The organism is Aequorivita echinoideorum, assembly GCF_018476645.1.
Lineage (GTDB): Bacteria > Bacteroidota > Bacteroidia > Flavobacteriales > Flavobacteriaceae > Aequorivita > Aequorivita echinoideorum.
On sequence record NZ_JAHCTB010000003.1, the window covers coordinates 1 to 57,671 of the forward strand.

General features: G+C 38.5%; 39 protein-coding genes (1 of these 39 running past the window's edge). 14 read left to right on the plus strand and 25 right to left on the minus strand.

Annotated features, from left to right (window positions below; translation table 11 throughout):
• Positions 1-333 precede the first annotated feature (333 nt).
• Entirely contained in the window at positions 334-1,008 is a 675-nt protein-coding gene (locus tag KIV10_RS06895; protein WP_214112783.1) for a DUF4294 domain-containing protein, read from the minus strand.
• Between the two features lie 136 nt (positions 1,009-1,144).
• Between KIV10_RS06895 and KIV10_RS06900 the strand changes: the two genes are divergently transcribed.
• Positions 1,145-2,230 (plus strand): M42 family metallopeptidase, encoded by a 1,086-nt coding sequence (locus KIV10_RS06900; RefSeq protein WP_214112784.1) that lies wholly within the window; start codon positions 1,145-1,147, stop codon positions 2,228-2,230.
• A 36-nt stretch (positions 2,231-2,266) separates the two neighbouring features.
• Here the strand turns inward: KIV10_RS06900 and KIV10_RS06905 are convergent, their stop codons facing one another.
• Positions 2,267-4,630, minus strand: coding sequence for a hybrid sensor histidine kinase/response regulator (locus tag KIV10_RS06905; protein ID WP_214112785.1), 2,364 nt, complete (start codon positions 4,628-4,630; stop codon positions 2,267-2,269).
• A gap of 241 nt (positions 4,631-4,871) precedes the next feature.
• Here KIV10_RS06905 and KIV10_RS06910 point away from each other — a divergent pair, with 241 nt between their 5' ends.
• The gene (locus tag KIV10_RS06910; RefSeq protein ID WP_214112786.1) at positions 4,872-5,960 is read left to right on the plus strand and encodes a DNA topoisomerase IB; all 1,089 of its coding nucleotides are present in this window, start codon (positions 4,872-4,874) and stop codon (positions 5,958-5,960) included.
• Between the two features lie 375 nt (positions 5,961-6,335).
• Positions 6,336-7,613 (plus strand): acyloxyacyl hydrolase, encoded by a 1,278-nt coding sequence (locus tag KIV10_RS06915; protein ID WP_214112787.1) that lies wholly within the window; start codon positions 6,336-6,338, stop codon positions 7,611-7,613.
• 47 nt (positions 7,614-7,660) lie between these two features.
• Here the strand turns inward: KIV10_RS06915 and KIV10_RS06920 are convergent, their stop codons facing one another.
• The 3 genes from KIV10_RS06920 to KIV10_RS06930 form a co-directional block, all read right to left on the minus strand.
• Positions 7,661-15,226, minus strand: a complete 7,566-nt coding sequence (locus KIV10_RS06920; RefSeq protein WP_214112788.1) for a choice-of-anchor Q domain-containing protein — start codon at positions 15,224-15,226, stop codon at positions 7,661-7,663.
• A gap of 516 nt (positions 15,227-15,742) precedes the next feature.
• A complete protein-coding gene (locus KIV10_RS06925) occupies positions 15,743-16,702 on the minus strand; it encodes a phosphoribosylaminoimidazolesuccinocarboxamide synthase (RefSeq protein WP_214112789.1) in 960 nt (319 codons plus the stop codon).
• A gap of 8 nt (positions 16,703-16,710) precedes the next feature.
• The gene (locus KIV10_RS06930) at positions 16,711-17,664 is read right to left on the minus strand and encodes a PhoH family protein (protein ID WP_214112790.1); all 954 of its coding nucleotides are present in this window, start codon (positions 17,662-17,664) and stop codon (positions 16,711-16,713) included.
• Positions 17,665-17,770: 106 nt separating this feature from the next.
• Here KIV10_RS06930 and KIV10_RS06935 point away from each other — a divergent pair, with 106 nt between their 5' ends.
• From KIV10_RS06935 to KIV10_RS06965, 7 genes are all read left to right on the plus strand, one after another.
• Entirely contained in the window at positions 17,771-18,610 is an 840-nt protein-coding gene (locus KIV10_RS06935) for an SAM hydrolase/SAM-dependent halogenase family protein (RefSeq protein ID WP_214112791.1), read from the plus strand.
• Between the two features lie 17 nt (positions 18,611-18,627).
• Complete coding sequence (locus KIV10_RS06940) at positions 18,628-18,924, plus strand: putative quinol monooxygenase (RefSeq protein WP_214112792.1); 297 nt, start codon at positions 18,628-18,630, stop codon at positions 18,922-18,924.
• A gap of 47 nt (positions 18,925-18,971) precedes the next feature.
• Complete coding sequence (gene gldF / locus KIV10_RS06945) at positions 18,972-19,682, plus strand: gliding motility-associated ABC transporter permease subunit GldF (RefSeq protein ID WP_214112793.1); 711 nt, start codon at positions 18,972-18,974, stop codon at positions 19,680-19,682.
• Positions 19,679-21,373 (plus strand): gliding motility-associated ABC transporter substrate-binding protein GldG, encoded by a 1,695-nt coding sequence (gene gldG, locus KIV10_RS06950; RefSeq protein WP_214112794.1) that lies wholly within the window; start codon positions 19,679-19,681, stop codon positions 21,371-21,373. Before gldF ends, gldG begins: the two co-directional genes overlap by 4 nt.
• 154 nt (positions 21,374-21,527) lie before the next feature.
• Positions 21,528-22,646, plus strand: coding sequence for a DNA polymerase III subunit beta (gene dnaN / locus KIV10_RS06955; RefSeq protein WP_214112795.1), 1,119 nt, complete (start codon positions 21,528-21,530; stop codon positions 22,644-22,646).
• Positions 22,647-22,754: 108 nt separating this feature from the next.
• On the plus strand, positions 22,755-24,155 hold the full coding sequence (mnmE, locus tag KIV10_RS06960; RefSeq protein ID WP_214112796.1) for a tRNA uridine-5-carboxymethylaminomethyl(34) synthesis GTPase MnmE: 1,401 nt from the start codon (positions 22,755-22,757) through the stop codon (positions 24,153-24,155).
• Between the two features lie 111 nt (positions 24,156-24,266).
• Positions 24,267-24,695 carry an FKBP-type peptidyl-prolyl cis-trans isomerase gene (locus KIV10_RS06965; protein WP_214112797.1) on the plus strand — a complete coding sequence of 143 codons (429 nt, stop codon included), beginning with the start codon at positions 24,267-24,269 and terminating at the stop codon, positions 24,693-24,695.
• A gap of 77 nt (positions 24,696-24,772) precedes the next feature.
• Here the strand turns inward: KIV10_RS06965 and KIV10_RS06970 are convergent, their stop codons facing one another.
• Positions 24,773-26,131 (minus strand): T9SS type A sorting domain-containing protein, encoded by a 1,359-nt coding sequence (locus tag KIV10_RS06970; RefSeq protein ID WP_214112798.1) that lies wholly within the window; start codon positions 26,129-26,131, stop codon positions 24,773-24,775.
• 191 nt (positions 26,132-26,322) lie between these two features.
• Positions 26,323-27,879 carry an NAD(P)/FAD-dependent oxidoreductase gene (locus KIV10_RS06975; RefSeq protein WP_214112799.1) on the minus strand — a complete coding sequence of 519 codons (1,557 nt, stop codon included), beginning with the start codon at positions 27,877-27,879 and terminating at the stop codon, positions 26,323-26,325.
• A gap of 157 nt (positions 27,880-28,036) precedes the next feature.
• On the opposite strand from KIV10_RS06975, the gene KIV10_RS06980 reads away from it, so the two are divergent.
• The 3 genes from KIV10_RS06980 (at position 28,037) to KIV10_RS06990 (ending at position 32,745) form a co-directional block, all read left to right on the plus strand.
• The gene (locus KIV10_RS06980; RefSeq protein WP_214112800.1) at positions 28,037-29,314 is read left to right on the plus strand and encodes a PQQ-dependent sugar dehydrogenase; all 1,278 of its coding nucleotides are present in this window, start codon (positions 28,037-28,039) and stop codon (positions 29,312-29,314) included.
• A 50-nt stretch (positions 29,315-29,364) separates the two neighbouring features.
• Complete coding sequence (locus tag KIV10_RS06985; RefSeq protein WP_214112801.1) at positions 29,365-31,653, plus strand: TonB-dependent receptor family protein; 2,289 nt, start codon at positions 29,365-29,367, stop codon at positions 31,651-31,653.
• Positions 31,654-31,737: 84 nt separating this feature from the next.
• A complete protein-coding gene (locus tag KIV10_RS06990; protein WP_214112802.1) occupies positions 31,738-32,745 on the plus strand; it encodes a lipoate--protein ligase in 1,008 nt (335 codons plus the stop codon).
• 201 nt (positions 32,746-32,946) lie between these two features.
• Here the strand turns inward: KIV10_RS06990 and KIV10_RS06995 are convergent, their stop codons facing one another.
• The 9 genes from KIV10_RS06995 to KIV10_RS07035 all read right to left on the minus strand — a co-directional run bounded on the left by KIV10_RS06995 (position 32,947) and on the right by KIV10_RS07035 (position 44,895).
• On the minus strand, positions 32,947-34,284 hold the full coding sequence (locus KIV10_RS06995; RefSeq protein ID WP_214112803.1) for a capsule assembly Wzi family protein: 1,338 nt from the start codon (positions 34,282-34,284) through the stop codon (positions 32,947-32,949).
• Positions 34,285-34,287: 3 nt separating this feature from the next.
• Complete coding sequence (locus KIV10_RS07000) at positions 34,288-36,666, minus strand: GumC family protein (RefSeq protein ID WP_214112804.1); 2,379 nt, start codon at positions 36,664-36,666, stop codon at positions 34,288-34,290.
• Positions 36,667-36,668: 2 nt separating this feature from the next.
• Entirely contained in the window at positions 36,669-37,430 is a 762-nt protein-coding gene (locus tag KIV10_RS07005) for a polysaccharide biosynthesis/export family protein (protein WP_214112805.1), read from the minus strand.
• Positions 37,431-37,500: 70 nt separating this feature from the next.
• On the minus strand, positions 37,501-39,468 hold the full coding sequence (locus tag KIV10_RS07010; protein ID WP_214112806.1) for a polysaccharide biosynthesis protein: 1,968 nt from the start codon (positions 39,466-39,468) through the stop codon (positions 37,501-37,503).
• 31 nt (positions 39,469-39,499) lie between these two features.
• Positions 39,500-40,639: an aminotransferase class I/II-fold pyridoxal phosphate-dependent enzyme gene (locus KIV10_RS07015; protein WP_214112807.1), complete on the minus strand. Its 1,140-nt coding sequence runs from the start codon at positions 40,637-40,639 to the stop codon at positions 39,500-39,502.
• Positions 40,640-40,744: 105 nt separating this feature from the next.
• On the minus strand, positions 40,745-40,960 hold the full coding sequence (locus tag KIV10_RS07020) for a PID-CTERM protein-sorting domain-containing protein (RefSeq protein ID WP_214112808.1): 216 nt from the start codon (positions 40,958-40,960) through the stop codon (positions 40,745-40,747).
• A 17-nt stretch (positions 40,961-40,977) separates the two neighbouring features.
• Positions 40,978-43,353, minus strand: a complete 2,376-nt coding sequence (locus tag KIV10_RS07025) for a T9SS type A sorting domain-containing protein (protein ID WP_214112809.1) — start codon at positions 43,351-43,353, stop codon at positions 40,978-40,980.
• A gap of 313 nt (positions 43,354-43,666) precedes the next feature.
• Positions 43,667-44,290 carry an acetyltransferase gene (locus KIV10_RS07030; protein ID WP_246516228.1) on the minus strand — a complete coding sequence of 208 codons (624 nt, stop codon included), beginning with the start codon at positions 44,288-44,290 and terminating at the stop codon, positions 43,667-43,669.
• The gene (locus tag KIV10_RS07035; protein ID WP_214112810.1) at positions 44,290-44,895 is read right to left on the minus strand and encodes a sugar transferase; all 606 of its coding nucleotides are present in this window, start codon (positions 44,893-44,895) and stop codon (positions 44,290-44,292) included. The genes KIV10_RS07030 and KIV10_RS07035 overlap by 1 nt, the downstream gene beginning before the upstream one ends.
• Positions 44,896-45,163: 268 nt before the next feature.
• On the opposite strand from KIV10_RS07035, the gene KIV10_RS07040 reads away from it, so the two are divergent.
• Positions 45,164-47,041: a T9SS type A sorting domain-containing protein gene (locus KIV10_RS07040; RefSeq protein ID WP_214112811.1), complete on the plus strand. Its 1,878-nt coding sequence runs from the start codon at positions 45,164-45,166 to the stop codon at positions 47,039-47,041.
• Between the two features lie 1,073 nt (positions 47,042-48,114).
• Here the strand turns inward: KIV10_RS07040 and KIV10_RS07045 are convergent.
• The 9 genes from KIV10_RS07045 to KIV10_RS07085 form a co-directional block, all read right to left on the minus strand.
• Complete coding sequence (locus tag KIV10_RS07045; protein WP_214112812.1) at positions 48,115-49,359, minus strand: glycosyltransferase family 4 protein; 1,245 nt, start codon at positions 49,357-49,359, stop codon at positions 48,115-48,117.
• A 52-nt stretch (positions 49,360-49,411) separates the two neighbouring features.
• Positions 49,412-51,301, minus strand: a complete 1,890-nt coding sequence (gene asnB / locus KIV10_RS07050; protein ID WP_214112813.1) for an asparagine synthase (glutamine-hydrolyzing) — start codon at positions 51,299-51,301, stop codon at positions 49,412-49,414.
• 2 nt (positions 51,302-51,303) lie between these two features.
• Complete coding sequence (locus KIV10_RS07055; protein ID WP_214112814.1) at positions 51,304-52,365, minus strand: glycosyltransferase; 1,062 nt, start codon at positions 52,363-52,365, stop codon at positions 51,304-51,306.
• A gap of 40 nt (positions 52,366-52,405) precedes the next feature.
• Complete coding sequence (locus KIV10_RS07060) at positions 52,406-53,308, minus strand: glycosyltransferase family 2 protein (protein WP_214112815.1); 903 nt, start codon at positions 53,306-53,308, stop codon at positions 52,406-52,408.
• Positions 53,309-53,324: 16 nt separating this feature from the next.
• Entirely contained in the window at positions 53,325-54,392 is a 1,068-nt protein-coding gene (locus tag KIV10_RS07065) for an EpsG family protein (RefSeq protein ID WP_262898412.1), read from the minus strand.
• A 70-nt stretch (positions 54,393-54,462) separates the two neighbouring features.
• Positions 54,463-55,188, minus strand: a complete 726-nt coding sequence (locus tag KIV10_RS07070) for a glycosyltransferase family 32 protein (protein ID WP_246516230.1) — start codon at positions 55,186-55,188, stop codon at positions 54,463-54,465.
• A 113-nt stretch (positions 55,189-55,301) separates the two neighbouring features.
• Positions 55,302-56,378 (minus strand): glycosyltransferase family 4 protein, encoded by a 1,077-nt coding sequence (locus KIV10_RS07075; protein ID WP_214112817.1) that lies wholly within the window; start codon positions 56,376-56,378, stop codon positions 55,302-55,304.
• Positions 56,375-57,352 (minus strand): glycosyltransferase family 2 protein, encoded by a 978-nt coding sequence (locus tag KIV10_RS07080; RefSeq protein ID WP_214112818.1) that lies wholly within the window; start codon positions 57,350-57,352, stop codon positions 56,375-56,377. The genes KIV10_RS07075 and KIV10_RS07080 overlap by 4 nt, the downstream gene beginning before the upstream one ends.
• Positions 57,349-57,671, minus strand: the 3' end of a protein-coding gene (locus KIV10_RS07085) for a glycosyltransferase (protein WP_246516245.1). It continues 643 nt past the right edge of the window; the window shows 323 of its 966 coding nt (coding positions 644-966); its start codon lies off the right edge, out of view — the gene reads right to left on this strand; it ends in the stop codon at positions 57,349-57,351. The genes KIV10_RS07080 and KIV10_RS07085 overlap by 4 nt, the downstream gene beginning before the upstream one ends.

Sequence of the window (57,671 nt, forward strand, 5' to 3'; positions counted from 1 at the left end):
TAATAAAATATTCCAAAAAATTTCAAGAGCCTCCCGCGTCAAGCAAAAAACAGCTATCTGTTTTTCTAAGCGGTTGCAAATATAGAACGGATTTTGATTCCTACAAACTTTCTGAAAAAATATTTTATAATGAAATCCAAAAGGATTTATAATGTATTGAAAGGGCATCAATTACAATTAAAATAATTTTGGTTTTTTTCAGAATGTACTATTTAAACTGCAAGAAACATCTGGAACAAGTATTTGAATGTCTAAATATTTTAAAGAGCGAATAGCGAAGATAAAAAGTTTAAAAAACTATATCACAAAATTAAACAATTAGTTATCAACAGATTAATTGTTCCAATGGCTCTTCAACTCCATAAAATCAATTTTATGTGCTGGTTTTTGTTCTTCTAATATATAATCTTGAAAAGATCGCTGTAAAATATCTTCAATTAAATAATCTTCTTTTACATCAAAAGGTTGGTATTCTTCCTTGAGCGAGATTTCAAAAAAACTGGCGGTTGTGTTATACCAAAATGCCCGCCATCCTGTCCTTAATTCCTTAACGAGCTCAAAAGCGGTTCGCCCCGTTTGTCTGTGTATTAGTTTGACCAATATCTGTCCTTCGGTATGGGTCAGCTTTTTCAGTTTTTCAGAAAATTCTCCTTCTATATATTTCTGAATTCTTTTCGTGTATCTTCTTCTATCACTTTTCTTCTCAATTGTTTTTAGTCTTTCCGTCATTGTGGTCAACCTTTCCGCGGCCAGTTTTGCGTAGGGGTATACTTTCCTTGTTTTTCTTCTTAATATAAGATAGCGCCTACGGTCTGTTTGTGAGCCAAATTCCAATTTTTTAAGCAAATAGACTTCATCTAGGTTTATAGCCTCCCGCGCAATTGTATCTCCTTCTACAATATAATATAGTACTTGGGTAGAGTCTTGAGCGGTTTCAGATGTTTCTGAAATTATCTGTGCCCTTGCGCCAGAGGTTATAAGTAAAAAGAAAATTAAATATTTTGCCATTTGAAAATGCTTCCTAGTATTTATGGGTTCTTTTATATCCAAAAACGTTCCAAAAATAATGAAATTGCCTTGTCCCGCTTCTTCAGAAATAACTAATTTTGTGCTTCATCAAAGATTTTCGAAATAAAATAAATTTATGAATACTTCCCTTTTAAACGAAAAATCCCTTTCATTTTTAGAAACATATTTAAACAATCCGTCCCCTACTGGTTATGAATGGGACGGCCAGCGTATCTGGATGGACTATTTGAAGCCTTATGTGGACGAATTTTTCACTGATACCTATGGCACGGCTGTGGGAGTTATAAATCCTGATGCAAAATTTAGAGTCGTAATCGAAGGCCACGCAGATGAAATTTCTTGGTACGTTAATTATATATGCGATAATGGGTTGCTTTATGTAATTAGAAATGGCGGAAGTGACCACCAAATTGCCCCTTCAAAGATTGTCCATATCCATACGATGAATGGAATTAAAAAAGGAGTTTTTGGCTGGCCGGCCATACATACTAGGGATAAAGCTAAAGAGGAGGCTCCCAAACCCGAAAATATTTTTATTGACGTGGGTGCAAAAAATAAAGAGGAAGTCGAAAATATGGGAATTCACGTGGGTTGCGTAATTACTTACCCAGACCCATTCCATATTCTTAATGAGGACAAATTTGTATGTCGTGCGCTCGATAATAGAATGGGTGGATTTATGATTGCTGAAGTTGCACGCTTGTTGCACGAAAACAAAAACAAACTTCCATTTGGACTTTACATTACCAATTCCGTTCAAGAGGAAATAGGATTGCGCGGCGCGGAAATGATTGCGCAGCGTATCAAGCCGAATATTGCCATTGTAACGGATGTGACCCATGATACTACCACCCCAATGATTGATAAGAAAAAGGAAGGACTTATTGAGTTGGGTTGCGGGCCCGTAATTGCTTACGCACCTGCAGTCCAACAAAAATTGCGGGATTTAATTACTGAAACTGCGGAGAAAAAAATGATTCCCTTTCAACGGTCTGCTTTGTCTAGAGCCACTGGGACAGATACAGATGCTTTTGCGTACAGCAATGGTGGCGTAGCTAGTGCCTTAATTTCGCTGCCACTTCGCTATATGCACACTACGGTGGAAATGGTTCACAGGGAAGATGTGGAAAATGTAATCAAACTTATTTATGAAACCCTTCTTTCCATAAAAGATGGGGAAACCTTCAGTTATTTTGAGTAGTTTCTTTTTTAAAATCGCTTAATCTTTTTTCGGGGTTTAAGCGATTTTTAAAATATTTCTGTGTTTGTTCATTTTTTCCAATAATAGATCGCGGCTTACGGGCTTAGTCATGTAGTCGTTCATCCCTATATCCAAAACACGTGATCTTGTTTCCTGAAGGGCATCGGCCGTTACCGCGATAATTGGGATATCACTTATTGTTTTTCCAAGTTCACCGCTGCGGATTATTTCTGTGGCTTCATAGCCATCCATTATAGGCATTTGCAAATCCATCAAAACTATATCGTACACATCCTTTTTCAAAGCTTCAATGGCTTCCTTTCCATTGTTGACTACCGCAAATGTGACGTGCTCGTAGCTATTGAGCATTTTTCTCATTACCATTTGGTTCAATAAATTATCCTCCACAACCAAAACGTGTTGCTTGCGCAGCGGAGCAATTTCAGGAGTTTTTTCAATAATTACTGTTTTGGATTCTTCGGATGCTTGAAGGAGTATGTCTATATAAATATTGGTTCCTTCATTTTCATTACTTTCTATATGAATGCTTCCGTGGTGCAATTCTACCAGGTGCCGGACAATGGTAAGGCCCAACCCTATTCCGCCAAATTTGCGCTTGTTGCCCAAGCGCATTTGGTTAAAACTGTTGAAGACGTTCTTTTTATATTCTTGGCTCATCCCCACTCCCGTATCTGTTACCGAAATAGAAAAACAATGCAAACCGTTCGATTTTTTTATGGATTTAAATTTGAAATAGACCGAGCCTTCCTCTGTGAATTTGACGGCGTTTGAAAGTACATTGTTTATAATCTGGATGAAACGCTCCACGTCGCCCAGAACGATGGTGGGTATTTCGTAATCCATTTCAAATTTATAGGCAAGGCCCTTATTCTCTGCTTCGGTTTTCCAATTGTTGCTTATTTGGTGAAGCGCGATTGATGGATTGAATTCCTCGTGCTTCAATACGATTTCATTCTTTTCAATTTTTTCAAAATCGAGAATATCATTCACATTACTTAGCAGGCTCAGCGAAGCATTCTTAATCATCTCAAACTGCTTTCGGTCTTCCATGTTTGCCTGTTTGCCCATTTCAACTTCGGCTATTCCCATAATGGTGTTTAAGGGAGTGCGAAGCTCGTGGCTCATGTTTGACATGAAATAGGATTTCATTTCGCTTATTTCTTCAGATTTTTGAAGCGCTTCATCTTGTGAATTTTCCTTTTCCAACCGCAGTTTCCTAATTAAATTAGTCATCGAAATGGATAGAAATATAATTTCGAAACCCGTTCCAAACTTGGCGCTGTTCAAGGTGAAGAAATTATTGGGGAGCAAACTCAAATTATTCATCACAAAACCCAAAAGGCCAATTACCAAAAAGAAAACCCCAAAGGAAAAATAAGGGTCTATTCTTATTCGTTTTACGCGCATTGTGAAAATGGTCGCGAGGATGATTACCAAACTCAAAAGACCGTTTAGGTTGCAGAATGGATAAGCAAATTCAAGTGTTTTTGGGCTGATGAATATCAATAAAAACGATATAACTACAATGCCGTAGAGTATGTTGTACAGTTTTTTGAACTTGGGCAGTTTGGTGTTTACGTTTAGAAAATATTCGCAATACTTCAGTAGAAAGAAATTGGAAAGCACTGCGGTAATCAATACGGCGCGTGCCGAAAAATAACCTCCATCCTGAAAGAAATACTGAAATAGAAAACCATCCAAAGCAGCCTGCATAAAACCAATGGAAAACACGTAGGCACCGTAATACAGAAATGCTTTCTGCTTGAGACTGGTGTAGAAAAACATATAAATAATACCCGCAAGAATGAGCAGCCCATAGAATAACCCAAGAAATAATTGCTGTGTGTAATTCTCTCTCCAGAAAGCGCGTGGGTTATATAGATTTAAAGGTAGGTTGATGGTCTCGCCATCGCTTTTCAGGTTAATATAAAATTGTTGCGTGGTGTTCTCTGGAATTTCAAGCCGGAAAACGGAGGCACGGTGCGGCACCTGTCTATCTTCATATAAAATTTGATCACCACTTTTAAACTCCTGAACGTCTCCGTTTTCTGAAATTTGATAGAGGTTTACAAAATCAGTAATGGGCCTGCCAGTTTCGAGATAATACGTTTTGGCATCATCCGTAGTGTTTTTAAGATTGAATTTTACCCAATAATTATCAGAGGTAAAACCAACGCTGTGGTTTTCTGATGGCAAGGGTCGGAATATTTGGGGTGCGTTTTGAATCTGGTATAGACTGAAGGTTTTATGGTCTGCTTTTGCAAATTCGGCGTATTCGTAAAGTTCGCCTTTGCTTTCTTCAGGATTAAAACTATCAACTGTTTGCGCAGAAGAAATTGTCCCCAAAACGAGGACGCATAGTAGTAGGAGTTGTTTCATATTTGGGGCTTTTTGAAACCTGCGGTAAACATACAACATAGTTAATCCATTCTAAAACATTTGGTTATATATTTCGTATAAATTTTCAATTATTTACGCTACTGAAAAACATATAGTTATGTTTTTCATTTAATAAACAAGATTAACTCATAAACACTCTTGGATAACAAATTCAATTTTAATATCGCCTTTTGTAATTTCTTTAAGAGAAAATAATTGGTTGAAATTCTATTTTTAGCCTATGGTTATAAAAGCTCCACAACTAAAAAAGATTCTGAAAAACCCGATAAAGGCTGCCGAGCTGGCCAATTTGGTTTACATTACAGAGAAAAGACTCACCATTAAAAGGCACCGCCACGGGAAGGGATTTTACTACACGGAAGCCGATAAAAAAATAAAGACCAAAAAAGATATTAAGCGCTTCCAGAGTCTGGTGATTCCACCGGCTTGGGAGGAGGTTTTGATAACCCCGGTGCTGAACGGCCATTTGCAGGTTGTGGGGCGCGATGAGAAAAACAGAAAGCAATACCGCTACCATCCCCACTGGAACCAAATACGGAACATGACCAAGTTTTTTAAAATGGCGGCCTTTGGCAACGTGCTTCCGGAAATAAGAAAACAGGTAGGACTGGACCTGAAACTAGGCAAGATGACCAAACGGAAATGCCTGGCGCTGGTGGTACGGTTGATGGAGGAAACGCACATACGCATAGGGAACGACTATTATGCGCGCAACAACAAGAGCTACGGCCTTTCCACCTTGCGCACCAAGCACGTGGCCATACACAAGAACAAGATGAAGTTCAATTTTGTGGGGAAAAAAGGAAAGGCGCATTCCATTACTGTTCAAAATAAAAAATTGCAGAAGTTGGTGATGCAGTGCGAGGAAATTCCCGGATGGGAACTTTTTCAATATTATGATGAGGATGGCGACCACCACCGAATTGATAGTGGGATGGTGAACGACTATATTCACGAAATAAGTGGCGATTTATTTTCGGCGAAGGATTTCAGGACGTGGGCAGCGAGCAAAATTTTCTTTGAAACGCTGGCCGTTTTGGAAAAACCGGAGACCGAGACGCAGAAAAAGAAGAACATTATTACCGCTTACGATGCCGCGGCGGAAGGCCTTGGCAATACGCGCACCGTGTGCAGGAAATACTACGTGCACCCTGCTCTGGTCGAGAATTACGAGGCCGGAAAATTGGATCCGTTTTTTGATGAAATGAATGCCAAGGACATTGGGACCGAATATATGAGCAATTCTGAAATGGTTCTTTTGAAGATAATCGCTGGCTTTGAGATTGACTTTGAAGCTTCGGAGGATTAATTGCTTATAATAACCTTTTCTATTACTTCTTTGCATTTTTCCTCATTTGTATAGATTCAAACCTTTGCTATTTGCTTTCCTTTTGGCATACTTCGGCTATCATTTATTAAAAAATTCGATTATAAAAACGTTTCACATTCTGTGAGGCTTCTATTTTATGGTAAATTTTAAGATATAATAGGTTTTGCAGGAGATGAAAAAGGCTTTGCAAGAGATAAAATAGGCTTTGCAGGAAATAAAATAAGCTTTGCAAGAGATGAAATAGGCTTTGCAGGAAATGAAATAGATAGTGTCCACATCATAGCGCATTACGGTGCTTTTCAATTCATTTAAATTTTATTTTTGAGAAGTATTTTTTTTATTTGCATTGTTACAATGAAAAAATTACCGATTGTTTTTCTGTTTTTGCTTCCCATTTTTGGCTTTTCACAAGCTGAAATTGACTGGAAAAAAAACGCAATGGTATTTACTCCCGAAATTTTATTGGGAATTACGGCGCCATCCAATTTTGGGTTTCCCGATACCGATCTTCAAAAACAATTGATACTGGGTTTTGGGCGGGACCATAGCAACAATCCGCAGGAATGGGCATACAGACTGAAGCGACCTAAGACGGGATTGTCCTTTGGTTATACGGATTTTGGGAATATGGACAGTCTGGGCGTTGCGCTTACGGTGCTTCCATATATTGAGTTTAAGGGATTTGGGATGGATAACTTTACCGTTGTTGCTGGGATGGGCGCTTCATACTTTAGTGAGAAGTACCACCCAGAAAACAATCCCAACAACAAGGCTGTGACCACTACGCTTACATGGGCGTTTCGGCTTTTCTTCAAATACAGAATATTTTCATCTGAAAAAATTGATTGGCGTGCGGGCGTGGGGTTTGCGCACCACTCAAACGGTCATACGCGCCTGCCCAACCAAGGATATAATTCCATGGTATTTGGCGTTTCGGCAGATATCAAGAATTATGTGAAGGATGCTTCGGTTGAAGCGGGCGATGTGAGTTATACAGGTGAAAATTTCTATGAAAATTCGGTATATGAATACTACTCATTCCGTGGTGGTCTGGGGAAAAATGCATTTGCCATTGCGTTTAACGACAAAAAAGATGTGTACACCATTGCCGGGGAATATGGGCGCGTTTACAACAAAACGTATAAAGTGGGCATCGGTTTTTATTACCGGTTTTACCAACATTATTATGATTATATACAAAGAAATGAGTCGCTTGTGCAGGATGGGCGGGAATTTGAAAATTACGGATCTGCCCCATTTTGGTATGCCACGAACTTCGGCATAAGTGTTCAAGGTGAAATTTTGTTGAACCAGGTGGGTATGGAATTTCAAGTGGGCTATAATCTGCATAAACCCGCGTATAAAATTGATTGGAGGATTAATGAGGGGTGGGATAATACGCCGCGGGAGATTCCAGAAAGTTGGATGCTGGGCGAATATGATTTTAAATTCAAAAGAAAATATAGAATTGCTACGCGGCTGGGACTTAAATACTATTTGATAGGTACCGAAAAACTACCCGAGAATAACTTTTATGTTTCGGCAAATATAAATGCCAATTGGGGGCAGGCAGATTTTTCAGAATTAAGCCTTGGGTATATTCACAATTTTGAAATTCGAAAAAGAAAATAAAAAAACCCCTTCACTGAAGGGGTTTTCTTTTAAAATTAATCCTAACATTATTGTGCTAAAATCAATCTGTGTGTTGACGTTGCGTTTTCGGAAACTATGCGTATTACATACACTCCGTTAGAATATCCACTGAAATCCATATTGTTTACACCATTTGAAGCATTGTAGGTACGAACGATTTTACCCGACCCAACTTCGACAATTGTAATTTGAATGTTGTTTCCAAATGTAACAGGAATCTGTGCCGTTGCCGTTCCTCTTGAAGGATTTGGATAGATGATGATTCCGCTTCCACCTGCTGTAATATCTTCAACAGAAAGTAGAATTGTTTGCGCTTCAAAAGCCCCGATGTCTCGAATACCATCAAAAACCGCTTGATCAATTTGGTCGTTGAATAGATCTCCGGGATCACCGGCATTGTAGGCAACAGAACCTTCCAACAACTCGTGGGTTTCAGTAACACCACCGTTATTTTGAAGCGGGCCAACCATTGGGTCAACTTCCTCAATATCGTTAGCCTGTTCTGGGAAGGCATTTTCGCCATCGGTTCCAATCAGGTTATAATCATTAGAAACAAAAGTTCCTGAAACATCTGCGCCCGTTGCACCACTGTTTAGCGCAACCAACGTGTTTTTCAAGGAAGTACTGGTAGTAGCTTGAATACCGCCACCCGTAGCCAATGCTTCATTCGTTGCAATAGTTGCAGCATTGATATCAAAACTAGCTCCGTTGCTGTAGATACCACCACCGGCGCCGTTTGAAGTGTTTCCAGAAATGGTACTTCTCATAACTACAGCATCACCACCCATAGCGTTGTGGATACCTCCACCGGAACCAGTAGCCCCAGCAGAAATATTATTTGAAACTGTGGAAGCAATCACTTCTAGCATACCACCATTGTTAAATATACCTGCGCCACCTGTATCTTCAGAATTACCGAAAGCACTGTTGCTATCTATAGTTGAAGTATCCACGGTCATCATGGTTCCGCTTTGGTTCCAAAGACCTCCACCTTCGCTGGCTGCTTCGTTTCCAGTAATAGTACTACTCAAAATACTAATCAGGCCACTATTTCCACTTACGTGAAGACCACCTCCATTACCGGGTGCGGCAGTTCCTGCAGTTCCGTTTACATCATTTCCTGTCATATCAGAATCTGAAAACTGTAAAGTTCCATCTATCAATTCAATAGCACCTCCTGCCCTATTTGCAGAATTTCCATTGAATGAAGAAGCTGTAACCGTAACATCTCCGGCAGTACTGAAAAGTCCACCACCAGAACCAGCGGCACCAGTTGCAAGATTATTGGTTATTGAAGTTCCGTTAATAATATTCAGCGTTCCGCCGTTGTTGAAAACTCCGCCTCCGCCGTTGTCGGCAGCGTCACCTTCGGCAGTGTTTGCGTCTATTGTCATTCCGTCTACTGTCATAATTCCAGTTCCGTTCCACAATGCGCCACCCTCTGAAGCTGCAATATTTCCAGTTGCCGAACCTCCTATAATATTGGAATCTCCTGCTCCTGTAATGTGAAGTCCACCACCGTTTCCGGGCGATGTAGATGTAGTATTTGTTGTGAAAGTTACATTGGTGAGATTCAATTCACTGCCAGCAACTGAATTTTCTTCAATAGCACCACCAGCTCTTACCGAACTATTGCTTGTAAATTCTGAATCTGAAACTGTCAAAACGCCCAGATTATTCAGAATTCCACCACCGGAACCAGCGGCTCCATCGGCTTCGTTATTAAGAATCGAAGCGTTCATTACAACCAATGTTCCCATTTCGTTGAAAATACCGCCACCACCTTGGTCAGCAGCTGCGCCACTTGCGGTGTTTCCGTCGATTGTTGTTCCGTCAATGGTCATTGTTCCGCTTCCATTCCAATATGCACCACCTTCAGCAGATGCCATATTTCCAGTTGCGTTTCCGCCAGTAATATTTGAATCGCCGGGACCGGTAATGTGTAGCCCGCCACCGTTTCCGGGTGCCGAAGCCGTGCTGTTGGTCGTTAAATCAACATTGGTCAACGTAAGCATATTTCCAGCAACCGAATTGTCCTCGATTGCACCTCCGGCACGATTTGAAGTATTCGAAATAAATTCTGAATCTGAAACTGTCAAAACACCCAGATTATTCAAGATTCCACCACCGGAACCAGCTGTTCCATTGGCAATGTTGTTTGAAATGGTTGTTCCGTTTTGAACTATCAGTGTTCCCATTTCATTAAAAATACCGCCACCACCTTGGTCTGGGTCATTTCCGCTTGCGGTGTTTCCGTCGATTGTTGTTCCGTCAATGGTCATTGTTCCGCTTCCATTCCAATACGCACCACCTTCAGCAGATGCCGTATTTCCAGTGGCGTTTCCGCCAGTGATATTTGAATCGCCGGGACCGGTAATGTGAAGTCCGCCACCGTTTCCGGGTGCGGAAGCCGTGCTGTTGGTCGTTAAATCAACATTGGTCAACGTAAGCGTATTTCCAGCAACCGAATTGTCCTCTATTGCACCTCCGGCACGATTTGAAGTATTCGAAATAAATTCTGAATCTGAAACCGTCAAAACACCCAGATTATTCAAGATTCCACCACCGGAACCAGCTGTTCCATTGGCAATATTGTTTGAAATAGTTGTTCCATTTTGAACAATTAGTGTTCCCATTTCATTGAAAATACCTCCACCACCTTGGTCCGGATCATTTCCGCTTGCGGTATTTCCGTCGATATCGACATTATTTACCGTCATAGTACCTGTGCCATTCCATAATCCACCGCCTTCAGCGGTTGCTGTGTTTTCATTTACGGTTCCATTTGTAATAGTTGCAGTTCCGGGACCTGTAATGTGAAGTCCACCACCGTTTCCGGGAGCGGAGCCAGCAATATTTTCATTTAAAGTCACATTCATAAGCGTGAGCGTACCGGGTGCATTTGTAGAATTATCCTCAATACCACCGCCGGCTCTATTCGCAGAATTATTTGAGATAATAGAGTTGTTTACAGTTACCGAACCACCGTCAACGTTCTGTATTCCACCTCCAGAACCTGCAGTTCCCGCGGCTGTATTATTTGTGATTGTTGATGTATTCTGAACCATCAAAGTACCTCCGTTGTTGAAAATTCCACCGCCACCGTTGGTAGGGTCATTTCCGTTGGCCACATTACCGTCTAAAAGTGAACTGTCGACAGTCATAGTACTTCCTACTTGATTCCAGAGTCCACCACCCTCACTAGCAGCATCATTATTTGTAATTGTAGTTCCTGAAATATTAACTGTTGCCACGCCCGTTACATGCAGTCCACCTCCATTTCCGGGGTTAGGTGCACCTGCCGAACCATCAACATTATTTCCAATCAATGATGCATTTTGCATATTTAAAGTTCCGTCAACAATTTCAATACCTCCACCGGCACGGTTTGCGGCGTTTCCATCAATCATACCACCAATTATAGCAACATCTCCATCCAAAGTAAAAATTCCACCTCCGGAACCTGAAACTCCATTGGCATTATTGCTTTGAATTGATGAATTAATTATTTCAACAGAACCTCCATTATTATATATTCCGCCACCTCCAGATCCTGATGTTGAATTATTGAGATTTATTATTGAATTTATAATGCTCATTTCTCCATCTAGTTGGTTCCATAAACCTCCGCCTTGATTAAAAGATAAATTTGAAGATATCGTAGCCGAAACAATATTCGTACTTGCATCCCCTGAGACATGAATACCACCCCCATTCCCAGGATTTGGAGTGCCAGCAGTTCCATTCACATTATTCATACTTAATGTCGTTCCATTTAAATTTAAGATACCGTCAACAATTTCGATTGCACCACCTGCTCTATTTGCAGAATTTTCTAAAATATTGATATCAGCAATATTGATCGTACCATCTAAAGAAAAAATTCCACCGCCAGATCCAGAAATTCCATTTGCAATATTATTATTTATTGAAGTATTGGTTAGAATAGAAAGATTTCCTCCATCATTATAAACTCCACCTCCACCATTCTCAGAGAGATCACCACTTGCAGTGTTATTGGTAATTGTAACTCCGCTTAATGTCATTGTTCCTAAACTGTTCCAAAGACCTCCGCCTTCGGCGGCCGCAATATTACCGTTGACTGTTCCGCCGATAATAGTTGCATTGGCAGTTCCACCTAAGTGAAGACCTCCACCATTTCCTGGTTCGGCGACTGCTGGGGCAACGCCTACATTATTGGTGTTTAATGTGGTTGTGTTTAAATTTAAAGTTCCTGCGGCGATTTCAATTCCACCGCCAGCTCGATTTGCAACGTTATTGGTAATAATAGCATCTGTAACATTTACAGTTCCGCCAATACTTTGAATTCCACCACCAGAGCCGGCGGTTCCATTCGCAGAGTTGTTTGTGATTTCGGATCCAGCCAGGATATTTAAAGTTCCGCCATTATTGAAAAGAGCTCCACCTCCATCATCTGCCAAAGGTCCACTCGCAATATTCCCGTTAAGCGTCGTTGTTCCTACGGCCATCGTCCCAGTGTTGTTCCAAAGACCACCACCTTCTTGCGCGGCTAAATTATTTTCAACCGTGCTATTTGAAATATTTGCATTCGTATTTCCTGAAAGGTGAACAGCGCCACCATTTCCAGGATTTGCCATAGTACCCAGGCCTATATCTGCTCCCGCCGAATTTCCAGATAGCGTTACACCATTTAATGTGAGTGTATTTCCTGAAGCATCTTCAATGGCACCTCCTGCACGACTTGCATAATTTCCAGAAATTACACTTCCTGAAGCTACATTCAAAGTCCCACCAGTATTGTTGAAAAGCGCGCCTCCGCGACCACCAGGGGTGGCACCCATTGCAATATTTGCTGAAAGATTGGTTGCAGCATCAACGTTTAATATACCTCCATTATTAAAAATACCACCACCTCCAGTTGCATTTCCATTTGCGGTATTTCCAGTAATTGTTGTTCCCGTCACGGTCATTGTTCCAGTCCCATTCCAAAGTCCGCCACCTTCAAAAGCTACGTTATTCGTAATAATACCTGCATTGAAATTAACATTTCCAGCTCCGGTAATGTGAAGTCCGCCTCCATTTCCAGGTGCTGGAGCGTTTACGATATTTTCATTTAAAGTAACATTTATGAAATTAAAAGTTTGGCCCGCCAAGGAATTTATTTCAATTCCACCTCCGGCACGATTTGCTGAGTTTTCCTCAAAAGTAACTCCATCAACTGTTAAATTTCCAGGGGTTTGGTTGAAAATTCCACCTCCAGAACCTGCTGTTCCAGTGGCAAGGTTTCTTACTACCTGCGTTCCGGGAGCGAGGGTTAACGTACCGCCATTGTTGAAGACGCCTCCCCCACCATCATCTGCCGCATCACCTTCGGCTTTATTGAAATCGATAAAAGTATCTGTATAAAATACACCGCCTTGAACAGTCATTGTACCACCGTTGTTCCACAAACCGCCACCTTCAGTAGCTGCTTCGTTCAAGAAAACAATTCCGCTTAAAACTACGGTTGCGGCATTTCCAGTAACGTGAAGTCCGCCGCCATTACCTGGATTGGGAGTTCCTCCAGTAGCCAAACCGTTTACATCATTCAAAATAAGTGAAATATCAATCAAGTTGGCCGTACCATCAATAATTTCGATACCACCACCAGCGCGATTCGCTCCGTTCGACGAAAGGAAAATGGTGTTTGTATTCAATGTTCCGCTAGTACTTAAAATAGCTCCTCCAGAACCTGAAGTACCGGTTGCAATGTTGCTGAAAATATCTGCGAAATTATTTACGATCATCGTTCCGCCAAAATTGTATAGTGCTCCACCTCCTTGGTCTGGATCATTTCCCGTTGCCTCATTACTGCTTAATTCACCTCCAGAAACCGTCATTGTTCCAGGGCCATTCCAAAGTCCGCCGCCTTCAACAGCGGTATTGTTTGTTACCGTACAATCTGTAAATGTAGAATTTCCGGGGCCACTTATATGAAAACCTCCCCCATTACCGGGATTTGCAGTTGCTATTGAATTTCCGTTTAAGGTTACATTGCTAAATGTGTATGTTTCGCCTGCTGCCGAAGCAACTTCAATACCTCCACCTGCTCTATTCGCAGTATTATTTGAAATAGTAATTCCATTAATATTTAATGTTCCAGGCGTTAAACTGAAAATTCCACCGCCGGAACCAGATGTTCCATCAGCTACATTATTTGATATAGTAGTTGAAGAAACCATGAGTGAACCTCCATTGTTGAAAATTCCACCTCCGCCATCATCGGCCAAATTACCTGAAGCAATATTTCCTGTAATGGTTGAGCCCATTACTGTCATAACTCCTGCATTATTCCAAAGGCCACCGCCTTCTTGCGCTGCTTGGTTGTTTCTAACTGTGCTATTTGTAATTATTGCAGCAGTAGTACCCGACAAGTGCAGAGCACCACCATTTCCGGGGTTTGCCATTGTTCCCAATCCAATATCCGCACCGGCCGAATTGCCCTCCATCGTGATACCTGTTAAGGTCAAAGTTCCACCAGATGCGTCCTCAATTGCACCGCCTGCACGGCTGGCATAATTCCCATTAATAACAAGTCCTGAAGCTAGTGTAAGAATTCCACCCGTGTTGTTGAAAATAGCACCACCACGGCCACCCGGAGTTGCGCCCATTGCAATATTTTGTGATAATGTGGTAGCGGCATCAATAGAAATTGTTCCTCCACCATTGTTAAAAAGCGCACCGCCCCCTGTATTTGGGCCTGTCGCTGAATTTCCTGTAAATGAAACACCATTAATGGTCATAGTACCAGCGCCATTCCAGAAAGCACCACCTTCAATGGCTAAGTTACCTGTAGCAGATCCCCCTGTGAATGTACTATTTCCAGGACCCGTTACGTGAAAGGCTCCACCATTTCCGGGTGCGGTTCCTCCAGTAGCTTGGTTATCCTCAAAATCTGAGTCTGTGAACGAAACAAGTCCAGCGGAATTAGTTTCAACTGCACCACCCGCTCTTACGGCAGTATTTGCTGAAAATAAAGTTCCTGTAACAGTCAACGTTCCGCTTCCATTAACGAATATAGCACCACCACTACCCGCAGCATTACTTGCATCATTTGAGGTAAATGTTGAACCATTTACAGCAGTTGCAACTACGTTATCGAGTGCTAAAGCTCCTCCACCAAGATTTCCTGTAGCTTCGTTATCTATGAACCTACAATTTTCAACAGTAAATGCAGTCGCATTTTGAACAATTATTGCACCACCATTACCGGCACTCGTAAAATTTTGGAATGTGATATTATCAACAGAGCCTCCTGCTCCCATAAATCTAAAAGCTCGATTGTTGTTAGCGGTGCCATCAATTACGGTAGAACCATCAGGATTTCCAATTATCGAAATTTCATCTCCAATAGTCAATTGAACTGTAGATAGCAATACTGTAATACCAGAATCGAACGTTATCGTTGATGGACTAAAAGTATCATTATTAGCCATGTTAATTGCGTTCCGTAAAGAACCGGGTCCACTATTTGAACCGTTGGTCACATTGTATGTCTGACCAACTGCAATTCCAGTCGTTAATAAAATTGAAACCAATAACATCAGGTTTCGGGTAATAGTGTTTCTCATAGTTTAGCGTTTTAGTTAATCTCTTTTATATTTTTTCTATCCTTTTGTTCAAAAAAAAACGCAGACCAACTAACGCTGGCTGCATTTTAATTTATTTAAAGAAAGATTTCGAGTAAATTTTTATCATTCGGTTAATTAATTATTTATTTCATTCACAAATAGATGTAATCATATTTGGCTTTATTTAATTACGTAATAAAGTCAAATGCGGTTTTATTGTTTAAAAAAATGGCATTTATATATTTTCAAAATCTTAAATCGAAAAAATGATTTTAAAAGTCTTTTTAGGGAAATTTTAAAAATTTGGAGGGGATACTCGATTCGCTAATTTTTTTTCTAAAGTAGCTTAATTACATTTCAAGCATTTTGAAAACAAGAGTATTATGAAGAAATTAACTTATTTGAATTAAAGATTAACTCAAAACAAATTAGTGGTAGTAAGGACTTGAAATAAAAAATTCCGCTTACCAATCAAAAGATCGTTTGCGGAATTTTTATAGAAATTTTAAATTTTTATTAAGACTTTACAGACGCGAAATATTTCGAAACATTATCCAATATTCTTTTTTCGATATCAGAAACATCTGCTTTTTCAAACTTTTGGCCCGTAATGTTTTCGTAAAGCTCAATATATCTTTCGGAAACAGTTTCAATATATTCATCACTCATTACAGGCAATTTTTGGCCTTCCAAACCTTGAAAACCATTTTGAATAAGCCATTGGCGCACAAATTCTTTAGATAATTGTTTTTGTGGTTCATTATTTTTTTGCCGCTCTTCATAACCCTCCGCATAAAAATAACGTGAGGAATCCGGGGTGTGGATTTCATCAATCAAAACAATTTTACCATTTTTGGTTTTGCCGAATTCATATTTGGTATCAACCAAAATCAATCCTCGGTTGGCCGCAATTTCACTACCCCGTTGGAAAAGTTTTCTAGTATAATCTTCCAATTGAAGATAATCTTTTTCTGAAACGATTCCGCGTTTCAATATTTCCTCCCGCGAAATGTCTTCATCATGGTCTCCCATTTCAGCTTTGGTTGCGGGTGTAATTATAGGTGCGGGAAATTTGTCATTCTCTTTCATTCCGTCAGGCATAGCAACGCCACACAAAGCGCGTTTTCCAGTTTTGTACTCTCTGGCCGCGTGGCCGCTCAAATACCCGCGAATTACCATTTCCACTTTAAACGGCTCGCAAGCTTCGCCAATGGCGACATTTGGATCTGGAGTGGCGGTCAACCAATTTGGAACCAAATCTTCCGTATCCCGCATCATTTTGGTCGCAATTTGATTCAAGATTTGTCCTTTATAGGGAATTCCCTTCGGCATTACCACATCAAAAGCACTCAACCTGTCCGTGGCAACCATTAAAAGTGTATCATTTTCCAACGTATAAACTTCCCGAACCTTTCCGTGATAAACACTTTTTTGTCCGGGAAATTTAAAGTCTGTTTTAATGATTGTATTTTTCATTGTGGTTTTCAATCTATATTCTCAATGTTTTTATAGGCAGCTATAACTTCCTTCACCAAACGATGGCGGATTACGTCCTTATCATCCAGATAAATCATTCCCACTCCTTTCACATCCTTTAGCACTAATAATGCTTCCTTCAAACCTGAAATCACGCGGCGTGGCAAATCAATCTGTCCGGGATCTCCAGTAATCATAAATTTTGCATTTTTTCCCATCCTGGTCAAAAACATTTTCATTTGCGCGTGGGTGGTGTTCTGCGCTTCATCAAGAATTACAAAAGCATTGTCCAGCGTTCTTCCGCGCATAAATGCCAAAGGGGCAATCTGGATTACGCCCGTTTCAATGTGCGAAGCCAATTTTTCTGCAGGTAGCATATCCCGAAGTGCATCATAAAGCGGCTGCATATAAGGGTCTAACTTTTCCTTCAAATCTCCAGGTAGAAATCCGAGATTTTCACCAGCTTCCACAGCAGGCCTCGTTAATATGATCCTTTTGACTTCCTTTTCTTTTAAAGCCTTTACGGCCAGAGCAACACCTGTATATGTTTTACCTGTACCTGCCGGACCTACTGCAAAAACCATATCGTTTTTGGACATTAAGGTCACCAATTTGCGTTGGTTTGCAGTTTGTGCCTTAATAGGTTTCCCGCTAACTCCGTGAACTATTACCTCATTGCTACTGGGAAGGGTTTCATAATCTTCTTTGCTTCGGCTTTGTAAAACACGCTCGATTACGTTTTCATCAATCTTATTGTATTTTACGTATTGATCCAAAAGCATGGTAATGCGCCTATCAAATTCCTCCAGCACGTCCTCATCCCCATAAGCCTTTATTTTTGTGCCTCTGGCAACAATTTTGAGCTTCGGAAAATATTTTTTTAAAAGATCGATGTTTGCATTTTCAAGTCCGAAGAATTCCCGTGGACTAATCTCTGTGAGTTCGATTACAAGTTCGTTCAAAAGGCGTGCTTTTTTATTTTGTTCGGAAAGCAAAAAATAGTTTTGCCTCTAACAAAAGTAAAGTATTTTTGCGGTAAGTCTTTTATTAAAATATCAACAATAATTTATGGCAATAATTACGCTCACCACAGATTTTGGCGAAAAAGATCACTTTGTGGGCGCAGTTAAAGGAGCAATTTACAGTGAATTGCAAGATGCCAAAATTGTTGATATCTCCCATTCCATTTCGCCCTTCCATCTGCACGAAGCTGCCTATATCATTCAGAACGCGTACAAAAGTTTTCCGCAGGGAACCATTCATGTAATTGGTGTAGATTCAGAATTAAACCCAGAAAACAAGCATATTGCCGTGCTCATGGACGGGCATTATTTTATTTGCGCGGATAATGGGATCATCTCGATGTTGACTTCAGATATCAATCCAGAAAAAATTGTGGAAATAAATATCCATGACAGAATAATAAGTAATTTTCCAGTGTTGGATGTTTTTGTGAAAGTGGCGGGCCACATTGCCCGCGGCGGAACGTTGGACGTTATAGGTAAGAATATTTCGGAAATAAAACAATTAACTGGTATAAAACCCGTAGTAAATAAGCAGGAAAGCCAGATTATAGGAAATGTTATTTACATTGATAATTATGGAAATATCATTAGTAATATTGGCAAAAAACTGTTTGAAAGCGTCGGTTTGGGAAGGCAATTCATTATTACCGCTCGTACGGCAAAGTTTGATAAAATACACACCCATTATAGCGATGCCATAAATTTTGATCTTCCACCGGAAAAACGGGAGGAAGATGGAAAAAAATTGGCGCTTTGGAATTCTTCAAATTATCTTGAATTGGCCATTTATAAGAGTAATCCGTCAACCATTGGCGGTGCTTCTACCCTATTTGGATTGGAATTTCGGGATACCATAACCGTGAATTTTAAAGTCGAAAATTAATTTTCAGAAATAAAACTATGTTTACGCGAATTGTAAAAATGGAATTTGAACCAAAGCAGATAGCTTCATTCCTGAAAAATTTTGAAGAAGTAAAAGAAAAAATCAGAAATTTTCCGGGCTGTTTGTTTTTGGAATTATACCAAGACAAAAACGATAATACAATCTTTTTTACCTATAGCCGTTGGAATGACGAAACCAATCTGGAAGCATACCGAAACAGTCCCCTTTTTAAAGAAGTGTGGAGCAATACAAAACCTATGTTTCGTGAAAAAGCCGCAGCGTGGAGCGTAGATACGCTGGACAGTATCCAGTAATTAGTAACAGTTTATGGTAAAATTTTAAAAAATCTGAAATAAAATCAATGCTCACTCTAATAAAACGCGAAATAAACACTTTTTTCTCCTCGACAATCGGGTATTTGGTGATTGCTGTTTTTCTGTTGCTTAACGGGCTTTTCCTTTGGGTTTTCGATGGAGATTACAATATTCTCAATTCTGGTTTTGCAGATCTTTCGCCCTTTTTTGAATTTGCGCCGTGGATTCTTCTTTTCTTGATTCCGGCCGTGTGTATGCGTGCCTTTAGCGATGAAATGAAAATGGGAACGCTGGAACTCTTGCTCACCAAACCCATAACGTTACCGCAGATTGTTTTGGGAAAGTATTTTGGCGCGGTTTTATTGATCATCATCGCACTTATTCCCACACTATTATATGTATATACTGTTTCCAGTTTGGGAAATCCGCCTGGTAATCTGGATGTGGGAAGCACTGTTGGTTCCTATTTAGGGCTGCTTTTTTTGGTCTGCGCCTATACTTCCATCGGGATTTTTTCGTCCACACTTTCACAAAATCAGATAGTTGCGTTTATAATCGCCGTCTTTCTTTGCTTTGTTTTGTACTATGGTTTTCAAGGTTTTACATCTTCATCCTTCAATATTTCTGGACTTGGAATGAAAGCACATTTTGACAGTGTTGCGCGCGGCGTTTTGGATACGCGCGATCTTATTTATTTTATTAGCGTCACTACCTTTTTCATTGCGCTCACAATATTTAAATTGAAGAAAAATAAATGAATACATCACTGAAAAAAAATATCGGGCGGCTCGCAATCGTTTTTGGTGGTTTACTTCTGCTGAATATTTTGGGGAATTATTTCTACAAACGCTTCGATCTTACCCAAGATAAGCGTTTTACCCTTTCTGAAGCGGCTAAGGATATAGTGGAAAATATAAACTCACCCATAGTGGTAGATATTTTTCTAAAGGGAAATTTTCCTCCCGAATTTAAAAGGCTTCAAAGTGAAACAGAACAATTACTGGAGGAATTTTCAGCATACAATTCTAAAATAAATTTTGAATTTATAGATCCCACCGAAGAAGGACCGGAACGATTTCAAAATCAATTTCAGCAATTTGGTCTTACCCCAGCACAGGTTTCGGTTACGGAAAATGGAAAGCAAAGCACAGAATTGGTATACCCGTGGGCGCTCGCCCATTATGATGGAAAGACGGTAAAAATTCCATTACTGAAAAATCAATTGGGCGCTACATCGGAAGAACGCGTAAACAGTTCGCTTCAAAATTTACAGTATGCTTTTGCGGATGGGTTTAAAAAGTTGGTAATGGCAAAATCCCGAAAAGTTGCCGTACTAAAAGGAAATGGTGAATACGATGACCGCTACATTGCAGATTTTTTCTCCACGCTTCGCGATTATTACTACATAGCGCCATTTACATTGGATTCGGTTGCAAATAATCCTGAAAAAACCTTGCGGGAATTAAACTCGTTCGATTTAATTGTTGCCGCACAACCCACGGAAGCTTTCAGCGATGCCGAAAAATATATTCTGGACCAATATGTAATGAACGGCGGAAAAAGTCTTTGGCTGCTTGATGCCACACAAATGCAGACAGATACCATTTCAGGGAAAACATTTGTTTTTGGAAAAGATTTGAATTTGAACGATTTCTTCTTTAAATATGGAATTCGAATCAATCCAAATCTGGTGAAAGATGTTTACTCCGCTCCTATCGTACTTGCCAGCGGGGAAGCGCGCGAATCTCAATACAATCAGTATCCTTGGTTTTTTAGCCCGCTCATTTCAAGCGGCAACAACCACCCTATTGTTTCGAATATTGAAGCGGTAAAATTTGAGTACGCAAGTGCCATCGATACCTTGCCAAATGGCATTAAAAAGACGGTTTTGCTCACTACTTCTCCCATTACAAAAATTGTAGGATTGCCGTTCCCGATAGATTTTGATGTAGAAATCCCAAAAAATCTTCAAATTGTAAACGAAGGTCCCAACCCAAACGAATTTAATGCTGGTGAAGTTCCGCTTGCGGTCTTGCTCGAGGGCTCATTTTCATCAGCTTTTAAGAATAGAGTGAAACCAATAAATTTAAGCGGAAATTTTAAAAATATTGATGATGGGAATGCTTCAAAAATGGTGGTTATAAGTGATGGTGATATCATTAAAAATCAACTTCAGGGCAACAGACCTTTGGAACTTGGGTTCGATAAAATGACAAATTCCTTTTATGGAAATAAAGAATTTTTGCTGAATACGGTCAATTATCTTTTGGACGATACCGGACTTATAAACATTCGCACACGGCAAATTGCGGTGCCATTTCTGGACAGGCAAAAAACAGTGGAGCAACGCACCCAATGGCAAGCCGTTAACTTATTGTTGCCGTTGGTTTTACTAGCACTTTTTGGATTGGCTTTCAACTTTATCCGCAAGCGGAAATACACGCGCTAAATGTTAATAAGTTTGTTTTAACAAAAACTTCAATTGAAATATATTTGTGCTTCTACTGTGCTTTCCTTGAGCGTCGTGGAATTACCCGCCAACCTTTAAACATTAAATAAAACGGCGAGTATGGAGTAAAAATTTCTCATTAAAAAGATATATAATGAAATTCATCGTATCGAGTTCTTATTTATTGAAACAACTTCAAGTTTTAGGCGGCATTATCAATAATAACAACACATTGCCCATATTGGATAATTTCTTGTTCAATTTAGACACCCAAAGTCTTACTGTTTCAGCTTCAGATTTGGAAACTACCATTTCTTCAAAACTGGAAGTGGAAAGCAATGAAAAAGGAAGTATTTGCATTCCCGCAAGACTTTTGCTGGATACGCTGAAAACCTTTCCGGAGCAACCGCTAACGTTCACCGTGGAAGATAATAATACTATTGAAATCAGCAGCAATCACGGTAAATATGCACTAGCATACGCAAGTGGTGAGGAATTTCCCAGTGCTGTGGAATTAAAAGATCCTTCATCTACCGTTGTGCAAGGAGATGTTTTGGCCACGGCAATAAGCAAGACTATTTTTGCTTCGGGAAATGATGATCTTCGTCCTGTGATGAGCGGTGTTTTCTTTCAATTTTCAACAGACAATCTTGTGTTTGTGGCAACCGATGCGCACAAATTGGTAAAATATACCCGTGATGACATTAGCGCATCACAGACCGCAGAATTTATTATGCCGAAAAAACCGCTGAATCTGCTGAAATCAATTTTAGCCGGTAGCGAAGAGGATGTGGTGATTGAATACAATGACAGCAATGCGAAATTTATTTTTGAAAATACTAAAATGGTTTGCCGCTTGATTGACGGAAAATATCCAAATTATGAGGCGGTTATTCCAAAAGAAAATCCGAATAAATTGGTTATTGACCGAACCCAATTTTTGAATTCCGTGCGTCGTGTATCCATTTTCAGTAGCAAGACCACGCACCAAATACGCTTAAAAATTGCCGGAGCAGAACTGAACATCTCCGCGGAAGATATTGATTACAGCAACAAAGCCGAAGAGCGCCTAACTTGCGATTATCAAGGCGATGATATGCAAATAGGCTTCAACAGTCGTTTTTTAACGGAGATGTTGAATAACTTGAACAGTGACGAGGTTTCCTTGGAAATGAGTCTCCCAAACAGAGCCGGAATTTTAACCCCTGTTGATGGGCTTGATGAAGGCGAAAACGTTACAATGCTTGTTATGCCAGTAATGTTGAACAATTAAGTTATTGAAAATTTCAATTTTTAGATTATCAGTCATAAAAATATCCGCCCACGTTGGCGGATTTTTTATTTTTCAGAATTGTGAAGGTTAATAGTACCTTTGCCAATCATGATGCACACAGACACTATAGTAGCACTTGCCACTCCCGCCGGGGCGGGTGCAATCGCTGTAATACGGCTATCCGGCGATGAAGCCATTTCCATTGCTTCCCAATTGTTTCATTCCGTATCCGGAAAAAACTTGGAACATCAAAAATCACACACCGTTCATTTGGGCCACATTGTTGATGGTAACAAAACACTGGACGAAGTTTTGGCAACTGTCTTCAAAAATCCAAATAGTTATACCGGAGAAAATGTAGTAGAAATTTCTTGTCACGGCAGTAGCTACATCCAGCAGGAAATTATTCAATTATGTTTACGAAATGGTTGTCGCATGGCGCAGCCCGGGGAATTTACCTTGCGTGCCTTTTTGAATGGAAAAATGGACTTAAGCCAGGCCGAAGCCGTTGCAGATCTCATTTCAAGCGATAGCGCGGCCAGCCATCAACTGGCAATCCAGCAAATGCGTGGCGGATTTTCTTCTGAAATAAAAAAACTTCGGGAAGAACTTTTAAATTTTGCCAGCCTCATAGAACTGGAGCTCGATTTTGCCGAAGAAGATGTGGAATTTGCCAATAGGGACGAATTTCAAAAACTTATTTCGAAAATTATCTTAGTATTTAAAAGGCTGATTGATTCGTTTGCAACAGGAAATGTTTTGAAAAACGGAATACCCGTAGCCATTGTAGGCGAGCCAAACGTTGGAAAATCTACGTTATTGAATGCATTGTTGAACGAGGAACGCGCCATTGTAAGCGATATTGCTGGCACCACGCGAGATACAATTGAAGATGAAATAACCCTTGGCGGTATTGGTTTCCGATTTATTGACACCGCCGGAATACGCGAAACAACCGATACTATTGAAGGGTTGGGAATCCAAAAAACCTTTCAGAAAATTGAACAGGCACAAGTGGTTATCTACCTTTTTGATGCAGAAAAATTTCATCACGAAGTTTCGGGATCGGGTTCAAAGTTTAAGGTTGAAATTGAAACGATAAAGAATAAATACCCTCAGAAAAATCTGGTTATCGTTGCTAATAAAATCGATAAACTTTCAGAATGGGAAATTGAAAATCTTCAAAAGGAAATTGAAAACCTTCATTTAATTTCGGCTAAAACCCATACAGGCGTTGAAGGTTTACAAAATAAACTGCTTGATTTTGTAAACACTGGCGCACTTCGCAATAACGAAACCATTGTAACCAACAGCAGACATTACGATGCAATGCTAAAGGCGCTGGAAGAAATTATAAAAGTTCAGGACGGGCTTGATAGCAATTTGAGTGGAGATTTACTGGCAATAGATATTCGGCAGGCACTTCATTATTTTGGTGAGATAACTGGCGAAATAAGCAACGATGAGCTTCTGGGAAATATTTTTGCCAATTTTTGCATCGGTAAGTAAACCGTTAAGATTTCCTTAAATAGTTTAATTCTCCTCCCTATTCTGTGGAATTGGTTCCTCAAACCTATAGTTTTGTCCACTTATTCATTTAATAATTGAAAAAACAATAATATGAATCAAGTACAAGGAAATGAAACCGTAAAACTTCATTACACAGGAAAACTGAATGACGGACAGGTGTTCGATAGCTCTCTAAAGCGCGAACCACTTGAGGTGAAGCTGGGTGAAGGAAGACTAATTCCTGGTTTTGAAAAGGGTCTGGTAAATATGAAGGTGAACGACAAAAAAACCATTACTATTCCCAAAGAAGAAGCGTACGGCGAGGTGCAAAAAGAACTATTCCAAAAAATACCGAATGAAAACCTTCCGCAGGAAATAAAACCGGAAGTAGGTATGGGCCTAGTTTCCAAAAATCCAGATGGTAGCGAGCGCCAATTGCGCGTTTCTGATGTGAAGGATACTTTTATAATTGTTGACGCCAATCATCCATTGGCAGGACAAGACTTAACGTTTGAATTGGAACTTCTTGAGATAAAATAATATCTCAAAATATAATTTGAAAAGGCTATCAAAAAATGATAGCCTTTTTTTATGATCAAAATGCGAGAGCTAATTGACTATTTCTTTAAAAACTTTTTATATGAAATATTATTTTCGGAATTAATCACCAGCACATACATCCCTGCACGCAAATTTTCAATATTTATGCTTTGTTTCACTTTTGAAGTTTTTAAAATAATATTACCCAGAATATCAATTATGGAAAACGATTGGGGCTGCACATCCAGGCCCCATTCCAAATTGATGTAATCTTCGGCAGGATTTGGATATATGGTTAAAGAAAGAGCTTCAACTTCCTGCGTTGCCAATGTGCCAGTATACTTCATAACAGTAGCGCCAGAATCATTTGCACCATCTAAAAATGCCACAGTGGGTTTTCCCGAATTATCAAACGCAAGCGAAATATAACCTGAAGAACCCTCCGAAAATCCTTCTGTACCAATAGCTTGCCAATTTGTGCCGTCAAAAATCATCGTTGTAACTTTATTTGAATTTGCCCCATCCCGAAATGCAACGCAAGGTGCTCCCGTATCACTAAATGCGAGTGATGTACTAATTGCCTCATCTGTCGTAAATCCAGCATTTCCAACTGCTACCCAGTTACTTCCGTCAAATTTCATAACACTTGCCTTATCGCCATTTCCACCATCCGTATATGCTACGTAGGGCTCATTATTATTATTAAAAGCAAGGGATGGATTTATAATATTTCCTGAGGAAAATCCTGCATTCCCTACCAGAATCCAATCACTTCCATCAAATTTCATAACCGTCATTCTGTTTCCATTTGCCGAATCGCGAAACGCCACAAAGGGTTCGCCATTACTATTTATGGCAAGGGAAGGATCCGTATTTATGGAACCACTTCCAGAAAATCCGGAATCGCCCACAGTTTCCCATGTGCTTCCATTAAATTTCATAACCGTAACCCCAAAATCTTCCGCCCAATCTTGGTATGCCACAAATAATTCATTATTGTTTCCAATCGCAAGTTTAGTATGGTAAGCCGTATCAGCAGAAAATCCAGCACTTCCAACCACTACCCAATTAGTCCCGTCAAATTTCATCACAGTTGCTTTTGAAGTTTCTGCGCTGTCTGAATACGCGATAATTGGTGTTCCGCTATTGTCAATAGCTAATGAAGTAAAACTAACCTGTCCCGGTGAAAACCCTTCACTTCCCACGGGATTCCAGTTGGTTCCATCAAATTTCATAACCGTAGCTTTCAGCATATTTCCGCCATCCCTATAGGCAACATATGGTTCTCCATTTGCATTAAAATCTAGGGAAACATCCTCAACGAATCCGGCGGAAAACCCAGGGTTTCCTACAGTTTCCCAATCTTGTGAAAATGTTTTTGTTCCGAAGAAAATCGTGATGGCTACAGTAAAAAGCAATTGTAATTTTTGTTTCATCATATTTTTTTAGATTTAGGAAATGGCTTTTGCCACTCCTCCTTTTAATCGAAATATTAGATGAAACGTCATCACTTAATTTCATTTAAAGCGAATTTTATTCAAAATGAAAAGCAGAACATTTTTGTTTGAAGCTTTATAAAAATTGAAAATTGGGTATGCTCAAAGAAGAAAACTTTATTGAAAAGTGCTTATTTTTCCAACTTTTGGACAATGGCATCCACACAATTTATTCCATCAATTGCCGCCGAAATAATCCCTCCCGCGTACCCCGCTCCTTCCCCGCAAGGGTACAAACCATGTATCTCAATATGTTCCAAAGTTTCTGGGTTTCGGGGGATGCTAATGGGTGATGAAGTTCTACTTTCGGGAGCGTGCAAAACGGCCTGATTGGTGTAATATCCCTTCATTTTTTTTCCGAAAGCCACAAAAGCTTTTTTCAACCGTTTTGAAAGCAAGGGAGGAAGAACTTCATTTAAATCGGCTGAAACAATGCCGGGCTGATAAGAAGTCTTCGGAAAATCCTCGGAAACTTTTCCTTCAACAAAATCTATCATTCGCTGCGCGGGAACTTTTTGGGTTTTACCGCCTGCTTCCCAACAGCGCTGCTCAACATATTTTTGAAAATCGAGGCACACAAAGGGATCGTTTTCGGAATAATTTGGCAAATCCTTTGGCTCCACGCTCACCACAATACCGCTATTTGCATATGGATTATTGCGTTTGCTCGGGCTCCAGCCGTTGGTAACCACCTCTCCCTGCTCCGTGGCGCAAGGTGCAATAATACCGCCGGGGCACATACAAAAAGAATAAACACCCAACCCGTCCACCTGCTCCACCAACGCATAACTAGCCGGTGGCAGATAGGGATTTTCCGCATCGCCGTGATATTGAATGTGGTCTATTAATTCCTGTTGGTGCTCAACCCTAACGCCAATGGCAAATGGTTTCGCTTCAATTTTAATATTTTTTTTGTGAAGCAAATAGAAAATATCCCGAGCTGAATGTCCCGTAGCGAGAATCACATTGTCAAATTTCATCCAATTTTCGCCGTTGATTTCAATCGCTTCAATAGCATGATTGTTCAATTTTAAATCTGTCAATTTCGAATTGAAATGCACTTCGCCCCCATTTTCAATAATCGCTTCCCGCATTGCGGTAATAATCTTTGGCAATTTGTTTGTGCCAATATGCGGATGCGCATCCACCAAAATATTTTCATCTGCACCAAAATGCACAAACCATTCCAGCGCCTTTAGTACATTGCCGCGCTTTTTGCTACGGGTGTAAAGTTTCCCGTCTGAATACGTTCCTGCACCACCTTCACCAAAACAATAATTGCTTTCCGGATTTACAATTTGATCTTTATTAATGGCAGCAAGATCTCTTCTCCTTTCACGAACATCTTTGCCACGTTCAAAAACTATGGGTTTTAATCCTGCTTCAACAGCGCGCAAAGCAGCGTAAAGCCCTGCCGGGCCAGCGCCAATGATGGCAATTTCTTTCGATTCGGAAACATTTTTTGGAACAAATGGCGGAATAATTTCACGTTTTTCACCCTTCATCCAAATTTCAATCTGTAAATTTATTTTGATTGGCTTCCGGCGGGCATCAATGGATCGTTTTCTGATTCGCCAATCACTTATTTGGCCTTTCCGAAGTTTTTCCTTTTCCAAAGCAAGCTCTAGAACATAATCCAAATCGTCTTGCTGCCTTGGTAGTATTGCTATTTGAACCAGTCTGCCCATAATGCGCAAAGATAATTTTTTAATGTGATTTAGCTATTTATAACCGGTATTCACTCAATCTTCAATTCAGATTTTTAGCGTTAAAAATTCATTAAACTTTTAACATCTCGAATACCGTCCATTTCTTATTGGCTACTTTTATTTCAAAATAAAAATTATGAAAAAATATTTCCTATTCACTGCGGTACTCTCCCTTGCATTCTTCTCTTGCAAATCTGAAAAGAAAAAATATATGGAGGGCAAATCCGAAACTGAAATCAAACAACAAGCTGATACCGTTGAAACTGCATTGGGAGCGCTCGTGCTGCCAAAACCTTTTGCTTCTGAATCTGTTACCAACAGAAACGGAATGAAAGATTGGCCCGATGGAAAAATGCCCGCTGCCCCACAGGGTTTTACCGTAACAAAGTATGCAGATGGTTTTGACAATCCGCGGTGGACATACATAGCCCCAAACGGCGATATGTTTGTATGCGAATCCAGTACCAGAGGGAGTGCGGACCGTATCACAATTTTACGTGACAAGGATGAGGATGGCACTGCGGAATTGCGGGAAACTTTTCTTGAAGGCCTTAACCAGCCGTTCGGTATGTTGGTAATAGGAAATAACTTTTACGTAGCCAATACAGATGGTCTTTATAAATTTCCTTACAAAGAAGGGCAAACATCGCTAAAAGATGCGAAAGGCGATAAAATTCTGGAACTGCCCGCCGGTGGATATAACAATCACTGGACCCGAAATATTATTACTAATGAGGCAAAAGACAAAATTTATATATCAGTTGGTTCTGCGAGTAACGTAGCCGAACACGGAATGGATGAGGAAATAAGACGCGCCAATATTTTAGTAGTAGATGTAAACGGACAAAATGAAAAAATATATGCAAGCGGCCTACGCAATCCTGTGGGAATGGACTGGAATCCCGTGAACGGCGAACTTTGGACGGCGGTTAACGAACGTGATAAATTAGGAGATAATTTGGTGCCAGATTATGTTACCAGCGTGCGGGAAGGCGGATTTTATGGCTGGCCCTATTCCTATTTTGGTCAGTTGCCAGACCCGAGAATGGACGGAAAAGGTTCAGATTTGGTAGCAAAGGCAATAGTTCCAGATGTTTCCGTGGGGCCACATACCGCGTCACTCGGTCTTACTTTTTACGATGCCGAAACATTTCCTTCAAAATATAAAAATGGGCTTTTTGTGGGTCAACACGGCTCTTGGAACCGCGCAAAATTTTCTGGTTATAAAGTGGTTTTTGTGCCTTTTGAAAACGGAAAACCGAGTGGACAGCCAGAGGATTTTCTCACAGGATTTATTGCTGATGAAAATGATGTTTATGGCCGTCCCGTTGGCGTAACGGTTACACCAAAAGGAGATTTGCTGGTAAATGATGATTCCGGGAATGTGATTTGGAAAGTGAGTTATTCAAATTAGTTACACAAAATTCCATATACTTCAGGTTATAAAGAATGTGATAAACTTTAATGAGGAATTTAAATTGTAAAACTTGGGCGGTTATTCTATTGACCGCCTTTTTTAATGTTTCGCAGGCGCAAGTTTTAAAAGGCTTTGTGTTTGGTGAAGGAAGCCCCATTCCTGAAGTTTCAATACTTATTGCTTCGGAAAAAATTACAGAAACCAATTTAAATGGCGTTTTTATTCTTCCAAAAAATGTACAACTTCCCATAGAGATTAGATTGGAACATCCAGATTTTTTCATTGCTACGTTTCTAATGGAAGTTCCCAATCAAAAGTTTAAACTGCAGCCGCTTTCAAATTGTGAAAATCTGGAGGAGGTTATCCTCTCTTCAACGTATCAAAAAGAAAGCAACATTATTCTTCCCACCCGAATAATTTCCGAAGAAAAATTTAATACATACAGCCCAATAGACTTAGTCTCGGCAGTAAATGAAACTCCAGGGGTTTTTATCCAAAGTGGCGCCATAAACACAAATAGAATTACGATTCGTGGGGTGGGTTCGCGCACGCTGTATGGCACCAATAAAATTCGTGCCTATTTCAATGGAATCCCGATAACGGACGGTGCAGGAGAAACTACAATCGATCTTTTTAACCCGGAAAACCTGCAAACGCTGGAAATTGTAAAAGGTCCGAAAGCCACTCAGTACGGCACAAATTTGGGCGGCACGCTTCTTTTGAATTCGAAAGAATTGGCGAGCGGCGAATCTAAATTTCACAACAATTTTACAATTGGTTCTTTTGGACTGATAAAAAATTCTATTTCCTTGGCTACTTCATCGGAAAAGTTTTCAATCAATATGAATTACGACCATTTGCAAACGGAAGGATTTCGCCAAAATAGTAAATACAACAGAAAAGGGCTTTTAATTTCTTCAAAATATAGATTTAATGGTAAGAATGAGTTGGGTCTCTTATTGAACTATATAGATTATTTCGCCCAAATTCCATCGTCCATTGGCATTACCGCTTTCAACGAAGATCCTGCCCAAGCGGCATTTACCTGGGCGCAGGCCCAAGGTTTTGAAAACAATAAAAAAACATTGGCAGGACTGAGATTTACACATCGATTTTCTGAAAAATTCAGCAATACTTCAACCGTATTTTATAGCTATTTAGATCATTATGAACCGCGCCCATTCAATATTCTCGATGAATTTACCAATGGCTACGGCGGCCGGACCGTTTTTGCAAAAGATTTTCTATTTCTGGGAAATAGCGGAAATCTGAGTTTCGGTGGTGAATTTTACAAAGATGAATACAATTGGAAAACCATTGAAAATCTATACGAAAACAATAATGGCAATGGCAGTCTGGAAGGTGATTTGCTCAGCGACAACAAAGAAATACGGAAAAATTTGAATGTTTTTGGGACAGTTTCCCTTTCGTTTTCCAAAAAATTGAAAGGAGAGTTTGGACTCAATTTTAATAAAACCAATTATAATTTTGTTGATCAATTCAACATTGGCGCAACGAACAAAAATGCAAGCCGAAGTTTTGATCCCATTTTAGCTCCAAACGTTAATTTGCTGTACCAATTCAATAATAAAGTAAACGCTTACGCCAACGTGAGTCGGGGTTTCAATTATCCTTCCATCGAGGAAACTTTGACGCCAGCGGGAGTTATAAATCCAGAATTGGGTCCAGAAATAGGTTATAATTATGAAATAGGCAGTCAATTGTTTTTGCAAAAACGAAAAATTGAGATACAGGCAAATGCCTATTTTTTGGATATCGAAAATCTACTTGTGGCAGAACGTGTGGGAGACGATCAATTTATTGGTAGAAATGCAGGCAGGACGGAACACAAAGGCGTTGAAATGAGTATAAAGTATAGAGAAAAAATCGGTAAAAATATTCTTTTTTCACCCTATATGAATTTTGAATTTACGGATCACAACTTTGTGGATTTTGTTGATAATGAAAATGATTTTTCCGGAAACAACCTCACGGGAGTGCCCGATAAAAAACTGAATGGAGGGATTCAACTGAAATTCAAAAATCTTTTGCTGAACACCAATTTTCTTCACATAGGAAAAATTCCGTTGAACGATGCAAATGATTTATATTCAGAAAAATACACGGTTTTAAACGCAAAAGCATCTTTTAATTGCACTATTTCAGAAAACATTTTTTTTGAATTAAATACCGGGGTAAGTAATTTTTTGGATACAAAATACGCCGCTTCGGTTTTAATAAATGCAACTGGGTTTGGCAATTCCGATCCCAGATATTACTATCCCGGACTGCCCATAAACTGGTTTGGCGGTTTCAAGATTTCCTATTTGCTTTAGGGAAATTACTATTGCATTTTATAAAGCTCCATCGCTTTTGGAAATGATAACCCCTATCTTTACAATTCAAAAAAAATTCAAACTATGATTTTTATAGAAAATGAGGGCATTACCAACCCCAGCATTAATTTGGCTCTCGAGGAATATGCCCTGCGCAATTTTAATCCAAATCAGGATTACCTATTATTTTACGTGAACGAACCGTCCATAATCATTGGCCGCAACCAAAATACGTTGGAGGAAATAAACCACGAATATGTGAAACAGAAAAACATTCACGTTATCCGAAGAATTTCCGGCGGTGGTGCGGTATATCACGATTTTGGAAATCTCAACTTCAGTTTTATTACAAATCACGACATTAAAAGTTTGAACAACTTTAAAAAATTTACCGCGCCCGTTATTAAGGTTCTGAAAAATTTGGGGCTGGACTCAGCGTTGAAAGGACGCAACGATATTCAGGTGGCAGAAAAGAAGATTTCCGGTACCGCACAGTTTTCTACGGGAAAAAGGATGGTGAGCCACGGTACACTTTTATTGAAAACCGATTTGACCGAAGTTGCAAATGCCCTGAATGTGAAAATGGGCAAAATTGAATCCAAAGGACATAAATCTGTACGAAGCCGGGTTGCCAATATTTCAGAATTTTTAGAGAAACAACTCAGCATTGATGAATTTAGAACCCTTTTACTGGAAGGACTTTACGAGGAAAGTGAGCCGTTTGAAAAGTACCATTTAACTCCAGAGGAATGGAAAGCCGTTCACCAGTTACGTGAGGAAAAGTATGAAACTTGGGATTGGAATTACGGCCGTTCCCCAAAATTCAATATTCAAAACAGCAAGCGATTTACTATTGGCGAAATTGATTTGCGCATTTTTGTTGAAAAAGGATATATTAAGGAAGTGAAGATTTTTGGTGATTTCTTCGGAAAGGAGTCCGTGGAAAATCTCGAAAAACTCTTGGAAGGCATTCGCTATGAAAAAGAGGATATTTCAGAAATACTTGAAAATATTAATGTGAAGGAATATTTCGGTGAAATTGAAAAGACAGAATTTGTGGATTTGGTTTATGGCGGTAACGAAGAGGAATGATGATTCTTTATTTTCTAAATAAATAGAAATCAGAAATAAAACTGAAATTTATGTCCCAAAATTTAAAGATAGTTTTTTTGATAATAGCCGCACTAATAACTATTTACGGATTGGTGACGGGAAAATTCCTCTTCTTGTTTATTTGGTTCCCATTGGGATTTTTATTCGGCAAAAAAGAAAAGGATCAATAAAATATTGATTTTAGAAATGATATTGATATTCCACACCAGCCCCGCCAATAGTGGATTCCGTATTTGAAAAATCAATTTCGCCCAAAATTTTGAAGGTTCCCCAATCTTTGGTTTTATAGGAAATGGAAGCAAAATTATAAGAATCTTTGCGCTCCGGAAACAACGGTCTTCCATACGTTCCCAGATATTTCGCATAGGTAGTTTTCAGCATCCATTCAAAATTTTTAAAATTTCCCTTTAAAGCAAGATGGTGCACTTTGGAACGATTGTTAAAAATAGGTGTTCCGTCTTCGGCGATATTCATATTTTTATTGGCAAGAATAAACGGCAAACCTATTATATTTCCCTCATAGGTCCATCCGCTTCGGTATAGGCTATGGCTGAAATAATTGTCGAAGCCACTTCCTACCGAGATGCCACTTTGGTCTACCGTATCGGTATATTCATATAAAATACCTGAAAAAAAACGTTTGTTGGTTGGTTGAAAAAAAACTCCCCACAAACCATCGAGAAAATTCGCAAAACGAGTCCCGGAACCATCCTCAAACGGATGGTCGTGATAAACAGAAAAATTTCCGATAGGATATTTAAATGTATAATCCCCAAAAATTGAACCCAAATGGTTTCCCAAAGCGTTTGCGGTCTCGTTTTCATTATTGGTTTCGGTGGTTTCGCTTGCGGCAAAAATGTAAAAAAAATCTTTTAAACCGCTTCGCAATTTTCCAAATTCCGGGGAAGTTCCTCCCCACTGCACAAAATGTTGCAGACGTACAAACAACTGGTGATTTTCATTGAAAGTGGTTTTAATCCCAAGCCTTTTGTAGTGAAGACGCGTATCCTCTACATACCGTTCATCGTTTAGCCAGTAATGGCCTATACCCCAATCGATACCAAATGTGGGCGAAATTTTTATGGGTTCATTTGCCTCAAGTACTGCCCCAGGAATAGGCCTCGCATTTCCACTCCAAATAAAATTTTTATTGGTCATGGAAAGTCCTTCAGCATTCACATCCACAGCCTTTGCGCCCAGTGTTGCTTTTAGCCAATTATTTGAAAAATGGATAAAAAGTTCTCCGCGCTGAACGGGTTCAATTGCACCGTCCCTAACAAATACCGATGCTCCCATTTCTAGTTGAAAGCGTTCAAAAGTATATGTAGCGGAAATTTTTGGGATTGCGGCCGCATTTGTAAATTCTCCCTTTTCCCTATTTGTATTTGTATAATACCAAAAAGGCGAATTGGCGTTATTTGAAGCCAGCGCGGAAAGTTTTATCTCACCGTTGTACTCCATTTGTCCCTTACATAATGCGGTTGCCAACAGAAGTATGTAAGGGAGCATCTTTTTCATGGGCTAACGATTAAAAATCTTTTGCCAGAATGATTTTTCCTCCCTTTGATAGGTATATCCGTATTTATTACCATATCCAAAGTTTGCCATACTCACATCATTTAACACAAAGGCGACGTTGTTCAATTTGTTGTTCTTGATACTTTCCAATGGAAAACCGAGAAGTTTTTTCTCTGTGTAACCGGCCCTAATTGCGTACAGGGTAATATCTGCATATTTATTGATCAAAAGTGTATCGGTAACCAGCATAGATGGTGCCGTATCTACCACCACAAAATCAAATTTATTCGCCAATTCCTCAAAAAGTTGCGCCGCTCTTGGTTGCATCCACAATTCCGCGGGATTGGGAGGGATAGTCCCCGAAACCATAAGTGAAAGATTTTTTTGGTCGTTGGATTTTTGAATGTAATCCTCCGCATTACTATCTAAGTCTACCAAATACTCCACAACACCTTCTTTGTTATACTTACCGGTAAGATAACGCTGAAGCTGAGGGTTTCGAATATCTGCCCCCACCAATATCACACTTGCACCGCTATTGGCAAGTGTAATGGCTAAATTCGATGAAACGAAAGTTTTACCTTCACCTTTCACTGTTGAAGTGACAAAAATCTTTTTCCCTCTGCTTTCGTCAACATTTTTATTGACAAATAAATATTGAAGGTTTGTCCGTAAAATCCTGAAAGATTCCGCAAGAATTGAATGGTCGTTGAATGTAATAAGCTCAGCCTCCCTTTTACCAATTTTTGGTACTTCACCCACAATGGGAACTTGTTTTGAATGGCGTTCAACGTAAGCTCGATTTCTAATTTTATTGTCGAGAAGTTGCTTCACATAAATCACCAAAAATGGAATCAACAACCCTACTAACAAAGCTCCAAGAAGGATAATCTGCTTTTTGGGCGAAATTGGTGCGCGTGAACTGTAGGCGGGGTCAACCACTTTCGCCTTTGGCGTTGTTACTGCCAAGGAAATTGCGGTTTCTTCTCTTTTTTGAAGTAAATAAAGGTAAAGAGACTCTTTTATTTCCTGCTGTCGGCTTATATTTCTAAATTCTTTTTCCTTTAAAGGTATTTCTGAAATTTCTGAACCTATGCGTGCATTTTGGCTACCAATATCCCGCCGCGTAATTTGAAGCGATCGCTTCACATTCATCAAGCTCTCCATAACATTGTTACGCATGCCACCAATTTCACTATCAAGCCCCAAAACCAACGGGTTTTTTTCGGTACTGCTTTGCAATAGCCTGTTTCTTTCCAAAACCAATTGATTGTAGGTATTGATCTGTTCCGAAAAACCTTCTTTGCTTACGCCCAAATTTGCTGGCAACAAATCGCTTTTGGATCCATTCTGCAAATAGTCTATCATTGTATTCACAAGTTCAATCTGGGTCTCAACCTCCATCTGCCTTTTGTTGAATTCACTAGCATTTTCCAGAAAAATCTGACCTTCTGCATTAATATCAGTCAATCTATTTTCCTCCTTGAATTCAACTTTGCCTGTCTCAACGCTATCCAATTCATTGGTAATAATCTCGAGTCGGTTTTGAATAAAATCGGCCGTATTTTTGGCGACCATATTCCTATCGTTTATGGCGTCTGCATTGTATTGTTCAATAAATTCATCTAAAATTGCTCGTGCCTTATCCGGTAAAGCTGAAGTAAGGGTTAACTGAATTATACTACTGCTTTTGCTCATTTGTGAGACTTCCATTGCGCTACGCAAATTGGCAACAACACTTTCTCTATCGGCAATAGTTACCCTAATTTCACCAAAGGAATTGGCCTCATCAAGATCTTTCAAAACTTCAACGTTCGGTGTTACCATTATGGTTCCCCAACCCAAATTCACTAAATCACCAAAATTGTGATCTTGAGAATTTGAATTTTCATCAATATAAATTGAGAATTTTGTCAGGGATTTTGGGGTAATGTAGAATACTTTGCCTGAAACCAACTGATTGTCTGGGGTAGACATAACCTTCACATGAAAAGGCCTGTCCGAGAAAAGTTCAGCATCCTTTATATTTCCCTCGCGATTGTAGATAACGGAAAGATTGAGCTCATCCACTACCCTTTCGGTTAGATTTTTGGATCGCAATATTTCCAGTTCATTGTCAAAATCTGATGCGTTCAACGTTCCGGCCAACCCTAAATCCTGAAAGGCCGCCAATTCGGAAACCTGGTTATTTCCTTCATTTTTAATTAATATGGTAGCCGTACTGCTGTAGTAGGGAACGGTGTATCTTAGATAGATGAATGCAATTATAAACGCTACAACCATGGTGATGACAAACCACGGCCAATTGCGCAAATAAATATCAATTTGTTCCCTCAGGGATACTTCTTGTTCTTGTTCCTTATTTTGGGGCAGATCTTGCATTCTTATCTAACAATTAAAACTATAACAGATAACAGTAGAGAAGCAACCCCAATGTATATTGAGGTGTTACTGTTAAAACTTGAACTTTGTACCTTGGCGTTATTGGGTTCTACATACACGATATCATTTTGTTTCAGATAATAAAATTCATCATCCATTACATCTGCAGTGCGTATATCGAGATATCGAAATGTTTTTCTTCCATTAATTTCCCTTATTACCAATATATTATCCCTTTTTCCAAATAAGGTCATATCCCCTGCCATCCCCAGTGCTTCGGGCAATGTAAGCCTCTCTCCCTGCACCGGATACGTTCCTGGACTGTTTACTTCGCCTAAAACACTCACCTTAAAATTTTCGATGTTTATAGTGACGATGGGAGCGATAACATATTCAGAAATTCTTTTGGAAAGCATATCGCTGAGTTCGTTGCGCGTCATTCCGGCAACTTTTATCTTTCCCAAAACTGGAAAATTGATGGTTCCATCTGCCCCTGTAAGGTATCCGCTCAATTGATTGCTGGAGCTGCCTTGCTCAGGTGCCATAACCAAGTTAAACGGTTTAACCGCCACCGGATCATACGCAGATACCGTGATACTCAAAATGTCATTAGGTTGAATTTTAAAAGTATTCTGTACGCTGTCCAATGAAGCCAATTGTTGGGGCAAATCTTGAAAATAAACGATTTTTTGGCGGGACACACAGGAGGATATCAATAAGACCAAACTTATGGCAAGGAGCAACTTTCCAGTTCTTTTACGCATCAGTTAAATTTTTTGCAAATATAGGGTTTAGGCTTCTTAATGAAGTTGAAATAAAGATGTATTTGTATAATCAATTATTAAGCGAAGGTTTTTTGTCCAGTTCCTCAAAAACTGAATTATTGCTCACATATTCGGGCACCAACGTTTTTAGAGCTTTTACCAACGTTTTCTTCCGTTCGGTTTTTGTAAGAAGTATGAGATTTTCAATAGCATCATGTGTTTCCTTGAAATTGCAAATTACTACTTTGGAAACCGTGATTTTTGGGTGATATGTGGGAAGCGTGGTTTCACCGTCATTCAAAAGCTCCTCATACAATTTTTCTCCTTCCCGAAGCCCCGTAATCTTAATATCAATATCCTCATAAGGTTTTAGACCGCTCAAGGCGATCATTCGCTCTGCCATATCCAAAATTCTGATGGGTTTACCCATATCGAACACAAATATTTCGCCTCCTTTGCCCATAGTTCCGGCTTGTAAAACCAATTGGCAAGCCTCACTGATGGTCATAAAATATCTTATAATATCCTTATGCGTAACGGTTACTGGACCGCCCTCCTCTATTTGCTTTCTGAAATAGGGAATTACGGAACCGTTACTGCCCAAAACATTTCCAAATCTTGTAGTAATAAAACGTGTACACACGTTTGTAGAGTTCTGTAGCGATTGCACGTACATTTCAGCAGCTCTTTTGGAAGCGCCCATTACATTTGTTGGATTAACTGCCTTATCGGTAGAAATCATAACAAATCTTCCCACATTATATTTTACGGCCAATTCCGCCAAAATTCGTGTTCCATTAATATTTACCCGTATTGCCTCACGCGGATTCCTTTCAATTAAGGGTACGTGCTTGTATGCCGCGGCGTGATAGACTACATCAAAATTATATTTATTGTAAATGCGCTCCATTCGGCCTTCGTTGGTAATATCACTCAATTGGGTCGAGAATTTCAAATCTGGAAATTTGTCTTTCATTTCCAGCTCAATGGTATGTAATGCAGATTCGGCATTATCTACAATCACTACAATTTTAGGGTTGAAGTTGGAAACCTGTCTTACAATTTCACTACCTATGGAGCCAGCGCCACCGGTTACCATAATAGCTTTGCCTTCAAGATCTTGTTTAATAAGGTCTGAATCTATGGCGATAGGCTGTCTTTCCAGCAAGTCTTCAATTTGGATACGTTTTATGTGGGTACTTATGTCCTCACGCTTGTTCCAGTGTTCCATGGTGGGAACGTTGAAAATTTCGATCTTGTTCGCCAGACAAGCCTCCACAATTTGATTTTTTTCCTTGATGGTCAGCGAATCGCTGATTACCAGTACACCATCAATACTGTAGTCTGCCAATAAAGCCGTAAATGAATTGGAATTTGAACTAACCGGAACAGAAAATACTGGTTTTCCAAGGATTTTTATTCTTTTGCTATGTGGATTTTCAGTTATAAAACCTGCCAAGGTAAAAGGCATATTTCCGTCTGTAGTCAAGGCTTTTCCCAAACTGATGGTATTGTCCTGAACCCCTACAATCAATACGCGCTTTTTTAAATTCCCCGAGGCAAAATTTTTCAAAAATTGATATGACTCCTTTACCGAAATTCTGAAGAAAAGTAAAATGGTAAATGAAATAAATGCATACAATAAAATTCCTGTAGTGAGAAAAACTTTCTGTCCGAAAAAAAGAAAGGTGGCAAAATTTATCAAAAGCAAAGCTACGGCAGTACCAAAAGAAGCCGATGCTACCCGAAAAACATCGGTAAAGGTAGAATGCCGAATAATGCCCGCGTAGGTTCGAAAAATATAAAAGAAGAGAACGTTAATTCCAATAACCGCAAGAGCGCGATATGGAGTAGATAATACGTTGTAAAATTGAAGTGGGGTGCCAACTATAATAAAATAAACGGCCAAAAATGAGAAAATACAAATGCAGATATCAATGGACAACACTGCCCATCTGGGCAAATAACGCTGATCCAGTAATTTCAGTTTGTTATCTCCCTTATAGATGCGTTTTAAATATCGCTCCCCCCGTATCACACTATGTCTATAAATTTTCGACAAATATAGTTTAATTTTCGATGAAGTGCTTAAAAACTCCGTTAATCTTCTCTTTTTCAGTAACTGTCAAGTTTGACCCGGATGGAAGGCAAAGTCCTTTTTCGAATAAATTTTCAGCTACTTCTTCGCCATAATAGGGTGCATCAGCAAAAATTGGTTGCAAATGCATCGGTTTCCAGAGCGGACGGCATTCAATATTTTCTTGCGCGAAAGCCAATCTCAGTTCTTCATTAGTAAATCCGGCGACTTTTTCATCAATGAGAATACAACTTAACCAGTGATTTGAAAAATATTCAAAAGAGGGCTCTTCAAACACATCGATGCCCGGTATATCATGAAACATTTCTTTATAAAACGTATGCATCGCCCTCCTCAAACCTACGTGCGCATCCAGCACCTCCATCTGTCCGCGGCCTATTCCGGCACATACATTACTCATTCGGTAGTTATAGCCAATATGCGAGTGCTGATAGTGCGGCGCATCATCCCTAGCCTGAGTAGCCAAAAATACCGCCTTATCTTTTTGCTCACTATTTCGTGCTACCAATGCGCCACCGCCAGAAGTTGTAATAATTTTATTGCCGTTGAAGGATAAAATTGAAATATCTCCCAATGTTCCGCATTTTTTCCCGTTGTAACTGCTTCCCAATGCTTCAGCACTATCTTCAAGTATGGGAATGCCGTATGCATCGGCAACTTTTTTGATGGCATCGTGTTTATATGGCATTCCGTATAGATGTACGGCTATAATTGCTTTTGGTTTTTTACCTTTTGCAATTCTATCCTTTATAGCTTCTTCCAAAAATTTTGGACATATATTCCAGGTATCCTCTTCACTATCAATAAAAATAGGTTTTGCGCCTAAATAAACGATTGGATTAGCTGAAGCCGAAAATGTCATGCTCTGGCAGATTACCTCATCTCCAGCCTTTACTCCCAACAGTATCAACGCCAAATGCAACGCTGCGGTTCCCGAACTTAGGGCAGCCACATAATTTTGTTCACCCAGATATTTTTGAATATCCGCTTCAAAACCGGTAACATTGGGACCCAATGGCGCTATCCAATTGGTACTGAAAGCCTCAGCAACAAAATTCTGCTCGTTGCCGCCCATGTGTGGTGATGATAGATATATTTTGGGATTACTCATAAAGAAAATAATAAAGCCGGCAAATGTACATTTTTATTAAAACGAAAGAGGGTGTTTTATATTTTTTATAACACACCCTCTTTTTTTTGATTTATTCTGAAGATTTTATTCCTCCTTACGCTTCAGTTTCTTTTTGATTCCGTAGGCCGCGCCTACCAAAAGCCCGATGCCTATAAAACCGTCAATGGGCGCCGCAGGAACTTCATCATCAACATCGCCGGGATTGCTTATCTGCGCGTGACCCGAGTAAAGACTTCCCACTAACAAAATGGCGGTAAATAGAACTTTCTTTGAATAGTATATTTTATATAGTGATTTCATATCAATTTCCTTTTAAATTATTGTTTTACAATTTTTTGGGAGGTTGTTGCCCCATTGTACGAAACATTGGCAATGTAAATACCGGCAGCAAGGCTATTTTCAAGCGAAACCTTAAAACTGCTTTCAGCATTATCAAATGTGTTGCTGAAAATCACGCGGCCTTGCATATCCACTACACTCACTTCTACTGGAGTACTTGCCTGTTGCCCTATGGAAATATAAAAACCGTTAGCAGTTAGCGGATTTGGATACAATGTAAAGTTTGAAACTGCATTATCGTTCACGCCCAATACTTTTTCAACAAATACAATCTGGAATCTATCCTCATCAATACTCATAGGGTCTGTAGCGTCAACTGAAAAAGTAACGATGTTTTCTCCTTCCATAAGTTGGTTTACCTCCCCGGTAAACGTGTCTTCCAAAAATACATCCACAGTAGTAACAGCGTTGTTTTGAATTACCAATGTATAATCAGAATTATAATACCCATAATTATTCAATTGAATGGTTTCTCCAGCCACGGGCAACTCACGTTTTTCAATACTCAAGATGGCATCACCATTTTTAATACCCATATTCTCACGGAAATTGTTTGGTTTTAGGGCATCCTTCTCATTAACTGCATTGCTATAATCGGCACTAAATTTTATACCGAAACTATCGTGAAGTTTTCCTCCATTCGTAAAATTTTCCGTGGTATAAAGTTGACCAATAATACTTGCCGTAGCTGTGGATGTTGCATCTGTTTGATAAAAACTGGCAGCTCCAGGGGCCTTGTCTGATTCCTCAAACAGAATGGAGGCAGGACCCGCAGCCAAAGTTATAACTTGGGCTCCCTGACCGGGCTGTAAAAATTGGTTGGCTGGAGAGCCTGCTGTATTTGTACCGCCATCAGTCATATCAATAGTTACATACGCACCATTTGTATTAAGAGTGGCATCATAGATATAGAAAAAATCAGTACTCAAGTTGGTTGAATTGGCCAATACCAGTTCCATGTCTACCGCACATTGATACGGATTGCCTATGGCGCTAAATCCGCCAGCTATCTCGCTCAAGTTGGATTGTGTTATGTTCCCGGTTTGTAAACTTCCCGTGGCACGCAACCTTGTTATGGTAGGATTGCTGGCATTGCTCGTTACATCTATACTTCTATCGCCTCTTACAAATAACAAATATGGTTGGCCTGCATTGAGTGTATTTGTATTAGTATTGCTTACTGCTTCAAATGCTTGGGCAGTTGCATTGAGCGTGTACATTGATGGATTGCCCGATGGCGTGGCATCAAATCCATTTTGGCCAGTTTGCGAACCTGTAATATGAGTACCAAAACCTTCATTTGGATTTAGATTGGTATTGATATCAGGATTATTTACTCCTTCTTGCCAATTGGCATTTATGGATTGGGAACCTACCGCATTGTTTGTGGTGGTTACAGCACTACTTATCAATCGGTAGGCGCGAATTGCGCTCATATAGTTCTGTACGGTTGCATTCCCAGAGATTGTAGAGGTAGGTGGCACGGGGCCCAATTCTCCGTTTGCGGTGGCTGAACTAGCAAAAATTAAATCACCGTTGTTGGTAAGATCCCCGTTCAAGTTTAGAACATTTTCAATATTTAAGGTAGCACCCGCATTAACGGTCACGTCATTAATATTTATTACAGTAGTTAAAGTCGCGGTTCCATTCAATATCAAGATATTATCAGCAGCTGTGGGAGCTGACAAATCTGGGTCTGCTGGAGTCCACGAATTATTGTCAAAGGTATAGGTTATGTTTGAAATAGGGGCTATACCAAAACCGGCGAGACCACCTGATGAAGATGGAGTACTGCTCACAGTATTAAATCTTACACTTGGATCTGTAAATCCAGTAGAACCCGAAGTAATCCCTTGATTTAATTGAATATTCTGATTAGCAGTTGATACTCCACTTCCAGCCCAGGAACTTCCTGGGTTAGAACCAGGAGTACCGAAAGTATCGGTTGCCGTACTTCCAAGACGAACTTGCAGAGCGTCATTTCCGTTGAAAGAGAAACCAAAATCAATAAATCGCACAGCAGTCAACCCTTGATTTGTAAGATATGTACCAATATCTGTTGTACCTATAACTAATACTTCGTTCGGTTCTAGTATACCAGTATTAATTAATGTTCCTGATTGTGCCGATAAAGCCGCTCCATTAGTTCCTTGAAAGATCTGCAGATTATTGGTAGCAAAATTTATTGAAGAGGAGGTGTTATTCCAAATTTCAATTCCTTTAGGAGTTGTTCCAGAATCAGTTTCCACATATTGACTGATGATTTGCCCTTGCATATTAAGTATACAAAAAAACAATCCCAGAAATAATAAAAACCCGCAATTAATTCCTCGGGTACGTAAAAGTGTTTTCATAATTTTTTTTTTTAAAATTATAGTTGTTTAAACCCATTGCAAAAATATGCGCCCAATATTCACAACCGCTGATACGGTTGTTATCTTTTGGTTACTAAAAAGTTTAGTGTAAGGTGTTTAGGGCAATACAATTATATTTCATTTCCCATCAATTTTCTAAATTCTTTTTAAAAATTAGATGAGAAGAAAGCTTTAATCGCTAAAGTGTTATTTTTGTTGTTATTTCCTCTAAAATTATCTAAAATTCTTAACGGAATAATTCTTCAAAATAATTTGAAAGTAGAAAACCAAGAAGTAAAAATCTAAATATCTGTTATTTGGATAAAATTTTCCCAGGATTTCCCACAACCGTAGACCCATCTGGAACGTCTCGAAGTATAACAGCACCCGCGCCTATTATGCAATTGACACCCACTTTAACCAAGGGAAGAATTTGAGCACCCATACCTATATGAGAGGCTCTACCAATTTGCACGCCTCCGGCCAAAATAGCCCCGGGAGAAATATGTACAAAATCATCAATAATACAATCGTGCTCAATTATGCTACCGGTATTGAGTATGCAATGTTCACCCACTTGTGAATCGGCATTCACCACAACGCGGGCAAAAATTACAGTACCTTTTCCAATGTTAGAATTTTGGGAAACCACCGAGGAAGGATGTATAATTGCTTCACAAAATTTATACTTACTTTTTAAAGTAGATGCAAGGCTTGCCCTAAGATTATTATTGCCCAATCCAAAAACTATCTGACTATTTTCAGAGATACTTTCCCAATCGTGAATTACTGGAAAATCCAGACATTGCTTTTTCTCCACATCATCATCATACACTTGGATTTTCATATTTGGATTGATTGTAAGCAACGTCTCAATAATAACCTTTGAATGTCCTCCGGCTCCATAAATCAATATTGATTTTTCTATATCACTCATCAGTAATTCCCTTTAAACGGAGAGGTTGTCGCCTCGCCTTCCATATTTATTCCCTCTCTTACAAGTACTTTTTTGGCAGTCAAAAAAAGTATTTTTATATCAAGCTGAAAAGATTGTTTTTCCACATACCAAGAATCAAGTTCAAGTTTTCGTTCCCAGCTTATGGCGTTTCTTCCATTTACCTGTGCCCACCCCGTAATTCCGGGTTTAACATCGTGTCTTTTGGCTTGTTGCGGGCTATAAAGCTCCAGATATTCTGGCAACAGAGGCCTTGGTCCCACAAAACTCATATCACCTTTTAGCACATTCAGTAACTGCGGAATTTCATCAAGTGAGGTACCACGCACAAACCTCCCAATTTTGGTAAGCCTTGCGTGATCGGGCAGTAAATTTCCCTGCGCATCCCTCTTGTCATTCATAGTTTTAAACTTTACAATTGTAAATATGCGCTCACCCTTCCCCGGCCTTTTTTGATAGAAAAATGGCTTTCCATTATTCGCAAAAAATAAACCGATCATAACAATTAAAAATAATGGGCTCAATATCAAGAGTCCAAGCAGCGCAAAAATAAAATCGAATATAGGTTTAATAATCCTTGAATACATCAGTTTTCAATCTTGGGCAAAATTACATGTTTTGTATAAGTAAATATAAATTAATGTTTAAAAGGAGATCGTAACTTTAATTCTAAATCTATAAACTACTAACCATCAACACACTACCATCAACACACTACCATCAACCCCCAACCCACAACCATCAACCCCCAACCATCAACCACACCCTTTAACATTGTTCAACTTTTTTTCTAAAATCCTTAACAGGAGTAACCCCTCCCATCCCCTATCTTGTCCAAAAAATAATCACTTCAAAATGAAAAACATGTACTACAAAAATTTACTCTTTTTTGCATTCTTCTCTGTTGTATCTCTTTCCACATTTGCGCAGGGACTTACTGGCTCATTTACGGTGGGCGATAGCAATTCTGACTACGAAACTATTCCACTGGCTATCCAGGATCTCCAAACTCAAGGTGTGGGTAACGGAGGGGCCACATTTGAAATTATCCCGGGAACATACACTCAGCCCATAGTCTTGGAAAACATTATGGGACTCAGCGAAACCAATACACTTACCTTTAGCGCACAACCTGGCACTGTAACCTTCGAGGTAATGGGAACCACAGCTACAAGCGATGCCATCATCAGGGTAAATGCCCTAAGCAATATTACATTTGATGGTTTCGATCTTGTGGATAACAGTATTACAGGTGAGGAGATTGAATATGGATACTATTTAGTGGGAACCGCCACCGCTGGCTGCTCTAATAACGTTATAACCAACTCCAAAATTTTCTTGGGCGCTTCTGGAGCTAGACCTATTACTGCCACCCGTGGAATTTATTTTTCATCACAGGGAACTTCTCTTCAAACCTCAAATAGCAACAACATTATTGATTCAGTAGAAATCGATAATTCTTCCTGGGGGATCCAATTTCGCTGCGCGGCCAGCCTATTTGGGCAGATTACGCAAGCTGATTTCAACAATCAGGTAATAAATTGCACTTTCGGCGCCAACGCTGCGCTGGGTCACGATTTTAGTAGTGGTGCCCTTGCAATAAACGCTTTGGGCGGAAGGGATATGATTATCAGAAATAACCTAATTGCAAACATCAGCAACCTAAATAGCGATCCCGCGCTTCCCGTTTCTACTTCGGGGATTAGCTTGGATTCCAGCTCTGGGGAAGTAACTGAAAATACAATTAGCAATGTAACCTATGAAGGTACCCGGGGCTCAACCTACGGCATTCGTTCAAGCACCTTCGTAAACGATACTACCCTTATTGCTAATAATAGCATTTCGGGATTGGTACGCGGAAATTTTATAGCTTCTACCACAGACCCTAGCCTTAACCTTACCGGGCTTTGGATATTCAATCAAGGAGGCAACAACGGACTTGCAAGAGTACTACATAATTCAATTTTCCTAGAGGCTGATGCACCCGTAACTTACAGCACAGGAGGGGTACAGCTTTCTGGTGGTTCTACAGGACAATTTCCCGGGGAAGTGTATAACAATATTATCGTGAATAATATTCCTACCGCAGATCCTGCCTATAGATCATTTGCCTTAGTCGATGGAAACACGGCACGCGGATTTTTACTGTCAGATAATAACGACCTATATGCGGATGCAGCCAATGCATATTTGGGCGTCATAGGTCGCGAATTGGGTGGTAACGAACAATTTACAAATGATTTGCAGGATTTTATAACCATTTCTGAAACGAATGAGAATAGCGTTTCTTTCCTTCCGGAATTTATGGATGCCAGCGCCGGGGACCTCAGCTTCTCCGAAACCATAACAGTAACCCCAGAATATTTTGTGCCCACTTTGCCTGAAGTGCCTACGGATATTGAAGGGACAACACGCAGCACCCCAGAAACATATTTGGGTGCCTATGAAGGCCCAGAATTGTTATCAATAGCAGATGCGTTTGTTTTACAGGTTGCGGTTTACCCCAATCCAGCTTCGGAAGTTATCAACCTCAATATTCCAAATTTTGGGGAAGGTTTTGTTTCAATAAAAATGTTTGATGCTTTGGGCCGACAGGTTTTGGTTATAAATAATATGGAACCAACGGCAGACGCTACATATAGCATTCCACTTACAGGTGTTCAAAAAGGGATGTATTATTTAAACATTAACGCCAACAATCTTGAAACCACCAAAAAGATTGTAGTTCGCTAAAAGTCACATTTCAATATAAATAGCAAAAACACCATTTTCAGTGAAGAAAATGGTGTTTTTTTATGCAGTTACTGTTTGTTTATTTTCAAAATATCCCACATCTAACAACCATCAACCTTCAACCCACAACATCCAAAATTTAAAACTCAAAATTCAAAACTCAAAATTCATTAGCCATCACCCAACAACGGCACCGTCAGTGCGAGTATTTTTAGAAGATGCGAAAGCGAAGCCTAAATATGTATCGAGAACCACCAACAGCAAACAGCCAAAGGCCAACACCCAAAAACCGACAACCGAGAACCCAAAACATTCAACATTCAACATTCAAAACTCAAAATTCAAAACTCAAAATTCATCAACCTTCAACCCACAACATCACTGTCAGTTCGAGTTTTTTTTGGAGATGCGAAAGCGAAGCCTAAATATGTATCGAGAACCACCAACAGCAAACAGCCAAAGGCCAACACCCAAGAACCGACAACCGAGAACCCAAAACATTCAAAATTCAACATTCAACATTTAAAACTCAAAATTCATCAACCTTCAACCCACAACATCACTGTCAGTTCGAGTTTTTTTTGGAGAAGCGAAAGCGAAGCCTAAAAATGTATCGAGAACCACCAACAGCAAACAGCCAAAGGCCAACACCCAAGAACCGACAACCGAGAACCCAAAACATTCAAAATTCAAAATTCAACATTTAAAACTCAAAATTCAAAACTCAAAATTCATCAACCTTCAACCCACAACATCACTGTCAGTGCGAGTATTTTTAGAAGATGCGAAAGCGAAGCCTAAAAATGTATCGAGAACCACCAACAGCAAACAGCCAAAGGCCAACACCCAAGAACCGACAACCGAGAACCCAAAACATTCAAAATTCAAAATTCAAAATTTAAAATACATCACACATCAACTATCAATGAACAACCAACAACCATGAACCAACAACAAACAACCATCAACCACCCACAACAGATATTAGCCAACAGCCAAAGGCCAATAGCTAATCAACCGACAAAATTCAAAATTCAACATTCAAAATTCAAAATCCATCACATTATTCATTATTAATTATTAATTAAAAAAAAGTATTCCCGCAGCAGCGCGTCCCAAACTTCCCTTCGTTCAAATCGCTCCACAATCATAGGCCGCGCGTTTGCCTGTAAGTTTTCGTATAGCAACGCTTTACTGCTCAGTTGCTTCATCGCAACTTTAAGTCCCTCCATATTCTTTGGTGGTACAATAATACCGTTTACCCCTTCCGCTATAATTTCATTGCAACCATTAATATTGGTTACAATGGCAGGCAACCCCATAGCCCCAGCCTGCATCACCACATTTGGAAAACCCTCTCTATAACTAGGAAAGACCAGGGCGTCGGCAATGGCGAGATATGGACGAACGTCATTTTGATATCCCACGGAAATAATATTAGGATCATCAGCTATGGTTTTTAAGGTTTCAGATTTTAGCGGATCAAGCTCAGACTCAAACGGCCCTACCAACAACAGACTTTGACTTTGCCCCTCTTTAGATTCTTGGTCCTTATAACCATCATTACTGGAATCTTTTTGCTCACCTTTTAAATCTTGAACCTTAAATCTTGAATTCATTTCCCCAAAAGCCTCAACCAATTCATTAATCCCTTTGTCCCCTACCAACCTACCTACAAAGACAAAGACAAAATTGGTTTCCTTGATCCCCAATTGAAGCCGTAACTGTTTCTTCGCAGCATCATCAAACAATGCCGGATTAAAGTAAGATGTGTCTATGCCGTTGCTGCTCCCCTGCCCTATAATATCCAATTTTTCGGCATCCGTAAACTTTTCGGCAAGTATAAAATCATATAGTCCCTTACTATTAGGATATACCTTTGTGGCAAAATGGTAGGTAAGCCTTTCCACAAAATTGAGCAACTTCCGTTTTGCGCCCGTAACTTCCATCAATGGCAACCCGGCCACTGTATGGAGTCTATTTGGCACCCCGGCCAACCAAGCCGCCAGCATCCCCACGATTCCCGCCTTTGGGGTATGGGTATGGACTATCATTGGCTTTTCTTTTTTTAGATAATTGTAAAGTTTCCAAACGGCCTTTATATCGCGAAGTGGCGTAATTTGCCGGGTCATTTCTATGTGGTGGGTATTGTAGCCCAGTGTTTTTCCCAACTGCTCAAGCTTTTTCTTTTCAGCAGAAATAGCCGTCACCTCAAAATAATCCTGCATAAACACAAGCTGACCCTCCAGCAATTTCTCAAGGGAAATGGGCACGGTAGTAATGCGGATTAGCTTCTGCAGATTTATGTAATGCCTCATATTAAAATGTCAATTAAAAACGAAGATTGAACATTTTTAAAATTGAACTAGTTTATCTAAAGTTTTTAGTATACCATTTTTGAAAACAGTAAAATGTCCATACTCTAAAGGTATTGTCCTGCTTTCCTGATATATGTTTTTCCACTATGGGTATAATGGCTTCACTCTTAAAGATGCCCTGCTTTTCAATAAAATCCCTTTGCGCGTATTTTTCCAATTCGGGGCGTAGGATTGTTCTGAGCCAATCGCCCACGGGAACACCAAACCCTTTTTTTGATTTGTCCAAAAAACCATCCGGAAAATACCGTTTAAACGATTCCTTCAACAGATGCTTTTTATCCCACCCCTTAAGTAAATAATTTTCAGGTACTTGTTGGGTAAAATTCCATAATGCCTTATTCAAGAAGGGAGCGCGGCATTCCAGGGATGTCAACATACTCGTTCTATCAACCTTCACCAGCATATCCCCTTCCAGGCTTAATATCCTATCAATATTTCTAAAATCGGTCAACGTTCTTGTGTTGGTTCCCACCGTTTCTTTATAGGTATTGAAGCCATTGGGGGCTTGCCAATTTTCTTTTAACAATGAATCAAGCTCATTTTCTTGAAAACCAAGCGAGATGATCCCGTAATAAAACCCACCTTCATAATCTATGGCCTTTAAAAGCCTATTGATTTTAAAACGCTTTCCCCTGTTGTCGCTTTTGGTTGTAAGGAAATTCTGGGCCGCCTTTAGACCGAATTCATGCAGGAATTGCGGCACCACGCGTGTATACTTTTGGTTGAGATTGGCCATGTAGTACTTATTGTACCCTCCATACACCTCATCCCCACCATCACCCGTAAGCGCCACCATTACATGGGCCCGAGTCTTGTTGGCAACTACATAGCTTGCAAGTGCCGAAGAGTCCGCAAACGGCTCATCAAAGTTTAAAAGAATGGCATCAAGGTTATCCGCAAGATCGGCTTCGCCTATAATAAATTCGTGGTGTTTGCTGCCTATCAATTTGGCAACCTCCCTGCTCTTATCGGTTTCGTCAAATGATTTCTTTTCAAAACCAATGGAAAAGGTATCTATCTTGGTATCTTTCTGTTGGGCAAGGCTCAAGGAGATAATGGAGGAATCCACACCCCCGGATAAAAAAGTACCCAACGGCACATCAGCCACGGAACGGGATAATACGCTTTCCTGTACCAGATCATGATTTTTACGTACTACATCAGATTTATCTTCAAGATCGTATTTTTTGAATTGGTGTTCAATGGGGTGAATATCAAAAGCGCCACGCTTACAGTCTATTGCTATGTAGTGGTCTGCTTCTAATTTATAAATTCCCTCATATATGGTATGGGGCGCCGGAATATAGGTAAGCTGAAAATAAAGATTCAATCCTTCCTTTGAAATTTCCGAAGCCTTCTCCTGTACCGCGAGTATGGATTTGAGTTCGCTTGCCCAGTAAAGTCGATTTCCTTCCTGCTTATAGTAAAGCGGTTTTTCGCCAAAGTAATCCCGAACAATATACAGTGTGTCCTCTATTTTGTCATAAATACTAAATGCAAACATGCCATCGAGCATGCCAAATGCTGCTGTGCCATGCTTTTCATACAATCGCAGAATAACCTCGGTGTCTGATGTAGTTTTAAAGGAAACTCCCTCCAGTAACAGGGATTCCCTTAATTGCCGATAGTTGTAAATCTCTCCATTAAAGACAATGACCTTCGAGCCATCTTCATTTTGAATGGGCTGTTTTCCAGACTCCAGATCAATAATGGCAAGACGGCGCATTCCCATAGCCACGGAATAGTCCGCATTGGAAGTATGATATACCCCATCATCATCTGGACCGCGGTGGATAATGCAACGGTTCATTTGCTGCAATTTTTCAACAGTACCAGTCGCTATTTTGGGGGTTCCTTCAAAAATGCCGTTTATACCGCACATAACTATAATGCTTTTAAATATACTTCGTTGTGAAGATTAACAGCTGTTTCAATATTGAAATTCTTTAAGTGTTCATTCTGTTGAATTATAATTGATTTTTTTATGGATACATCATTTTCAATTTTTAAAATCCTCTCTGCCAAATAGCTATAATCACTAACTTCAAACAAATTTTCTTTTATCGGAATTACCTCATTTAACCCTTCTACATTACTTCCTAAAGCCGGTAATCCACATGCCATATATTCTAAGGCCGCAATTCCGAAACCTTCCCAATGCGAAGAAAGTATGCCATAGTCACAAGTTTTTAATATTGAATATACATCAGTTCTCAATCCTAAAAATTTGACCCTATCCTCAAGTAAAAGTGAATTGACCAATTGTTTGACTTTTGGCAATCTTTCCCCGACACCAATTAGAATAAGCCCATAATTCTTGGGTAAATATTTCATAGCTCTAATCACTGTATCTTGATCTTTTTCTAATTGAAACCTACCAACCATCACTAGTAGTTTGGAATCATTTTTGGACGATAAATTTTCTTTAGACAGTGGCACACTATCACTAATTTGATTATAATTTATAGTATTCGATATAACCTTTGTAGCCACATTCCCATTCATCCAAATCTTTAAATTTCTTTCGACAGAATTACTGATGCAGATAATATTATAATATTGAGAATAAATAAGCCTTTCTAAAGGCTTATATAATTCATTTCTTCTGTTATTACCAGTACTGTGTTCAGTATAAACAAACCTTTTCTTCGATAAAAAGCTCAAAAACCCCACTATGTAAAAGGCAGGGAATAGATGAACGTGAATTATATCATTAACCTCAATTAGTCTTAATAGGGAATTGATTTTTTTGATGGAAAAAAAGTGTGAATTCTTAAATGTGATATAGTTTACAGAAGAATTTAATCTTTCTGAAAAAAAATCGTTTGTTGAATTAAACGTAAATATCGAAACTGTGTGCTCTTTGGTTTGTTCATTCGCTAAAGTTACAACCAAACTCTCCGCTCCGGCAGCTGCAAGAGAATTTATGACATGTAGCACTTTCATAATCCTTTAATTTTACTCAACATCGTTAAAACTCATCATATTAAGAAAATTTATTTTTATAAACGATGTAAACGTATAACAATAAACCAGATGGCAAAGCAATTAAACTTCCAAAAAAATTTACTCCAATAAATGCAACCGATATATCTTTAGCAAATAGCGATGAAGAAATTAAATGGGTATAATTTTTAAACTTATTAATTAAACCAGCTTCATTGTTTATTGAAATTTTTCTAGCATATGCAAATCCTTTTGGAGACTGAGCGTATTGTCTAAAAATAGTTTTACTTGAACCTTCATTTTGATATTCCACAATACATAAAATATCGTTCGAATATAGAAAATCAAATTTTTTTCCAATGAGTATATATAATGCTCCTAATGGAACTAATTTTTCTCCGGTATATTCGGGATATTTTGGAAATTCTTTTATAATTTCAGTACGTATAACGATTTTTTTATCTCCAGTTACTCCATGTTTTAAATATAAGTCGCTTAAGGTACCTCTTGATAAATTATTGGGAATTTTAGAACCTATTATTGAACCTTGTTGATCAGCATCTAAGCCAATAATTCCAGCAATATTGGTTTTATCAATAATATTATTCCAGTTTTCAATAATCAGCTCAACAGCATTTACAGGCAAATAATCATCCGAATCTATACACGTATTAAGTTCAGTCTCAATAAGGCTATAAGCCAAATTATGGGCCGTATGCATTCCTCCGTTAGTTTTGTAATGATATTGAATATCCACTAAATTCTTACTAATCCAACCTTTTACCAAATACTCAGTGTTATCTCTCGAACCATCATCAATTATTAGCCAAATAAAATTTTTATTAGTTTGCATACACAAACTTTCATACAATCTAGGTAATAAATGAGCTCTATTAAATGTGGGAGTAAATACCGTAAGCTTATTATGTTTTAAATTGTTCATTAGCAATTAATCATAATTAATTTAATAAAAACACATTCATAATAAATGTAAAAAGAAAATATAGAATTAACATGTTTGATAATTTGATGTGTTGTCTATCAAATAATTCAGCCTTTAGCATTGGATATGCTATTATTAGTGCTATCATAAACCATGATAGATATGCAAATCTATTTGAAAAATTTGCCCTTATTATAAGTATCCAAAATGCATTAGCTATTACGTAAGTATTAAATAACCAGTAATAGATTTTATCCTTATATTTTTTTAAAATTATATAATAATAACCAGCAAAAATGGCAGTACCGCTATATAAAAGGAAATCCCATCGAAAGCCAATGCTACTAAAATCATCATCATTAATATTACCTTGTGTTAAATAACTAAGCCGATCATCATCAAAACCTATATTTGAGAATAGATTCTCCCAAAATCCTCCGGATATTAAAGATAGAGGTATACAGATCAACCAAAAGATAATATAGTACCTTGGATTATTATAAAATTGGACTATTAAAAAACCCAGAGCAGGCAACAACATCGATTTATGAAAATTGATTGCAAGAAAAATCCAAATAACTTGCCAAATTCGCTTATCTCTTGATATTCCTAATAAGAAAATTGAACCAGCTATACCATTACGTATGCCATTGGTACCATAAGCCCAGAATGAAAAAGAGCACACAAAAAATAAAAAGGAATAATACCAATATTCCTTAAACCATTTTTTAGAAATTAGATACAAAGGGTATATGTAAATGATTGAACACAATAAAAAGAAAAGTGACGCTGGCATTATTCTCGATGAATATTTCATAAAATAGTGAAAAAAGATATCCTTTGTGACAATAATACTCTGTCCACTTCCGTAATGTTCGAAATATAAATTGTACGTGGCCATATCACCAAAATATTTTCCACTAATGGGTCGTAAACCCATGAATATAATTATAAAGATCAATATTCCTATCCCGCTATTAAAGTTTCCTTTCCGCAGATTTATATATGTGAATATTACCACGAAAAATATTATCCAATGATAAATGGAAGTGTAGTGTTCGAGCGGAATAAATTCAATACTCATAGCGCATTTTGATGCATTCACAGAAAGTGATGATATGAAACTGTGGATTAATAATGGTAAGTCAAAATAGTTACTCTATAAACCATTTAATTGAGTTGTAACCAAAAACTTTTATGACAAACAATTTTATATTATTTTTCCATCTAGCAGTTAATGGAATCCAAGATTTCGCGAAATGATGTATGCAGTGAGTATTTTGTGTTAAATTTATTGAACCAGTTCTATAGCTTTTGGGACAAAAATAATCATTTGGATAAAATGCAACATAATTACTTATTTCTTGAAATTTATTGTTCATATTGAATCCCCTAATTTTCATAAGTTTGGTAATTATGTAAGTATTTGTTGTAGTATCCAAACTTCCATCCAATTTATAAAACGAACGCTTTTCGTAATATTCTAATAATTCCGTAATCCATTTTCCATTTTTAATTGATCCCATAATACCTGTTGGAACAAAATCGTCATTTTCAAAGCCAGAAAAAGCATTATGAATTAAGAACTCATCTAGTGGTTTCAGAATCTCGACATCTGTATCCATATATATGCCTCCATAATTTTTTAACGCATGTAGCCGGCACACATCTGATACGTGAGCAAATTTCTTATTTTCAAGCGCTTGTTGTGCGTACTGATATTCATCAAATGGAAAATTTTTTTCATTCCATTCCAGAATTTCATATTCGGGTAAAATCTTTTTCCAAGAATTAATACATCGAACTGCTAATTGCGGTAATGGTTTGCCACCAAACCAACAATAATGAATTGTTTTTGGTATTTTGAAATTATCCATCATTTAACATTTTTTGAAGATAAAATTCGTTTCTAAAATGGTTTATAAATTTATTTTGCAGTAGGTAATTTTAATGCTGAACTACCAATTCCGCTTTTATACATAATTTTAGATGATTAAGCAGTGATTAGTTTTATATATTTTTGCATAACAACATCCATATCAAATCTTTTGGAATTTTCAACTGCTTGGGCTCCCATCTGCTTCCTTAAATCGAAATTTTTTATTAACAGAATGATTTTTGTCGCTAATTCTTCTACATCATACAAATTTACTAAGAACCCATCAACACCATCATTAATAATTTCCCTAGGGCCAGAAGGTGCATCAAAACTTATAACTGGTAGTCCGAAAGTTTGAGCTTCAACAATAACATTTCCAAAAGCCTCGTACTCTGATGTGAGTACAAAAATTGAACTTTTTAAATACTCAGGAACTACATCAACCGATTTATTTTCTAAATAAACAACCTTATCTAACTCAAGTCCAACTATTTGTTTTTTTAGGTTATCAAAATCATTACCTTCACCACAAATTTTTAATTCCCAATTGGGATATATTTCATGGACAATATCCCAAGCCTCTATTAAATAACGAATTCCTTTGATTTTATCTAACCGACTCACGCAAAGTACTCTCTCTTTTTCCAATAGACTAAAGTTATTTGTGTAAATCATCTTCGAATTATGCACAAATTCCATATTTTTTAAACCCCACTTAAATTTATCCTCTTTTGTTAAAGTAATCACTAAATCTTGATTACTGTAAACAATCTTTCTAACAAAATTATATAGCTTGGATTTCAGAGTTTTATTATTTATATAATGTAAGGCTTTTGATTCTCTTAATTCGGATATTAACTTTTGATTTTTTTTTAAATACTGAAAAAATAAATTATGAAGAGTATACTTTAAGCTAATAATGACATCCGCATTTTCGCTTATTATCTCTTTTGCCTGTAAGTATTGTAATTGAAGTCTTCCCAAAAAACTTTTACGAGTTTCTATCTTTTCTAAATAAATAACTTGTATTTTAGAATTTAAAGGATAATAAGGTCTGCCAGATTTATGATTAGTGCAGTAAATTTTTACTCGATAGTCAAAATTTTCTACAAGGTAATTAGCTCTTAAGCAAAGACCCCTTTCTATACCACCTGCAATGTCTATATATTCGGTTATGTAAATTATTTTCATTTCTTTAATGTGAAAATTACATTAAGTACAAATGGCAATTTATATAATATTAATATTTTGATTAGCAAATCCTTAATGCCAGATGGTATGTAATATTTCAAATAATGAATATTATTTATGTTTTTTATAATTGATCTAATGTAAATAGTTCTTTCGTTAAAGGTTGAATTTGTATATTGAAACAGAGCATTAAATTGATACCTAATAGACATCATTAAATAATTTGACAATATTTGAAATCTAACATCCTCAGAATAATTTTTTAATTCCATACTTTCAGATAGCACATTTTGAACTTCATTAAAATTATTAATTCTGTTATCATCATATTTTTTAATTAATGAAGGAACTACTCTGTTATTGTAGTGATATAAAGAAGCCTCTAAAAATTCGACATTATTTGTTTTTGAAAAACATCTTAAATTAAAATCGGTGTCCTCGTGAATATCAAGATGTTCTTTAAAAAATAAGTTATTTTTAATTAAATAGTTTTTTGAATACATTTTATTCCAGCAATATCCAGAAACTGCTAAAATTTCCAAATCATTGGATTGTAACGATCTTAATCCAGAGCTTTTTCTATCAATAAATTCATGATTTTCGGAATAGGTATCAGTAAAATAATTAAAATATACAATATCACAATCAACCATCATCATTCTATTCACACAAGAACTTATCAGGGTAGTTTCTATCCAATCATCAGAATCTACAAAACATATATAAGACCCTTTGGCTGCATTTAAACCACAATTCCTTGTTTCAGAGACACCCCTATTATTTTTATTTATTATTATAATTCTAGAATCACCATAACCTTCAATGATTTTTTTGCTGTTGTCTGTACTCCCATCATTAATTATTAAAATCTCAATATTTTTATAAACTTGCGCAATGACGGAATCTATACAGGTTCCAACAAAATTTTCAACATTATAAACTGGTATTATTACCGAAACCAAAGGTGTTATCACATCGAATATTTTTTATTTCTACGGAAAATTTTTCTTAAGACTCGATATGTATCAAATTGAATATCAAACAGATATTTATTATGGAGAAGTATATAAAAGAAATAATATTTAAGTTTATTTTGAGATTTGTATTTAGTACAAATCTCATTCAAAACATCAAAATCTTTTAATTTAATAGCGTGAAATTCTGCATCTCTCAAAAAATCCTCTTTTATATAGCGCTTTAAACTTTCATTTTTAGAATATTTTTCTAAAAAATATTGTTTTATTGAATAACGTGATTTAATAAATTGTAAATATTTATCAGATGTTATTGTAT

What these genes read in the sequence shown, in the direction of transcription:
- KIV10_RS06990 (WP_214112802.1), top strand. Translation starts at nt 31,738, where the DNA reads ATGATTTTTATAGAAAATGAGGGCATTACCAACCCCAGCATTAATTTG.
- KIV10_RS07030 (WP_246516228.1), bottom strand. Translation starts at nt 44,290, where the DNA reads ATGAGTGATATAGAAAAATCAATATTGATTTATGGAGCCGGAGGACAT.
- KIV10_RS07060 (WP_214112815.1), bottom strand. Translation starts at nt 53,308, where the DNA reads ATGAACAATTTAAAACATAATAAGCTTACGGTATTTACTCCCACATTT.
- KIV10_RS06895 (WP_214112783.1), bottom strand. Translation starts at nt 1,008, where the DNA reads ATGGCAAAATATTTAATTTTCTTTTTACTTATAACCTCTGGCGCAAGG.
- KIV10_RS06900 (WP_214112784.1), top strand. Translation starts at nt 1,145, where the DNA reads ATGAATACTTCCCTTTTAAACGAAAAATCCCTTTCATTTTTAGAAACA.
- KIV10_RS07065 (WP_262898412.1), bottom strand. Translation starts at nt 54,392, where the DNA reads ATGAGTATTGAATTTATTCCGCTCGAACACTACACTTCCATTTATCAT.
- KIV10_RS06925 (WP_214112789.1), bottom strand. Translation starts at nt 16,702, where the DNA reads ATGAAAAATACAATCATTAAAACAGACTTTAAATTTCCCGGACAAAAA.
- mnmE (WP_214112796.1), top strand. Translation starts at nt 22,755, where the DNA reads ATGATGCACACAGACACTATAGTAGCACTTGCCACTCCCGCCGGGGCG.
- KIV10_RS07025 (WP_214112809.1), bottom strand. Translation starts at nt 43,353, where the DNA reads ATGAAAACACTTTTACGTACCCGAGGAATTAATTGCGGGTTTTTATTA.
- KIV10_RS06905 (WP_214112785.1), bottom strand. Translation starts at nt 4,630, where the DNA reads ATGAAACAACTCCTACTACTATGCGTCCTCGTTTTGGGGACAATTTCT.
- asnB (WP_214112813.1), bottom strand. Translation starts at nt 51,301, where the DNA reads ATGTGCGGTATAAACGGCATTTTTGAAGGAACCCCCAAAATAGCGACT.
- KIV10_RS06975 (WP_214112799.1), bottom strand. Translation starts at nt 27,879, where the DNA reads ATGGGCAGACTGGTTCAAATAGCAATACTACCAAGGCAGCAAGACGAT.
- KIV10_RS06910 (WP_214112786.1), top strand. Translation starts at nt 4,872, where the DNA reads ATGGTTATAAAAGCTCCACAACTAAAAAAGATTCTGAAAAACCCGATA.
- KIV10_RS06965 (WP_214112797.1), top strand. Translation starts at nt 24,267, where the DNA reads ATGAATCAAGTACAAGGAAATGAAACCGTAAAACTTCATTACACAGGA.
- KIV10_RS06970 (WP_214112798.1), bottom strand. Translation starts at nt 26,131, where the DNA reads ATGAAACAAAAATTACAATTGCTTTTTACTGTAGCCATCACGATTTTC.
- KIV10_RS07015 (WP_214112807.1), bottom strand. Translation starts at nt 40,639, where the DNA reads ATGAGTAATCCCAAAATATATCTATCATCACCACACATGGGCGGCAAC.
- gldF (WP_214112793.1), top strand. Translation starts at nt 18,972, where the DNA reads ATGCTCACTCTAATAAAACGCGAAATAAACACTTTTTTCTCCTCGACA.
- KIV10_RS06920 (WP_214112788.1), bottom strand. Translation starts at nt 15,226, where the DNA reads ATGAGAAACACTATTACCCGAAACCTGATGTTATTGGTTTCAATTTTA.
- KIV10_RS07075 (WP_214112817.1), bottom strand. Translation starts at nt 56,378, where the DNA reads ATGAAAATAATTTACATAACCGAATATATAGACATTGCAGGTGGTATA.
- KIV10_RS07055 (WP_214112814.1), bottom strand. Translation starts at nt 52,365, where the DNA reads ATGAAAGTGCTACATGTCATAAATTCTCTTGCAGCTGCCGGAGCGGAG.
- KIV10_RS07040 (WP_214112811.1), top strand. Translation starts at nt 45,164, where the DNA reads ATGAAAAACATGTACTACAAAAATTTACTCTTTTTTGCATTCTTCTCT.
- KIV10_RS07020 (WP_214112808.1), bottom strand. Translation starts at nt 40,960, where the DNA reads ATGAAATCACTATATAAAATATACTATTCAAAGAAAGTTCTATTTACC.
- gldG (WP_214112794.1), top strand. Translation starts at nt 19,679, where the DNA reads ATGAATACATCACTGAAAAAAAATATCGGGCGGCTCGCAATCGTTTTT.
- KIV10_RS07070 (WP_246516230.1), bottom strand. Translation starts at nt 55,188, where the DNA reads ATGATGGATAATTTCAAAATACCAAAAACAATTCATTATTGTTGGTTT.
- KIV10_RS06985 (WP_214112801.1), top strand. Translation starts at nt 29,365, where the DNA reads ATGAGGAATTTAAATTGTAAAACTTGGGCGGTTATTCTATTGACCGCC.
- KIV10_RS07045 (WP_214112812.1), bottom strand. Translation starts at nt 49,359, where the DNA reads ATGAGGCATTACATAAATCTGCAGAAGCTAATCCGCATTACTACCGTG.
- KIV10_RS07035 (WP_214112810.1), bottom strand. Translation starts at nt 44,895, where the DNA reads ATGTATTCAAGGATTATTAAACCTATATTCGATTTTATTTTTGCGCTG.
- KIV10_RS07005 (WP_214112805.1), bottom strand. Translation starts at nt 37,430, where the DNA reads ATGCGTAAAAGAACTGGAAAGTTGCTCCTTGCCATAAGTTTGGTCTTA.
- KIV10_RS07000 (WP_214112804.1), bottom strand. Translation starts at nt 36,666, where the DNA reads ATGCAAGATCTGCCCCAAAATAAGGAACAAGAACAAGAAGTATCCCTG.
- KIV10_RS06995 (WP_214112803.1), bottom strand. Translation starts at nt 34,284, where the DNA reads ATGAAAAAGATGCTCCCTTACATACTTCTGTTGGCAACCGCATTATGT.
- KIV10_RS06915 (WP_214112787.1), top strand. Translation starts at nt 6,336, where the DNA reads ATGAAAAAATTACCGATTGTTTTTCTGTTTTTGCTTCCCATTTTTGGC.
- dnaN (WP_214112795.1), top strand. Translation starts at nt 21,528, where the DNA reads ATGAAATTCATCGTATCGAGTTCTTATTTATTGAAACAACTTCAAGTT.
- KIV10_RS06935 (WP_214112791.1), top strand. Translation starts at nt 17,771, where the DNA reads ATGGCAATAATTACGCTCACCACAGATTTTGGCGAAAAAGATCACTTT.
- KIV10_RS06940 (WP_214112792.1), top strand. Translation starts at nt 18,628, where the DNA reads ATGTTTACGCGAATTGTAAAAATGGAATTTGAACCAAAGCAGATAGCT.
- KIV10_RS06980 (WP_214112800.1), top strand. Translation starts at nt 28,037, where the DNA reads ATGAAAAAATATTTCCTATTCACTGCGGTACTCTCCCTTGCATTCTTC.